The 54968-nt window shown below is 42.6% G+C and carries 71 protein-coding genes, 2 pseudogenes and 1 other annotated feature (1 of these 74 only partly in view); of the genes and pseudogenes, 6 read left to right on the plus strand and 67 right to left on the minus strand.

The window, feature by feature from the left end; translation table 11 throughout:
- The 39 genes and pseudogenes from D8793_RS07210 to D8793_RS07395 form a co-directional block, all read right to left on the minus strand.
- On the minus strand, nucleotides 1-108 hold the 5' portion of the coding sequence (locus D8793_RS07210; RefSeq protein WP_125371324.1) for a hypothetical protein. Its footprint begins 84 nt before the window's first position; 108 of the gene's 192 nt are visible here — the first part of the coding sequence; its start codon is at nucleotides 106-108; the stop codon falls past the left edge of the window.
- A gap of 9 nt (nucleotides 109-117) precedes the next feature.
- Nucleotides 118-4284, minus strand: a complete 4167-nt coding sequence (locus D8793_RS12335) for a phage tail protein (RefSeq protein WP_125371325.1) — start codon at nucleotides 4282-4284, stop codon at nucleotides 118-120.
- Nucleotides 4284-5792, minus strand: coding sequence for a distal tail protein Dit (locus D8793_RS07220; RefSeq protein ID WP_185761033.1), 1509 nt, complete (start codon nucleotides 5790-5792; stop codon nucleotides 4284-4286). The genes D8793_RS12335 and D8793_RS07220 overlap by 1 nt, the downstream gene beginning before the upstream one ends.
- Nucleotides 5793-8759: a phage tail protein gene (locus D8793_RS07225; protein ID WP_125371326.1), complete on the minus strand. Its 2967-nt coding sequence runs from the start codon at nucleotides 8757-8759 to the stop codon at nucleotides 5793-5795.
- Nucleotides 8759-9133 carry a DUF5361 domain-containing protein gene (locus tag D8793_RS07230; RefSeq protein ID WP_125371327.1) on the minus strand — a complete coding sequence of 125 codons (375 nt, stop codon included), beginning with the start codon at nucleotides 9131-9133 and terminating at the stop codon, nucleotides 8759-8761. The genes D8793_RS07225 and D8793_RS07230 overlap by 1 nt, the downstream gene beginning before the upstream one ends.
- Nucleotides 9134-9147: 14 nt before the next feature.
- Nucleotides 9148-9453, minus strand: a complete 306-nt coding sequence (locus D8793_RS07235) for a hypothetical protein (protein ID WP_125371328.1) — start codon at nucleotides 9451-9453, stop codon at nucleotides 9148-9150.
- 3 nt (nucleotides 9454-9456) lie between these two features.
- Nucleotides 9457-10008 carry a phage tail tube protein gene (locus D8793_RS07240; RefSeq protein ID WP_125371329.1) on the minus strand — a complete coding sequence of 184 codons (552 nt, stop codon included), beginning with the start codon at nucleotides 10006-10008 and terminating at the stop codon, nucleotides 9457-9459.
- Between the two features lie 13 nt (nucleotides 10009-10021).
- Nucleotides 10022-10357: a hypothetical protein gene (locus D8793_RS07245; protein ID WP_125371330.1), complete on the minus strand. Its 336-nt coding sequence runs from the start codon at nucleotides 10355-10357 to the stop codon at nucleotides 10022-10024.
- Complete coding sequence (locus tag D8793_RS07250; protein WP_125371331.1) at nucleotides 10358-10594, minus strand: hypothetical protein; 237 nt, start codon at nucleotides 10592-10594, stop codon at nucleotides 10358-10360.
- A complete protein-coding gene (locus D8793_RS07255; protein ID WP_125371332.1) occupies nucleotides 10587-10925 on the minus strand; it encodes a hypothetical protein in 339 nt (112 codons plus the stop codon). Before D8793_RS07255 ends, D8793_RS07250 begins: the two co-directional genes overlap by 8 nt.
- Nucleotides 10912-11307, minus strand: a complete 396-nt coding sequence (locus tag D8793_RS07260; RefSeq protein WP_125371333.1) for a phage Gp19/Gp15/Gp42 family protein — start codon at nucleotides 11305-11307, stop codon at nucleotides 10912-10914. The genes D8793_RS07255 and D8793_RS07260 overlap by 14 nt, the downstream gene beginning before the upstream one ends.
- A 5-nt stretch (nucleotides 11308-11312) precedes the next feature.
- Nucleotides 11313-11543: a HeH/LEM domain-containing protein gene (locus tag D8793_RS07265; RefSeq protein WP_125371334.1), complete on the minus strand. Its 231-nt coding sequence runs from the start codon at nucleotides 11541-11543 to the stop codon at nucleotides 11313-11315.
- 1 nt (nucleotide 11544) lies between these two features.
- Nucleotides 11545-12435, minus strand: a complete 891-nt coding sequence (locus D8793_RS07270) for a phage major capsid protein (protein ID WP_125371335.1) — start codon at nucleotides 12433-12435, stop codon at nucleotides 11545-11547.
- 4 nt (nucleotides 12436-12439) lie between these two features.
- On the minus strand, nucleotides 12440-12898 hold the full coding sequence (locus D8793_RS07275; RefSeq protein ID WP_125371336.1) for a capsid assembly scaffolding protein Gp46 family protein: 459 nt from the start codon (nucleotides 12896-12898) through the stop codon (nucleotides 12440-12442).
- An 80-nt stretch (nucleotides 12899-12978) separates the two neighbouring features.
- The gene (locus D8793_RS07280; RefSeq protein ID WP_125371337.1) at nucleotides 12979-14391 is read right to left on the minus strand and encodes a terminase; all 1413 of its coding nucleotides are present in this window, start codon (nucleotides 14389-14391) and stop codon (nucleotides 12979-12981) included.
- A gap of 54 nt (nucleotides 14392-14445) precedes the next feature.
- Entirely contained in the window at nucleotides 14446-14676 is a 231-nt protein-coding gene (locus D8793_RS07285; protein WP_125371338.1) for a hypothetical protein, read from the minus strand.
- A 51-nt stretch (nucleotides 14677-14727) separates the two neighbouring features.
- On the minus strand, nucleotides 14728-14919 hold the full coding sequence (locus tag D8793_RS07290; RefSeq protein ID WP_125371339.1) for a hypothetical protein: 192 nt from the start codon (nucleotides 14917-14919) through the stop codon (nucleotides 14728-14730).
- Nucleotides 14919-16145 (minus strand): polymorphic toxin type 50 domain-containing protein, encoded by a 1227-nt coding sequence (locus tag D8793_RS07295; RefSeq protein WP_125371393.1) that lies wholly within the window; start codon nucleotides 16143-16145, stop codon nucleotides 14919-14921. The genes D8793_RS07290 and D8793_RS07295 overlap by 1 nt, the downstream gene beginning before the upstream one ends.
- Complete coding sequence (locus D8793_RS07300; RefSeq protein ID WP_125371340.1) at nucleotides 16093-17406, minus strand: hypothetical protein; 1314 nt, start codon at nucleotides 17404-17406, stop codon at nucleotides 16093-16095. Before D8793_RS07300 ends, D8793_RS07295 begins: the two co-directional genes overlap by 53 nt.
- A gap of 232 nt (nucleotides 17407-17638) precedes the next feature.
- Complete coding sequence (locus tag D8793_RS07305; protein WP_125371341.1) at nucleotides 17639-17977, minus strand: HNH endonuclease; 339 nt, start codon at nucleotides 17975-17977, stop codon at nucleotides 17639-17641.
- Between the two features lie 221 nt (nucleotides 17978-18198).
- Entirely contained in the window at nucleotides 18199-18765 is a 567-nt protein-coding gene (locus tag D8793_RS07310; protein WP_125371342.1) for a site-specific integrase, read from the minus strand.
- Between the two features lie 112 nt (nucleotides 18766-18877).
- Nucleotides 18878-19303, minus strand: a complete 426-nt coding sequence (locus D8793_RS07315) for an ArpU family phage packaging/lysis transcriptional regulator (protein WP_125371343.1) — start codon at nucleotides 19301-19303, stop codon at nucleotides 18878-18880.
- 31 nt (nucleotides 19304-19334) lie between these two features.
- Nucleotides 19335-19529 (minus strand): hypothetical protein, encoded by a 195-nt coding sequence (locus tag D8793_RS07320; RefSeq protein WP_125371344.1) that lies wholly within the window; start codon nucleotides 19527-19529, stop codon nucleotides 19335-19337.
- Nucleotides 19501-19647 (minus strand): hypothetical protein, encoded by a 147-nt coding sequence (locus D8793_RS11905; RefSeq protein ID WP_185761034.1) that lies wholly within the window; start codon nucleotides 19645-19647, stop codon nucleotides 19501-19503. Before D8793_RS11905 ends, D8793_RS07320 begins: the two co-directional genes overlap by 29 nt.
- A 120-nt stretch (nucleotides 19648-19767) precedes the next feature.
- Nucleotides 19768-19905: a hypothetical protein gene (locus tag D8793_RS11910; RefSeq protein WP_185761192.1), complete on the minus strand. Its 138-nt coding sequence runs from the start codon at nucleotides 19903-19905 to the stop codon at nucleotides 19768-19770.
- Nucleotides 19906-19949: 44 nt separating this feature from the next.
- Nucleotides 19950-20336: a hypothetical protein gene (locus D8793_RS07330; protein WP_125371346.1), complete on the minus strand. Its 387-nt coding sequence runs from the start codon at nucleotides 20334-20336 to the stop codon at nucleotides 19950-19952.
- A 12-nt stretch (nucleotides 20337-20348) separates the two neighbouring features.
- Nucleotides 20349-20519 (minus strand): annotated as a pseudogene (locus tag D8793_RS07335) (single-stranded DNA-binding protein); the annotation flags it as partial.
- 31 nt (nucleotides 20520-20550) lie between these two features.
- A complete protein-coding gene (locus D8793_RS07340; protein ID WP_125371348.1) occupies nucleotides 20551-20982 on the minus strand; it encodes a DUF7448 domain-containing protein in 432 nt (143 codons plus the stop codon).
- Nucleotides 20983-21027: 45 nt separating this feature from the next.
- Entirely contained in the window at nucleotides 21028-21306 is a 279-nt protein-coding gene (locus tag D8793_RS07345; RefSeq protein ID WP_125371349.1) for a hypothetical protein, read from the minus strand.
- Complete coding sequence (locus D8793_RS07350) at nucleotides 21303-21611, minus strand: DUF1372 family protein (protein WP_125371350.1); 309 nt, start codon at nucleotides 21609-21611, stop codon at nucleotides 21303-21305. Before D8793_RS07350 ends, D8793_RS07345 begins: the two co-directional genes overlap by 4 nt.
- Nucleotides 21608-22099 carry a MazG-like family protein gene (locus tag D8793_RS07355; RefSeq protein ID WP_125371351.1) on the minus strand — a complete coding sequence of 164 codons (492 nt, stop codon included), beginning with the start codon at nucleotides 22097-22099 and terminating at the stop codon, nucleotides 21608-21610. The genes D8793_RS07350 and D8793_RS07355 overlap by 4 nt, the downstream gene beginning before the upstream one ends.
- Nucleotides 22092-22874 (minus strand): DNA methyltransferase, encoded by a 783-nt coding sequence (locus D8793_RS07360; RefSeq protein ID WP_185761037.1) that lies wholly within the window; start codon nucleotides 22872-22874, stop codon nucleotides 22092-22094. Before D8793_RS07360 ends, D8793_RS07355 begins: the two co-directional genes overlap by 8 nt.
- An 11-nt stretch (nucleotides 22875-22885) precedes the next feature.
- Entirely contained in the window at nucleotides 22886-23707 is an 822-nt protein-coding gene (locus tag D8793_RS07365) for an ATP-binding protein (RefSeq protein WP_125371353.1), read from the minus strand.
- Entirely contained in the window at nucleotides 23704-24450 is a 747-nt protein-coding gene (locus D8793_RS07370) for a conserved phage C-terminal domain-containing protein (RefSeq protein WP_125371354.1), read from the minus strand. The genes D8793_RS07365 and D8793_RS07370 overlap by 4 nt, the downstream gene beginning before the upstream one ends.
- Nucleotides 24451-25779 (minus strand): replicative DNA helicase, encoded by a 1329-nt coding sequence (gene dnaB, locus D8793_RS07375; RefSeq protein WP_125371355.1) that lies wholly within the window; start codon nucleotides 25777-25779, stop codon nucleotides 24451-24453.
- Entirely contained in the window at nucleotides 25779-26006 is a 228-nt protein-coding gene (locus D8793_RS07380) for a hypothetical protein (RefSeq protein WP_125371356.1), read from the minus strand. Before D8793_RS07380 ends, dnaB begins: the two co-directional genes overlap by 1 nt.
- 78 nt (nucleotides 26007-26084) lie before the next feature.
- On the minus strand, nucleotides 26085-26342 hold the full coding sequence (locus tag D8793_RS07385) for a DNA-binding protein (protein ID WP_125371357.1): 258 nt from the start codon (nucleotides 26340-26342) through the stop codon (nucleotides 26085-26087).
- 14 nt (nucleotides 26343-26356) lie between these two features.
- On the minus strand, nucleotides 26357-27070 hold the full coding sequence (locus tag D8793_RS07390; protein ID WP_125386883.1) for an ORF6C domain-containing protein: 714 nt from the start codon (nucleotides 27068-27070) through the stop codon (nucleotides 26357-26359).
- Between the two features lie 17 nt (nucleotides 27071-27087).
- Nucleotides 27088-27291, minus strand: a complete 204-nt coding sequence (locus tag D8793_RS07395) for an XRE family transcriptional regulator (protein ID WP_125371359.1) — start codon at nucleotides 27289-27291, stop codon at nucleotides 27088-27090.
- Nucleotides 27292-27343: 52 nt separating this feature from the next.
- Between D8793_RS07395 and D8793_RS07400 the strand changes: the two genes are divergently transcribed.
- Entirely contained in the window at nucleotides 27344-27874 is a 531-nt protein-coding gene (locus D8793_RS07400; RefSeq protein ID WP_125371360.1) for a DUF8453 domain-containing protein, read from the plus strand.
- On the opposite strand, the gene D8793_RS11915 is transcribed toward D8793_RS07400, so the two are convergent.
- On the minus strand, nucleotides 27875-28036 hold the full coding sequence (locus D8793_RS11915; protein WP_185761035.1) for a hypothetical protein: 162 nt from the start codon (nucleotides 28034-28036) through the stop codon (nucleotides 27875-27877).
- A 288-nt stretch (nucleotides 28037-28324) separates the two neighbouring features.
- Here D8793_RS11915 and D8793_RS07405 point away from each other — a divergent pair, with 288 nt between their 5' ends.
- From D8793_RS07405 to D8793_RS07425, 4 genes are all read left to right on the plus strand, one after another.
- Nucleotides 28325-28675 (plus strand): helix-turn-helix domain-containing protein, encoded by a 351-nt coding sequence (locus D8793_RS07405; protein WP_125371361.1) that lies wholly within the window; start codon nucleotides 28325-28327, stop codon nucleotides 28673-28675.
- 9 nt (nucleotides 28676-28684) lie between these two features.
- Nucleotides 28685-29068, plus strand: coding sequence for an ImmA/IrrE family metallo-endopeptidase (locus D8793_RS07410; protein WP_125371362.1), 384 nt, complete (start codon nucleotides 28685-28687; stop codon nucleotides 29066-29068).
- Nucleotides 29069-29083: 15 nt separating this feature from the next.
- A complete protein-coding gene (locus tag D8793_RS07415) occupies nucleotides 29084-29995 on the plus strand; it encodes an HIRAN domain-containing protein (protein WP_125371363.1) in 912 nt (303 codons plus the stop codon).
- 174 nt (nucleotides 29996-30169) lie between these two features.
- Nucleotides 30170-31318: a tyrosine-type recombinase/integrase gene (locus D8793_RS07425; protein WP_125371365.1), complete on the plus strand. Its 1149-nt coding sequence runs from the start codon at nucleotides 30170-30172 to the stop codon at nucleotides 31316-31318.
- Nucleotides 31319-31748: 430 nt separating this feature from the next.
- Here D8793_RS07425 and D8793_RS07435 read toward each other — a convergent pair whose 3' ends face one another.
- On the minus strand, nucleotides 31749-32264 hold the full coding sequence (locus D8793_RS07435) for a Dps family protein (RefSeq protein ID WP_125371394.1): 516 nt from the start codon (nucleotides 32262-32264) through the stop codon (nucleotides 31749-31751).
- A 165-nt stretch (nucleotides 32265-32429) separates the two neighbouring features.
- Between D8793_RS07435 and D8793_RS07440 the strand changes: the two genes are divergently transcribed.
- Nucleotides 32430-33092 (plus strand): prepilin peptidase, encoded by a 663-nt coding sequence (locus tag D8793_RS07440; protein ID WP_125371366.1) that lies wholly within the window; start codon nucleotides 32430-32432, stop codon nucleotides 33090-33092.
- Here D8793_RS07440 and trpA read toward each other — a convergent pair.
- From trpA to D8793_RS11920, 26 genes and pseudogenes are all read right to left on the minus strand, one after another.
- The gene (gene trpA, locus D8793_RS07445; protein ID WP_125371367.1) at nucleotides 33061-33840 is read right to left on the minus strand and encodes a tryptophan synthase subunit alpha; all 780 of its coding nucleotides are present in this window, start codon (nucleotides 33838-33840) and stop codon (nucleotides 33061-33063) included. The two genes, D8793_RS07440 and trpA, sit on opposite strands and share 32 nt — an antisense overlap.
- Nucleotides 33833-35056 (minus strand): tryptophan synthase subunit beta, encoded by a 1224-nt coding sequence (trpB, locus tag D8793_RS07450; RefSeq protein WP_125371368.1) that lies wholly within the window; start codon nucleotides 35054-35056, stop codon nucleotides 33833-33835. The genes trpA and trpB (D8793_RS07450) overlap by 8 nt, the downstream gene beginning before the upstream one ends.
- A complete protein-coding gene (locus D8793_RS07455; protein ID WP_125371369.1) occupies nucleotides 35046-35633 on the minus strand; it encodes a phosphoribosylanthranilate isomerase in 588 nt (195 codons plus the stop codon). Before D8793_RS07455 ends, trpB (D8793_RS07450) begins: the two co-directional genes overlap by 11 nt.
- Nucleotides 35620-36387 carry an indole-3-glycerol phosphate synthase TrpC gene (gene trpC / locus D8793_RS07460; protein ID WP_125371370.1) on the minus strand — a complete coding sequence of 256 codons (768 nt, stop codon included), beginning with the start codon at nucleotides 36385-36387 and terminating at the stop codon, nucleotides 35620-35622. Before trpC ends, D8793_RS07455 begins: the two co-directional genes overlap by 14 nt.
- The gene (gene trpD, locus D8793_RS07465) at nucleotides 36384-37388 is read right to left on the minus strand and encodes an anthranilate phosphoribosyltransferase (RefSeq protein WP_125371371.1); all 1005 of its coding nucleotides are present in this window, start codon (nucleotides 37386-37388) and stop codon (nucleotides 36384-36386) included. Before trpD ends, trpC begins: the two co-directional genes overlap by 4 nt.
- 10 nt (nucleotides 37389-37398) lie before the next feature.
- On the minus strand, nucleotides 37399-37962 hold the full coding sequence (locus D8793_RS07470; RefSeq protein WP_125371372.1) for an aminodeoxychorismate/anthranilate synthase component II: 564 nt from the start codon (nucleotides 37960-37962) through the stop codon (nucleotides 37399-37401).
- On the minus strand, nucleotides 37959-39317 hold the full coding sequence (gene trpE / locus D8793_RS07475; protein ID WP_125371373.1) for an anthranilate synthase component I: 1359 nt from the start codon (nucleotides 39315-39317) through the stop codon (nucleotides 37959-37961). Before trpE ends, D8793_RS07470 begins: the two co-directional genes overlap by 4 nt.
- Before the next feature lie 401 nt (nucleotides 39318-39718).
- Nucleotides 39719-40900 carry a tryptophan synthase subunit beta gene (gene trpB, locus D8793_RS07480; protein ID WP_125371374.1) on the minus strand — a complete coding sequence of 394 codons (1182 nt, stop codon included), beginning with the start codon at nucleotides 40898-40900 and terminating at the stop codon, nucleotides 39719-39721.
- Between the two features lie 61 nt (nucleotides 40901-40961).
- Nucleotides 40962-41191: a binding site (T-box leader), on the minus strand.
- Nucleotides 41192-41266: 75 nt separating this feature from the next.
- Nucleotides 41267-41806 (minus strand): VanZ family protein, encoded by a 540-nt coding sequence (locus tag D8793_RS07485; protein WP_125371375.1) that lies wholly within the window; start codon nucleotides 41804-41806, stop codon nucleotides 41267-41269.
- A complete protein-coding gene (rlmN, locus tag D8793_RS07490) occupies nucleotides 41793-42881 on the minus strand; it encodes a dual-specificity RNA methyltransferase RlmN (protein WP_125371376.1) in 1089 nt (362 codons plus the stop codon). Before rlmN ends, D8793_RS07485 begins: the two co-directional genes overlap by 14 nt.
- Before the next feature lie 9 nt (nucleotides 42882-42890).
- Entirely contained in the window at nucleotides 42891-43454 is a 564-nt protein-coding gene (locus D8793_RS07495) for a YutD family protein (RefSeq protein WP_125371377.1), read from the minus strand.
- A 182-nt stretch (nucleotides 43455-43636) separates the two neighbouring features.
- The gene (locus D8793_RS07500; RefSeq protein ID WP_221760776.1) at nucleotides 43637-44704 is read right to left on the minus strand and encodes a SepM family pheromone-processing serine protease; all 1068 of its coding nucleotides are present in this window, start codon (nucleotides 44702-44704) and stop codon (nucleotides 43637-43639) included.
- Between the two features lie 22 nt (nucleotides 44705-44726).
- Nucleotides 44727-45212, minus strand: a complete 486-nt coding sequence (gene coaD, locus D8793_RS07505; RefSeq protein ID WP_125371378.1) for a pantetheine-phosphate adenylyltransferase — start codon at nucleotides 45210-45212, stop codon at nucleotides 44727-44729.
- Nucleotides 45202-45741, minus strand: coding sequence for a 16S rRNA (guanine(966)-N(2))-methyltransferase RsmD (rsmD, locus tag D8793_RS07510; RefSeq protein ID WP_125371379.1), 540 nt, complete (start codon nucleotides 45739-45741; stop codon nucleotides 45202-45204). The genes coaD and rsmD overlap by 11 nt, the downstream gene beginning before the upstream one ends.
- A gap of 85 nt (nucleotides 45742-45826) precedes the next feature.
- Entirely contained in the window at nucleotides 45827-46087 is a 261-nt protein-coding gene (gene yidD / locus D8793_RS07515; protein ID WP_185761036.1) for a membrane protein insertion efficiency factor YidD, read from the minus strand.
- A complete protein-coding gene (locus D8793_RS07520) occupies nucleotides 46084-46815 on the minus strand; it encodes a pseudouridine synthase (RefSeq protein ID WP_005592340.1) in 732 nt (243 codons plus the stop codon). The genes yidD and D8793_RS07520 overlap by 4 nt, the downstream gene beginning before the upstream one ends.
- A gap of 134 nt (nucleotides 46816-46949) precedes the next feature.
- Nucleotides 46950-47495: an SMC-Scp complex subunit ScpB gene (scpB, locus tag D8793_RS07525; RefSeq protein ID WP_005590827.1), complete on the minus strand. Its 546-nt coding sequence runs from the start codon at nucleotides 47493-47495 to the stop codon at nucleotides 46950-46952.
- Nucleotides 47488-48198: a segregation/condensation protein A gene (locus D8793_RS07530; RefSeq protein ID WP_125371380.1), complete on the minus strand. Its 711-nt coding sequence runs from the start codon at nucleotides 48196-48198 to the stop codon at nucleotides 47488-47490. Before D8793_RS07530 ends, scpB begins: the two co-directional genes overlap by 8 nt.
- A 2-nt stretch (nucleotides 48199-48200) precedes the next feature.
- Nucleotides 48201-48932: a site-specific tyrosine recombinase XerD gene (gene xerD, locus D8793_RS07535; protein ID WP_125371381.1), complete on the minus strand. Its 732-nt coding sequence runs from the start codon at nucleotides 48930-48932 to the stop codon at nucleotides 48201-48203.
- Complete coding sequence (gene cbpB / locus D8793_RS07540) at nucleotides 48929-49390, minus strand: cyclic-di-AMP-binding protein CbpB (RefSeq protein WP_005590833.1); 462 nt, start codon at nucleotides 49388-49390, stop codon at nucleotides 48929-48931. The genes xerD and cbpB overlap by 4 nt, the downstream gene beginning before the upstream one ends.
- The gene (locus tag D8793_RS07545) at nucleotides 49387-49908 is read right to left on the minus strand and encodes a metallophosphoesterase (protein ID WP_125371382.1); all 522 of its coding nucleotides are present in this window, start codon (nucleotides 49906-49908) and stop codon (nucleotides 49387-49389) included. The genes cbpB and D8793_RS07545 overlap by 4 nt, the downstream gene beginning before the upstream one ends.
- Nucleotides 49884-50861, minus strand: a complete 978-nt coding sequence (locus D8793_RS07550; RefSeq protein ID WP_125371383.1) for a nucleoside-triphosphate diphosphatase — start codon at nucleotides 50859-50861, stop codon at nucleotides 49884-49886. The genes D8793_RS07545 and D8793_RS07550 overlap by 25 nt, the downstream gene beginning before the upstream one ends.
- Nucleotides 50858-51652: a glutamate racemase gene (gene racE / locus D8793_RS07555; RefSeq protein ID WP_125371384.1), complete on the minus strand. Its 795-nt coding sequence runs from the start codon at nucleotides 51650-51652 to the stop codon at nucleotides 50858-50860. The genes D8793_RS07550 and racE overlap by 4 nt, the downstream gene beginning before the upstream one ends.
- Before the next feature lie 99 nt (nucleotides 51653-51751).
- Entirely contained in the window at nucleotides 51752-52000 is a 249-nt protein-coding gene (locus D8793_RS07560; protein ID WP_125371385.1) for a YneF family protein, read from the minus strand.
- A gap of 57 nt (nucleotides 52001-52057) precedes the next feature.
- Nucleotides 52058-53308 (minus strand): diaminopimelate decarboxylase, encoded by a 1251-nt coding sequence (locus tag D8793_RS07565; RefSeq protein WP_125371386.1) that lies wholly within the window; start codon nucleotides 53306-53308, stop codon nucleotides 52058-52060.
- Nucleotides 53309-53744: 436 nt separating this feature from the next.
- A pseudogene (locus tag D8793_RS11920) lies at nucleotides 53745-54968 on the minus strand (hypothetical protein); the annotation flags it as partial.

Consider the following 54968-nt stretch of genomic DNA (forward strand, 5'->3'; position numbering starts at 1 on the left):
TTCTTGCTCCAGGATCAATCGAGCTTTTAGTTCAATTTCTCCCAAAGTCGAGTTATCTAGCCGTTCCTTGTATCCAGCTAGCATAAGATTATAAAATTTGTTATCCATAAACACCTCCTAAATTAGCTTGCCGTTAGGAATATTCCCAACGATAGGGAAATCATCAACGGTAGTATAGGTAACCGTTCCAGACCAAACATGATTTCCGGTTTTATTGTTTGTAAAACGAATACTTCCGTCGGTCTCTAGATGGACGATGCACGTTGCATCAATTGTCGCATTGACATTTCCAGTTAAAGTCAAGTGAGCTTGTGATATTGGACGGAATCCATTCGGAATTCTCTCGCTAGCACGAGCGTTCTCGACTATCTGATTGATATTAGTGATAATCCGTGTCACAGAGATTGTGACCAGATTCCCAATCCGAACGAAGGTTGCGCTGACACCCCACATGAGGTTAGATGTCGCTTGCAACCTTATTTTCTGTAAAGCAACATCAATGCTAAGCATAGAGTAGGAATTTGAGTACCCCAAACTCCAGGAACCTGTGCCACCCTGCGCTTGAGCATAATTGATTTTCTGAAATTCCATCACCTCAGGAGATACTCGCATAGTATGACTTACTCTATCTCTGTTATCGTAAGCGTTCATTAACAGGCCATTTGGTAAAAGCATGATTTCTTCTTTTGGGATGTGGATTCTTGGGCCTGATCTATTGTAATTGGTTATTTTCACGTTATTTCCAATTACTACTTCACCATTTGTGCTATTGGTTCGATATTCGTTTACAATTTCGCCAGATCTCACCCTGCCGAGATTGGCGCTCAAAGCAGATAGCTCGCCCACAATGTTCAGTTTATCAGCTGTGATGGATCCGTTAACAATCATGTCGCCTTTGACTTTCAACAAACGAGCGATAATCTCAACGTTTTCTGAGCGCTGAGCAATCATGCTGGCCAAGGTCTGGCCGTTGATGGTCTTCTCAACGCTAGAGATGATCCCGCCCTCATTGATTTTCACTTGGCTTTTTCTGAGGACAGAGTTACTAAGCTCTTGCACAGCTTGTGTGATTTGATTAGCTCGCTGAGTTAGCTCTGTTTGTGAGACTTTACCAGCAACTTGCTGGGTAATCGTAGACAGCTGACCCTCTGCCGTGCGCTTAAACTCCGCAAAGCTAGTCTTAGTCTCGTTAAGCCCAGTCTCGACCTTGCCGACCTTGTTTAAGGTCTCTTGGGCTGATTGCTTCCAAGTGTTAAAGCTCGTCAATGATCCGTTAGCTGTATTAAGAGCGGCTTGCACGCTGGCCAGTTGGCCGTCTATGTCTTGCTTGTACTCAGCCAGCTTAGTGTCTGCGTAGGCCGTTGTGTCTTCTGGGGCTGGTGACCAGTCTGTTGGGATAGTGCCTGTCTCTAGCTTAAATTTAGCTTTATCTTTATCTAAAATTAAATTTTCAAATGAGATAGCTAAATATCTAGCGTTTTGAGTCGGTTTGATAGTTCGTTTTAAGTAGCCATTAAACCAAAACGTTGAGTAACCATTCGCAACAGGGTTGCGTTGCTCATCAAATAGCTGCAAACCTACCCACAGCCTCTTTCCTTGAGGTTCCAGCTCCCAAACTTGCAAAATATAATCTGTGCTTTTAATCTCGATTAGATTTGAGTAAACATAATTCCGGTCCCTTTTGAGACCGTTTTGATAGTAGCCCTCAGAATTAAAATTAGCATAAGCTAGTAAGTTAGCACCACCTACTGTCAGCTCCTCAAACCTTCTCGTTAGCCCTCGCACATCTTCTGCATATGTAGCCTTGGCAACATATCCAGCCTCAATGAGCTTGCGCTCGGCAGTCAGCTGGCGTGCAGTCTCCTCACGAGAGTGGCTTAGCAAGGCTTCCGCTCTCGTGCCGTCTGTGCTGACGTAAGCCTGCACCGCTGACAAGTCTGTCCGCAACCCCTGAGCCGTGCGCTCAAAGGTCGCTTTAGCCTCTGTGATGAGGCCTTCGGTATCTTCTGGAGCAGGCGACCAGTCTGTCTTAAATGAGCCTTGCTCTACCTTAACCTCCCAAACGCTTTTGAGCTTTTGGGTGTCTTTATGATAGGTATTTACTCGTAAGTGATAGGTGCCAGTCGGACGATTCCAGACAAACTCTGTACCAGTCGTGCCAGTTTTGGCGTCGGACACGATTTGGTAGTTTGATACAGTTTTGTCCATTATCCAAAGCACAACATTATCTGACTCTTTAAGTCCGTCATGGTGAGAGGTAAAGGTTCCATCAGTTTTAGCAGATATTCGATATCTTTGTCCATTAACCATGTAGACAGATGTCTCGTTGTGATAAAGTACATTATTATCAAAATTCGTAGGATTTCTGTTCGGCTTAAACGGGCCTTTTGAACCCTTCAGCAAGTTCCGACCACCAACAACCTGACTCGCTATCTCCTCGCGGATTCCAGCAGCGGTCTGCTCGACCTCGGCCTTGCTGGCCTTGTCGCCAAGCTTGCCAGTGATGCGGGCTAAATTCTGCGTGTTTGACTGCTCGTATACTGTTTGCTGGGTTCGGATAGCACCAACATCAGATCGGATTTGGGCAATGTTGGTAGACAACTGACTCTGAGCCTGCGTCAGGTTCGCCCTAACCCCTTCCAGATTATTTTTGACATCTGTCAATTGGGTTTGAGCTGCTGTTACAGCTTTTTTTAATTCTGCAGTATCAGCTGGGTCTCCTCGCTCTCCCTTTGGTCCTTGCGGCCCTACAGCTCCCTGTGGCCCACGTTCACCTTGAGGGCCTCTAGCTCCAGTTGCTCCAGTTGCTCCAGTTGCTCCAGTAGACCCTTTCGGCCCTTGTGGCCCTGGGTCGCCTTTAGCTCCATTTTGACCATCATTGACATTGGTAAAGGTCAGTTGTTCTCTAGCTACTTCTTGTCCTTTTACCAAGGCTATAGCCGTCAAGGTAAGAGATTCCCTCATCCCTGCCGCTGTGACCTTATGGTTTGGAGCTTGTCCAAAATCCTCGTTATCAATCAGCCACTTCCAAGTGCATTCCACAGTCTTATTGCCCTTTTTAAGCGTTGGAAAGACCGTTGATTCTCCCTGGTTGTTTTTGAATACAACACCTTTGTCCGTAGCTAGCTTAATGACATAGGGAGCTGCCTCTTCGGCCAGTTCCTCCACCCGTTTCAGCAATTCACTAGCTATCTGACTAGACTTTCTTTCAAAGTTTGTCAAAGTCGTCTTATCTGTTTTAGCACCAAGCAAGGATTCTGTCTGCTCACTAATACGAGCTTGTACGTAGAGAGGGGGGGCATAATGTTCAGAGTCAATCAGCGTCAGCGTGTCGCCAATTTCTCCGTTGACCTTTCCCTCTGTACTGTATGAAATTTTCGGTACACATCGCTTTTTCAGCTCTGAGAGTAAATACCCAAACAGAGCCTCTTTTGAGGCATGTTCTGTCTCTCCATTTTCTAGGATAATCCAGCCATCATCTGTTTTTTTGGTAACAGACGGGAATTGGTCACGAGATTGCGGGGCGTAGATAGTATTTCCTTGACTATAAAAGATAAGGTTTCCTTTATCGTCATAGATTTTTTTATCTAGACCAGCTATAGTCAAGCCGTCTTTGCCGCTTCCTCTGATAGCCGTCTTGATGTCGTTGATATCATCTGAGTAGTTAATGACTTTTAAGTCTTTCCCTACTCGGATAGGTAGTCCGGTCTTAACCTTACCCAGATTGCCAGCACGGTAGATGTTGAGGATGTGCCGTTTCAGCGAGTAGTCTCTGTTAAGCTCCGTCACAAACTCAAGCTCAGCTCCAAAGCTATTAGCGATAGAGTATAGTCGAGCTAGCACCGTGTCAGTCCCCGACCATTCTAATTTAATGCTCTTATCAGCAATCTCGTTAATTCCGACTTCAAGTGCGTGCTCAGGATCAAAAACATCCACATACTCTCGGATGCTCATGGCTCTGCTAGCTTTATAAGCTCCTCGCTTCTCCTCATTAGCTTCCAGACTCAAAGAGTAAGCCGTGATTTCCATCTGATAGCCTGTCTTCTTGATAGACTTGATAGTCATCCAATAATCTTTTCCCTTAAACCTAAATGCCAAACGGCAACCACTTTTTACTTTTGCGATGTCCTTTGAGCGATATTTGATGACCAGATAACTACACGAGCCTTTCAAAAAACGAGTCAGATCGGCTGCATGATACTTAATTCCATTTTGATTATCAAAAAAACCGACAACATGCGTGTCAGTTGAGTCTCTAATAGCAATTCTCACATTGTTTTTCACTAAGTCCAAGCCTCCTCAATCTCAGCATAGGCACTAGCCACCTCAGAGAAGCTAGAGACTAACAGCTGTACTTTTGTTTCTCCAGGAGGTGCTAAAAAAAACTGTGACCCCAAAATCTCATCATCAGGAGCTAGCAAGCCATTGACATACAGCCTACCCGGTTCATCCGGATTGATCTCACCACTAGCATCGATAAAAAGTTCAGAGTGAGCAGGATAGCGATTAGGTACATCTCGCCAAAAAGGCACATTCAGCTTAAAAAATGAAAAATCATTTAAATACTGATGTGTGACGATTTGGTCATTCGTGTTTCTGCCATTTATCTGCCCACAGAAAAACTGTACCTTGCTAGCTTCTACATTCTTAATTCCTGATTCAAAATAAGAGAAATACTGACCATACCAAAAGAAAGTGACCTTATCACCCTCTTTTCGCAAGTCAAACATATTCCTATTTTGATTTCTGGCTTCAGTTCCGTAGGGGTTATCAGTTACCCAAAAACTAGGAGTAAAGTCAATCTTATGTTTGATATGACTTCCTCCCTTGCCATCACCAAGCAAAAAATAAACGCTAGCCCGGTTTCCAACTCGGTCATGTTTCTCAATAGCCATCCCAGCGATAAAACGATTGGCATTGTCTACAACAGCCAAACACCAAGCGCCTGTCTGCCCCATCAGCCCAGTTTCAAACCAAGCTCGTGCCCAGATGTACCATTCTGTAGCTCCTACAGACAAGTTGAACTCCTTGATAGCACCGAAAAAGGGATTATTCCCTGTATTATTAAATCCCCTAGGTAAAAGACCCAACCGTCCATTAAAAGCCGTATCAGCTGACATCGTTGTGACAGCTTTCTTTCCTTGATTCTCGTAAAATACCGTACCATTTTGCCAGTTAGCAAAGTCTCCACCCTGATTACTAGCTAGAGTAACGTTTTTCTTTTCCTGCACAAAGTCTGATTCTTCAAACTTCCCATATTGAATAGCCCCATATTGACTAACGATCGCTACAAACCCAGATTCCTTTTTAAGTTTGATTTTGTAGTCAATCGGCACAGGCTCACTACCTGTATTATTGATAATGGCTTCCCAAATTCCCTGAGCATTTTTAGTAAATTCAAAGCGCTTCGGATTCTTAGCATGCCCCAGACCATCTGCAATGTTAAAGTTGATAGTCCCTTTACCGTTAAAACGGATTTCCTTAAAATTCAGATCCCCGCCAGGAATCGCATAAAAGACACGGTCAGGCAGATGGCTGAAGGTCAGCTCTTTCGGTTCAGATACATTGAGAGCCGTCTGTAAAGCATCATAATCAGCCACACTATCATATGCTACATAAAAGGGTACAGAGATCTTCTTCAATTTCTTTCGAGTCTTGACAAACTCTGCACCACTCATCGTTGGATACTCCTGAAAAGTCGGGTCATGGTCTGCACCGTTAAAAGCGGTGAACCCATCTAAAACAGTAATCCATTTTGTCAATTCAACGTCGTTAAAATGTACTTTTATCAATCAAGTCCACCCCAATCCATCGACAGCTTTAAGAATAGTCTGTCGTTTCTCTTGTTCTTCTGCTATCGGTTCAGCTAGTATTTGAGAGACTTCTCTCGTATCTACTTGCTGAGACACGATGACTGGCCGATTAGCCAACTTAACAATGGTTTCCAGAAGCGTAGATTCCTTGTCCCGGTTATGATCAGGATCAAGTATCTGATCCAGCAATTTACTAGATGTCAAGGCAACTTGCACCTCGTTATTTCCCAAAACTCCTAAATCAGGAGCTAATATTTCATCTCCAAAACTGTCAGCAATCGAACCAGCCATGCCACTAACAGTCTTTTTGACCTCTTTAAACTTTTCTTTTAGGCTCTTATCAAGCCCTCCCATGATTGCATTACCAGCAGGGATCAATAGCTTACGGTCATACTCGATTGGTCCCTTGTGATCACGGATCCAGCCTGCGATACCGCCGACAAAATCCGTCACACTACCCCAAGCAGATTTCAGACCGCCCAAGAAGCCATCAAGGATAGCTCGGCCAGCATCCCAAAGATTGATATTAGCTAGGCCTTTAAAGATATTTGTGACACTGTTGACCACATTAGTCACACCCTGTTGTAAGGTATTCCAAGCATTCTGAGCGCCTTGGATCAGACCGTTGATAATAGAAATAACCCCTGATTTCAGGGCATTCCAGCCATTCACAGCTGTTGACTTGATACTCTCCCAAAGAGAGGACAGGAAGTTCATGAAGCCATTCCAGATATTTTGCGCACCCTGCACAAGACCTGTTATCAAGTTTGTTACAGTAGATTTTACCCATTCCCAAGCCGCTGAAGCAGCCGACTTGATAAACTCCCAAATCGCAGATAAGGCAGCTGAAAAGTTTTCAAATGCAGCTTTCCCAAAGCCTACAATGGCATCAACCAAGCCCATGAAAATGGCCTTAATACCTTCCCAAACCAGAGAAACACCATTTTTTATGCCTTCCCAAATCAAGCCTAGGTCAGCACCTAGCTGAGTGAAATTCCCAGTCACTAGATCAATGATGACCAAGATCGCACCTAAGAAGATAGATTTGATAAACTCCCAAGCCCCCTGAAAGATCATCTTGATGCCTTCAAAAATCTGAGAGATGCCATTTGAGACGCCATTCCACAAATTTAAAAAGCCATCAATAAAAGGCTGGACGATAGACATGATCGTCGTAGTAAATTGGGTCCAAGCAATTGAAGCAGCCGTTTGTATTGTCAGCCACAAAGCATCGAAAAATACAACAATTCCATTCCACAAGTTCTTGACATTCTCAACAGCCGAGCTCCAAGCTTCAGACACGCTAGACCAAAGGTTGTTAGCACCTTCTGCTATGCCAGACCATAAACCAGAAAAGAACTCAGCGATCCCCTGCCATGCGACCTTTATCCAGTCAACAAAAGCAGCCCAAATCTGACGGCCAGTCTCAGTTTGAGTGAAAAACCAAGTTAAAGCTGCGATTGCAGCAGCAATCCACCCAATCAGAGGGATTGAAGAAATAGCAGCTATCGCTGATGTAGCAAAACCTGAAATAGCTGTTTTTGCAATTGCCAAAATACCAGGTATGCCACCTAAGCCTTGCACAAATGTAGCAATTTTAGCTACTGGAAGTCCAACTCCTAAAGCAACTACAGAAGTCTTAAGTAAATCTGCTGCTAGCTGATTATCCTTAAAAAACTTAGTTACATCTTTTAGTATTGATGACACCTCTTTTATAAATCCTGTCAGAATTTCAAATGCAGTGCCAAGCAAATTGACTTCTTGCTTACCGTCCCTTACTCCTAATAGCTCTCCAATGAAACTACTAACAATCCCAGCGATATTGCCAATAGTCGCCCCGATATTCTCAAAAGTGACACGGATATTATCTGCTATGTTGACAATTTGTTTTGCTGCATCATCACTAAAACCTAGCACCTTCAAAATATCGATGTTATCTTGTTTGTTTAAGGAGCCAAAAATCATGTCAAAGAAAGTCTGGAAAATTCCTGTGACCCTTGATAATTGATCATACACCGCACTTCCAAAAGCATCTCCAAATAGCTCAGAAGCTATCTTACTAATCCCTTCTGTTAATAGCAATCCAAGACCAGAAAACACATTCCCAATCATCGGAATGAAATTATCAAACAAAAATGTTTTGGTAGTATCAAATAGAGCATGTAATGCTGGCAAAATATTCTGCCCCAAGGCCAACTGACCAAGCACATTCTGCGCTGCCGCTTTCATAGCAGAAAAGGAACCACTAAAGGTTGATGCAGCCTCTTTAGCAGTCGTACCTGTAATATCCAGATTTTCCTGGATAGCATGGATGGCATTGTAAACATCAGATAGGTTGTTGATGTCGTATTTGACACCGGTCAGTTTCTCAGCGTCAGCCAAGAGCCGTTCCATTTCGGATTTAGTACCGCCATAGCCTAGCTTGAGGTTATCAAGCATGGTGTAGTTCTGTTTAGCAAATCCTTGATAGGCATCTTGGATCCGCCCCATATCCGTACCCATTTTATTAGCATTGTCGGACATGTCCACCATGGCCATGTTGGCCACATCAGCAGCCTTCGCTGTATCTCCACCTAAAGATTGCAGGAGGCTTGCGGAGAACCCTGTCACATTCTCCATGTAAGCATTGGCTGACAGACCTGTTGTTTTATAAGCTTCAGCAGCATATCTTTTGACCGTATCAGCACTACCCTTGAAAAGAGTCTCAACCCCTCCTAAAGATTGTTGGAGGGCTGCCCCCTCATGGATAGCCGCTGAAAAGGCCTTGCCAATTCCAGCCGCTGCTATCGCTTTGGTCGCCACGCTGACCAAGCTAGAGCCTAGAGATTGACCAGCACTTTGGCCAGCAGCCGATGCCTCTGGATTTAGAATAGCTTGGATTTTCCCAGTTATCCCTCTTGCAGATGGAATCAACTGCACATACGCTTGTGCGATTTCTGTAGCCATTACTTCTCACCTCCTACCTCAGCTAAAATTCGTTGACGATACGCTTCAAATTCCTCACCAGAACTAAAGACCATCTCATCCCTTTCTTTCTCTTCTCCGATCAGCTTTTGAGCTATCATAGTTGGCCTGTTCGCACCCTTTTGACCATCTTTGGTCTTAAACCAGAGAAGTGTTGACAGCCTATCCAGCGTACTAGCCATCAGCAAGGTTTCAAAAGGCACCTTCTGATTACTCAAGGCCATCTTGATCCGAGAGTCCTCTTTTAAACCAAAAGCAAAGACAGCTACCTGTTGAGCAGGTAGCTGCCTATAATCATAAATGCCATAGGTTTCAGCTAGATCGCAGATGAGAGCGTCTTCATCCAGATCAATCATTCTAGCAAGGAGGGCTATTTTTTTAGATGAGTCCTGCTCTTAAAGATTTCTTCCACTTCCTGCATCAATTTCCCTGTTGGGACCATCCCAGCTTCTGTTCGGACGTGGTCCTTCAAGTCCTGAGCCTTATCACCCAACATCAGATTGATAACGGTTGGTAAGACAGCAGGATTCTTATCCACTTCTGCCACTGCTTCCAGCAGTTCATAGTTATCCAAGCGTTCCTGCGTGATTTCAAAGGCAAAACCAGTTGAAGTTTTCCCTTTAAATGTTTTTCCTTGTGCACCATGATTACGTTTGTTACGTTTGCGTTTTACCATCTATTAAGCCCCCTTGATGTATTTGTAGTGAGTATTTCCGGTATCATCCGGAAATGCGGTTATAGTTGTTTGATAGCCAACAACTTCGCCATCTTTATAAGTGATTTCGCCGATTTCGGTGACCTTCCCAGAAGGGATGACGATACGTTTGAGAGCACCGTTTTTCAAGATCATTTCAATAGCTAGACAGTGATTTTCTAGCTCTTTTGAATTAGCCTTGATGGTAATACCAGTAGCAAGATCCCCTGAAACATTTTCAGCCCCATAAACCTCTTTCAGGACATCAATATTGAGCCCCTCGATTAAGGTATAGACGAATGTGTCCTTCTTCTCGGTCTGAGAAGAGTTGACGATAGTGCCACCCCATGCCTTGATATCTTCAGATTCAGGTGAGTTGTTATTTGTCACACCATCCTCTGAAATGAAACCTAAAGACTTAAAAGCAACATCTAGCTTACTTGTCGCATCGACTGGCAATTTTGCGCCAAGCGGCGCAGAGTGCACTGCTCCACCAACTTTCGGTTTCGCAGTTGTTACATTAGCTTCTAATGCCATTGCAATATCTCCTTTAGTAATAGTTAATATCAAACACCGCTTGATAGCGGTATCGTTTGGTCTCTGTGTCCGTAAAATTGTAGTCGCTGTTTAAGTGGACACCACTGATTGAGTCCAGCTCAATCAACCCTTTTACAGCCTGCTTCACTTTGACGTTGAGCTCGGCAGCCTTCTGCATAGTAGGACCATAGCTTTGAAAAGCAAAAGTCGCACTACCAGAATGATTCCGCTCCTTTCCTCCTGTCTTTTGAATAATGACAAAACTATTAGGAGCTTCAGCTTCATACTCAAAAAATGACGGTACATCTAAATGACCGTCAAGATATTTCTTGATAATAATTTCAATCATCTAACGTACCGCCTTCAACAAAGTATTATTTAGTAGATTGTCTTTCTTAGCTTGATAGGTTTTTGGATAGACCATCGCATTTGCCCGTGTCTTTCCGACATAACTATCCTGCTCATAGCCTGGACCACATCGACTACGGATTTTAGTAGCTTCTTGATTCAGTAGATTTTGGATTTCCCTTGATTTCAGCAGGGCACCGACACCAGCACCGTTTAGCTTGACTTTCATACTAGCCATACCGCTCCACCGTCACTTTCTTATTCCAGTCCAGCGGAATCAAGCTCTCAATCCCTTCAGTTGGTATGCCAAAAGTCCGCCACCGCTGACCAAAAAATAGGACTTCTCGGTCTTCCCAGTTATGAGTGTCGCCTTTAGGAATTGCTAAGGTATAGACAGCTACCTTGCCAGTAAGATTGAGCTGGCTGACTTTATCATCTGTTGAGGTTGGCTGTACTAGCACATTCTCAACCTCAATTTCTCGATCTTCAAAGACGGAATGACCAAAATCATCCTGTCCTGTCTTGACCTTGTCAATTAAGATCACGGTAATTCCCTTAATCCGTCCCATAGATCTCCATCACCCCAAATCTTTGCTTCTTTAGTCCCAAGCGTTTGAGTTCTGAGTCCTTGATAAAGAGACCACCACCGGGAACCAAATAGGACCCACTAACCGAATAGCCCAAAGCACTCTCAGCAAACTGAGTCATTGGTTCCTGCTCAGTAGAGGTCATCAAGGTACGAGCTACCACATCGACAGTAACAGACTTGACCACACTTGCAAAAGATGAATCCTCAGCCACAAGCACATCCAAGTCTTTCCCAATCTTCTTAGCTTCGACACGCAGAGAGTCAGAGACAATTTTCAACAGAGCCTCTGCTCTCTTGCGCTCGTCTGATTTTAAAAGACGCCACAAAGTTTCCAGATCTTCAACTGTTGCAAAGTCCCCCATTTAACTTACTCCTTATGCGCTTCCAGCAAAGCCAACAATTCTGCTTTCTTAGCTTTGTCACTGTACTCAACACCAAGCTCATCTAGCTTAGACTTGAGCTCTGGCACAGTCCAGTTTTCCGAATCATCCGCTTGTCCTTCTTGTGACTTTGTAAATTCAGCAGCGGGAACCCAGTCGCCCAGCAATTTACAATCTGTTTCAATTGTTACCAAAGTTTCTTTGTTAATATATTCCATATTAAGCCTCCACACGAGCAAATGCCTGCTCGTCAAGAATTCCCCAACCCACATACACCTGTGTACGCAAGCAAACTTCACGGTAGCGTTTCAAATCACGACCAGCACCGTCTGGATCACCGTATTTAATAATTTCAAGAGGAATTTCTTCAGCATATCCCCATTTAACAGCATTTTCAAAATCACCGACGATAACATGGTCTTTTTTAGCTGAGCTAGCAACAGTAGTCAATGTTTTATTAATATCAGACTTCATTCCGTAAAATGAGCCTGGATTTTGACCAAAACGGTATTCAGGATATTGGACTACCCCATTTACCTTGATTTTCCCAAGTGCTGCTCCTGCAGCTGGAGACAATGCAATACCGTTTACTTCGCAATCATTTGCTGTGATGGTTGCGACAGCAGTATCAATATTTTCATCAATTTTATCTGCTTCATAAGTCACTACATTTCCAGTGATCAAACCATCAAATGAGTTCGTTGATTTGAAAGAAGCATCTGTCATTGATTTTGGTTCAAGCCCATGGAATGAAGCGATATCAATTGCTTGTGCAACTTTTTTAGACAAGCCATCGATAAATGACTTGAGGTAAGATAATTGTTTTTCTTCGGAACAATTTACAAATTCCTCTGATACCCGTGCTTGGTAAGTAACCAAAACAGGTTTGATTACTTTTGGTTTCATAGTTGCACTTCCGGCATTTGAAGGGGAACCTTCACCTACAATTTCAGCATTCCCTTCGAGATTGAAAACAAATGTTTCAGTCCCAGAAAATGGAATAGGTTCTTGAGTAGTAAGCTTTGCAAGAGTGGAATGCCCCTTTACCTTACTAAAGATATCTTGTACTGTTTCGACTGGGAATAGATCCCCTGTTTGTAGTGTCGGCATAAAATTATTCTCCTCTCATTTTGTGCAGCATTCCTTTCAATGCTGCATCTTTTTCATCAATCGAGCTAGGTTCATTTGTTCCAACAGGATAAGTTGGTTGAGATTTCTTCATAAACCCAGCCAAGCGCTCTGCATCTGCTTTGAAGCTTTCTTCATCAGTCCCCTGCAAACGGTCTGCAAGGTCGTAAGGCAATCCATGTTGCAAAGCCACACGAGTTCGCAGACTAGCTGTCTCATAACCAGCGATTTGATTCTGCAAATCTTCAAGTTGCTTGTCAGCATCTGCCTTGCTTTTATTACTAGCTTCAATTGTTGACTGCAAGCCAACATTTTCTTTTTCCAACTCTTCAACACGAGATTTAAGCTGGTCATAGTCGGCATACTTCTCTTTCTCTCGAGACAAGCGAGCCTTAATAGCAGCATCAAATTCTTCTTGTGTAGTGATTGGTTTAAATTCTGACATTCTCATGTCTCCTTTCTCCTGCTTCCCCGGCAGTTCGGTAATTTTTGGCATCAAAAAAAGCAGTCACAAGACCGCTTATTTTAATAACTGATTTTTTGCTTTTTCTTAGGCTTAGTTGTAGCACAAGCCCAATGCGCAAGCAAAGCGCTATCCATCAAAGATATATCCATATCGTCAAAGTGCGATCGATAGCCAAAACCACCATTTGAGCCAATGTTCCGCTTATCGCAGTTAGTAGCCACCTTAGATAGCGATGGTTGGCCAGCGTGACAGATGGTTTTCTGGTAAATACCCTGTTCCCAAAGAGCGTTGGCCACGATGATTTCTTTCACCGTCGGCAGAATCACATTCTTGATTCTATAGTCCTTCAACTCTTCGTCTAGGATCTTTTGACCACTTGCGCCATCGATGACAATTTGAGCCACGTCAGCTTGACGCAAGAAAGCAACCATCCACTCATTTCCGTTACGAACAGACTGACAATCGATTGTCTCTATAAAGAAACGGCCATCCTTGGTCCGTGCAGCAATACTCAATGCCACGTTCGTTCCATCTTGACCGTACTTGATACCAACAGACAGCTTGCCAGACAATTCTGGGACATCATCCACCTTGAGCTCATTCCACTCCGTTTCGGAAATGGCAGATTTTTGATTATAGGTTGGCCAAAATCCCAAACGTTGGATATTATGGTCCAGCTTATCCTCACCAAGTTCTGCCTCAATCTTCCGCTCATTCAAATGGTAGCCCATAGATGGATTGGAATTATACCAAGCTTCCACATCGTCGATTTCCTTTTCATCGGAAACCGACCATTCAGCCCAGCCAGAATACTTTCCTTTCCCAAAAAGACAAGTCTCACGATACTTAGTAAAGACCGTACCACTTGATACAGGGGTCGGAGGTGTCCCACACATGATTGTGATAGGATTCGCACTATCCGTCACCGTATATTTCAAAGCAGATTCTTGCTCCGTCGTGTACTCCTGAGCCTCGTCAATGATCAGCATGTCAAAACCTTCACCCAGACCACCATTTGATGTCCTAGTACGAAATTGGACAACACCACCCGTTGAATACAGCTCAATTCTCTCCTGCCCCTTCGCTCGAATGGAATTGAAATCCTCACCATCAACATACCCCATTTTCTCAAGGTATCGTTTGACCTTTTCGAAAGAGGAGTGAGATGTAGAAATCCGGTGAGCCGTATGTAGGATATTCAATCCCTTATGCAAGCCCCAAATTTCAAGAATATAAAGGATTTCAGACTTCCCATTCCGCCGAGGGATAGAATAACCAAACTTCTGATGCACCCAAAGACCGTTCTTGTCAATGGCCATCATAGGCAGTAAGAGATTTTTCTGCCAGGCATAGCAAGAAAGACCCGTCCGTTCGTAAAGTTCAATCGCTTCTTTAGCTTTTGAATTTTTCTTGACGTATTTTAAAATCACCGATTGAGTAGGATTCTGATTGCCAAGTTTCTTCCTCGCCATTCCACATTCCTTTCAATCGTCATCGCATGATAACCCTATCGCTGGGAGATTTTTTTAATTGATATCGTTCAAAATATAATTTTTAGCAACCTCAAGCATTCCCAAGGCCTGCAAGCTACTTTCCCAACTATATCCCAGATTTACTTCTCCATTTTTATCTAAAGAAATCACTAACACCGAAGAATAATTAGGACTAGCTTCAAAATTTTCCACTAAAATCTCTTTAACAGAAGCGCCACGCTCTATGCTTGATTTTCTTTCTGAAAAATCAATTGTGTTTCCCATCGTTACCTCTTCCAGAGCATAAGAAAAGCACCCTGAACACTGTCAACGTGCTTATGCTATAATTTCAACTTCCTTGATTTCGTCCTCAAAGAGTTTTGTCCATCGGGTTCCTGACTTAACGGACAACCCATCATATTCTTCATCATAGACATCCTTGTCCTCATAAAGACAGATGCCTTCAAATGTTTGGCCATCAATATCGGTGATTCTGACAACCTTGTTATTAAATTTTCTAAGTTCCATCAGTCTCCCCTTTCGTAGTATGTCGGTATCAAGTGTGCACCAGTTTTGCTATATTTGATTGTCATAGCATTTACTGGCTTACCAGTATAGACATCAATTCCTAACGGCCTATCTTCAAACAAATCAACCTTTTCATTGCTGGTTTGAGCGCCTTTTCTACTTGTTTCTAAAAATCCAGTCATCTTGTACTTATCGTACAGAGCATTGACATCCACATGATCATAAAAATAGCTCTTTCCAGTCAGTGATGTTGATTGAATATGCCTAGCTTGCTTTTCTGGATTGATTTTATCCAGCCAGGTGCCGTTTTTGAATTTTTCTTGGATATAAACTACATCTCTTAAGCGTTCGTATCTTTCACTATCATTATACTTCAACTCCTGAAATTGCGCTAGTGAAATAGGTGCATTTTGTGGCCCCAAAATCTCAACAATCTTCTTGTATTCTCGGATATCTACCTTTCGATTATTATCACGCACATCAATATTCTGCTGCTTGCGTCGTTCAAGGACATCAGCACTTTCTTTAGACCATTTTTTAGACCAAGAGTTTTGCTGCTTCCCATTTTTTGGATGATAATCAATGGTGCATTGACAACGTTGATGCCTTCGGTAAAATCCTAGCGGTTCTTCACCGTACAAATATTTACCAACCAGCGATTGACACCAGTCACAACAATGTCCCGTGGAATGTCGTTCAATGACTGGAGCCAGCCCAACTTTCTTCTGAAATTCAGCATTTTTCTGAATACTATCATCAATAATGCTCTGACTAAAATTGACAATCGGCTCTTTCAAAATCCAAGCAATCTGACTAAACTCAGCTTCACTGGAAATCCGATTGACTAAACCAGTTATCCTGTCTTGATTTAGTTCAGGGACTTGAACTCTAAGCCCTATTTTAGCCTCTTCATTCAAATTTTTCTGAACTTGCTGAGCGTACCCACTTATTAGCTCGAAATTCCGCCCCAGTGTCTCCGTCAGCAACCTTTTAGCGATATTGTAATACATTTTGCCGTCTGGAAGATTAGAGGGACTTACAGAGCTTCTCAGAACCTTAGAAAGAATCTCCCCTAATTCGATAGCATAATCATTCGCATCCAGATAACCAGCTGACTTAGATTCTAATTTTGACAAGAGAGACTTCAGCACTTCGCTATCAAGCCTTGCCTCCTCAAATTCCGTCTGAATTTTCGTCAACAACTCCGGCACGATATCCTTGACCATCATTTACCTCCTTCTCAATCGGAGCAGGAACAGGATTTTCAGCACCCTTGATACCTGTCAAGTCTCGGATAGTTTCACCATCCACATATCCAGGCACAGCCTGATTGAGCTTGATAGCACCATCACCAATCATCGTCAGCATATTAGCATCCGCTTCAAATAACGGCTCCCACTTCACTTTCGTTCTCACAAATTGACTACGAGCGTATTGAAAATCATCTCGCAAACAAGTAGCCACATAAGCCACATTCAGGAAACCTGCTCCCAGAGACCGCTGAGCCTTCCGCCCAGCAAGGCGAAGATTCTCATGACTCGCCTTGATAGCTTCCACAGATGATGGATTATCCGACACAAATCCCAAATCATCCAAAGTCAAGCCCATTTCACCAGCAAAGCCAGCAGCAGCCGTTCTCAGTTGCTCTGTAAAAGGAGACATGCTTGCAGTGCTAAACTGGCCAACGTTTGGCTTTTCCCCATTGTCACTAGCAGAAATCGTCAATAGGCTTGATACTGTCGCTTGCCATTTTTCCAACGGCTCTGCATCAGGATCCAGCCCCAGAATATACTTTTGAGGCCATGAGTAAAACTCTGCCGTAATATCAGCCCGCTCCAAAGTACGCTTAGCATATTTCTGATAATACATCCCAGCTCTCGTGATACGACTACGACCAAACGGTCTGACCGCATCAGGACGATGAATCACAGGAACCAACAGCGGAATATTCGTTGGATTGCTGATTGAGTAAGGACGACCATCCTTCGGAATGAAATGCGTAGCATTTGGCTCAAAGTAAGCCTCTAAAGTCGCTTGACCATAATCATCCCGAGCCAACACCGCATAACCTTCCACAAGCAATCCAGTGATAGGATCAATTACACCAGTAGCATTGCTAGCTTCAATCACCTGCAACCGAACCTCATCATCTTCGCCTTTTGAAATATAGATGAAGCAACACGAACCAATCAACGCAGCTAGAATAGCACTATCAAAAAAAATATCAGGGTTGTTGCGATCAAAGATTTTCGTCACATTAAAGACATCATCTCCAAATTCCCGAAAAACCAGACGATCAGCAAGGCTATCCACACCTTTAGCAGTCCACCCCAAAGTCGCCCTATACTGCGCTCGAACATTCGGAGGAATGGTGATTCCTATTGGCACTTCCTGATACTGCATAGCATAATGTTTGTACCTCAGATTGACCCTTGACCTGCAAGATGCAAGCTTCCTCCTCAAATAATCAATTCCTCTTATTTCCAAATCATTCTCCTTCTTTTTCTAGGTTTTGGCGCGAGAAAAAATGTACAGTGACGGCGTGAAGCCCCGCTGAGCCTTTGGGGAGGGTACTACCCCCCTATCTGCCAAAAGGCAGATTGGCTGTAAAATCATTATTTTAATTTTTTCAAGCATTAAGCAAAAATATCATTATTGATTTTTATTTAATAAATTTAGAATAGCATTCGTTTACATATTTAAATATTCTTTTGAGCGATTAAGCTCTATACTTTGTCCAATCTCTGCTTTGAGGAAGATTGCGATTACCAACAACTTTCAAACTTTCTGCTCTGCTATCTGCATAGAGCTTATCAGACTTCTGTCTGTTACATTGCCAATGAGCCAGCTGTAGATTATTGATATCTGATGGATGACCGTTTCTGTTGATTGGAATGATGTGGTCAATGACTGGGCTCAATGGGTGCGGGTACTTCAGGGACTTGTCTACAGCTAGTCCACAAATCCCACAGGTGTTTCTGGTTTTAAGTATGATGTTCTTATTTTTTTCAAACGCAACACGGTGAGGTCCGTTTCTATCAGGTCGGGGGAGGTTCATCTTGGGGACTTCCTTTTTTATGATTGGGGGGAGGTGTTTAAAGTCCTCTCTGGTTGTTTTGGGGAGGGGGTATTTTCTGTACTCGAACCCCTCCTGTATTTAACATATCTTATATTCTGTTAAATAAAACTAACATTCTCAAAAGTCAAGTGTATCAAGTGCTCACATCTGTTTTATTAAAAACTAATTTACATTTTCTCATTGTGTTAAATAAATAGGTTTTAATAGCTAAAATTCATCATCGAATCATCAAGTTCATCTTGCTTAATACCAATATAATCAAGTGTGATATCTGGTGATGAGTGATTAAACAATTCCATCAAAATCGCTACATTTTGATTTCGTCTGTAATGATGATAGCCAAATGACTTTCGCATTGAGTGGGTCCCAATGTTTTTCAGGCCGATATGTTCAGCTGCTTGCTTTAAAATCTGGTATGCTGCAACCCTTCCAATGTGAGCGATACGCACACCGTCCGTTCTGACTTTCTTTTTGCTTGGAAACAGATAATCGTAATCTTGTAGTTCGTTAGTTTTGATGTAATGATTCAAAGCTTTTCTTAACTCTGGATTGATTGCGAAACGCTTGACTTTTCCTGTCTTCTTCTCAGTGACTTCGATTCTATCACTCATAACATGTTTGACTTGAAGAGGTATGATGTCGCTAATGCGCATTCCAGAATATAGACCGCACATGATTAGAACATAGTTTCGTTCGCTTTTTGATTTCAAAAAATCTTTCATCCGTTCAATATCATCAAGTTCACGAATTGGTTCTACTTTTTTCACAACATCACCTCCAAACTACAATAAAAGGCAGGGTGTGCCTGCCTTCGTCTATTATTCGATAGTACTATTTTAGCACATTGAAATTGCTATTTACTCTTGATTTACTCCGCTTTTACTCCATAATTTCGACTTGCTCGCCATTTCGATAAAGTTCTGCAAATGCTAATAGAGCTTTATCAAGAATTTCGTAATACGAGCTCTCTGAGATTGCAAGCTCGTTGTATATTGTCTCATCTTTCTTTCGATGCCAGACCAGGTACTTCTCATATATGATTCTGCGATAGTAAGGATCATGAAGCTCGCTGACCGCTTGCTCAATCGCATCTAGCTCCAGCTCCGCATCCACTTTTCTAATAGCAAGCTTCTCAACCTGACTGGTCGTATCGCTTCCTGGATTACGAGGCATGAAAGAGTATGTAGTCGTCACCTTTTGACCGTTCTTGTCATTTGCAACACGACGCCAGCGAGGATAGCCTTTTAAAATTTTCTTGGCATTTTCTTTCGTTTTCGCTTCGTTGATTTCTGGAAAAAAAGGCATCTCTCACCTCAATTCTATATATTTTCGTTTTTCAAGGCTTGTCAAAACCTTTGAAGAACGCTGCCAGACCCTCAAAAATAGAAGCAAGTGTTCTAGCCATACTCTTGAATACTTGTTTAACGGCTCTCGCAAGTTCTTCAGGACTTAGCTTAGCCAATTCTTGATTTAACTTTTCTTGCTCACGCAGTAGAGCCTGTTTAGCTTTCTTCTTGATTCTTTTGTTCATCTGGTTTTCTCCAAATTTTCGCGATGGACTCGACAGTGCTGATAACTGTGATAGCAATCATAATAGCGATAAAGCTTGTTAAATATGGATGCTGTGCCATAAATTCATAACCGTTCATTTTGTTCTCCTGTTCAAAATCCAAGTGATATATAAGCAAAGTAGCACAAGCAAAATTGAATCTGGTAGATTACCATTTTCTTTGCCAGCAATATTGATTTCAAGAAATTTCCAAATCCAATCAATCATAATAAAGTGAAACATGAATGTTAGGAATGCTTGAAATTCGCCGTCTATCATTATTCTCATCTTGAAATCTCCTTCTATTGTTCTTCTTGGCAATAGCAGAGCGTTTCATCTTTTCCCATTCATAGTTCATGATGGCCTCTTGCTGACTGATACAGATTAACCTTAGTTTTTCAATTATTTCCTGGTCTTCCTTTTTTCTTTGTAGCAAGCATCTACTTCTTGCTTTAAGGTCCTGATTTCTTCGCGATAACGGTCTTCAGGGTCAATCGTACGATTGTCAAAGGTGATTGTATCAATTTTGTTGTAAAGCATCTCCTGCAAGACCATCTCAACATTATCAATGATGAAATGCTCCTCACTTGAGTATGCATGAGGAGTACGCACCAAATCGTTAACGCATATTGGATAAGGTATTGTATAGCCCAATTCCTTCGCCATTCTAAAAGTATTTTCTACCATTTTTTGATTAGCAACCAAAATTCTGCTGCCAGTAGCATGACTCTCTAAAATAGCCATTGTCGTTTTTCCAAGGCAACGACCGAAGCCTATCAGTTTAGTCATTTAAAAACCTCCTTAAAACGGTAAATCATCATCTGAGATGTCCATCGGATTGTTATTGCCAAAATCTGGTGGCATCTGCTCGTCCATGCTGCTATGATTAGCAGATTTGTTACGACTTTCTAAAAGCTGGAAGCTATCCGCTACGACTTCTGTGACATAGACACGCTGGCCTTGCTGATTGTCTTCGTATGTTTTTTCTTTCATTTTGCTCCTCCTACGCCTCTACTACTGGAAAGTGGATTTTACCAATAACTAGCGACCCTACACTGTAGTAATAGCCACCATTGCCATCATCAGCCTCACATTCTGCCGAAGCTATTGGATTTTGATTGTGGTAAATAGTGACCGTATTCTCACAAGTGGTCCCGTCGCCATTGTCGAATTTTGTGGGTTCTCCGATTTTTACATCAGTAATGACTGCGTCTAGCGTGACATTCTTGAACTCTCCACCTGCTGAGGCACAGCAATCACTTTCAGACATTTCAATAGTGACCTTTGTGCCATCTTCAAGCAGTAGAAAGTCTTTATCCCATTTTACGATACGCTTGTAGAGTAACAATTCTTTAAGTTCTTCTAGTGAGCCATAACGCTCATCTTTTCTGCCCCACATGGAGCACCAATCTGGGATTTCAATAGTTTTGGTCATCTTAATTACCTCTTTTCTTTAAATATTTCAGTCTACAAATGCTCCTTAAATAAACAAACTAGCTAACCATATCAAAAATGCACATACAATGATTTTTGAAATGCTGCTCTTTACAGCATATGAATAATCCTCTTCAGATTCTTTTTTGCTAGACAGCACAGGCCAGATGAAAGATAGTAGTGCATCCATCCCTAATGCTTGCCAGACTGTAATTTTACCAACTGGAACGATCGTTGTGATAATTTCATTCCATCCGTACTGAACAACGAACGGCGATACAACGATTACAAATACCGTTCCTAAAATAATTCCTAATTTTTTCATCTTCCTGTTCCTCTCAAATAATCAGGGATTTCATCCCCTACTTGCAAATTATCGTACTGTTCCTTGGTCACGAGGAATTTGCCGTACGGCCCAGCTGTGACCGTGTAGCGACCGTCGATAACTTCCTTATCCGTTATTCTGCCGTGCATTTCTGCACCAGCATTGTCTGCCCTGTGTATTGTGATCAACTTTCTGGCTTCGAGCTGTTCGACTCGCTCATTGATCCTGTTAATCTTGATGATCGCTGCCATCAAGATTGCTAGCAAAACAACAATGCTGAAAATGTAAATACTGTGTTCTCTCATGTCAAGTCCTCCTCTTTCACAAACACCCCATCAATCATCTTGCCCTTGCGATGTTTGATGGTCTGGTAAGCTAATGCCAGACAATCATCAGCACTTGTCTCATTGTAGAGGGCTAGCGCATGAATTGCGCTGTGCAAAAGCATTAAATCAGGCTTGATGAGCGGTTGCTTGGTTTCCTTGTGAAACACATGCTTGTAAAGCTTCTGGGCAAGATTGCCAAGGCTCGAAACCATGAGTAACAATTCCAGCTCCTGAGCAGTCGCTTCAATCTCTGCGCCATTTCGAATTTGTTGCTCAAGCCCAATCAAGACGACCTGAATATCACCCAAGGCATCATAAATCAGCTCATTCTTACCTTTAGCAATGCCCTCAAACAATTCACCAGCTTCTTCCATGAGTTTTTCAAACTGCTTGACTGGATTTGCTTCATGTAGATTTCTTTCTACAAACCATTGCTCTACTTTTTCTTCTAGTGTTATACTATTCATCTTTTTTCTCCTTTGAAAATTCTTTATATACTTTCTCAAAAATTTCGATCACAAGTTTTTTAGGTATGTTAGACCTCTCATTGTATGATTTCGAGAAATTCTTCCACTCAATATCCTGCTTGATAATTTTATTTTTTAAATTAAGTTCAATGTTGCTCCCAAAAATTGTCCGTTTTTGTAAAGGGTAGTCATAATTATTGTATCTAGCTAGGTTTTTGTATGGAATTTTGAATCCAATAATATCCTCAATGTAGGGCCACAGTCTGTCAGCTGCTGGATTCTCAATAACCCAAAATTGTGGTCTGTATTTTCTTATGATTTCTATTGTGTTAAAAGCTGTTAGCTCCCCATTGATCCTTTTTAAAAATTGCCTGTCGTATTGATAATTTATATAGGCTGACTCGTAATCCTGATTTCCCCTGATTGTGAAGGGTGAAGGTCTTACTTGTGGAGCGAATAAGCAATCAGAAACATCATTGCGTTTCCAACACGCATTCCCATTTTCCATGGCAGAAGCATTTGACCAGGACTCGCATGGTGGACTAGCAATAATTAAGTCAGGTTTTGGCAATTTGTCTAATTCACCAAAGAGCGTATTGTCACCAAATAAACGGCCATAGTCTGCCAAATCCAAATTGATAAAGTGATTGTTCTTGTTTTCTACATCTTTCCCGATCGGATAGATGTCAATGTTCGCCCCCCCTGAACGATTCAATACTTTCGCACCTTTAAAGTACGAACCATTTCCGCTATCGAAAAGAGCCCAAACTACCATCTCTCTGATAATCAATACCTCCTATCCTTCATCCCGCTAGGATAAACGAAACATCTTCCAGTCGCACCCTCAAAGATGCGACTTGACAGAGCACCATTCCCGAAATCATCCGCATACAAGGCCTTGATTTCTTCGCTGGTCAAGTTTGTGTTGATAATCGTATTGCTCCGATTATCCAAAATCTCGTAGAGAACCCGATGCGCCCACTCATTGCTGCGAGCATCAGCCTTGCGACTCTCTTTTCCCAGATCGTCAAGAAATAGAAAGTCAACATCCGTCAGCAGCTTTATCATCTTAGATTCCGAGTAGCCATTGTCAACCTTGAAACTCTCTTTGATCAAGCTAAAGAGCCTCACTACCGACACGAAAAGCACGCTTTTAGGCTCATCATAAGACTTAAACTGCTCATTGAGATAAGCAGCCAAGCCATAAGTCAAATGGCTCTTCCCGACGCCAGACGGGCCAGTGATGATAGCATTGCCTGTCTCACCTTTCGCATAGCTATGTTCCAGACGCTTTACAAAATTCACGGCTTCCTGGTCAATATCGCTCGTGATCTCATAATTTCGCAAAGTCTTATCTCTTAGCTTGTCTGAGATGATGCTGTCTCTCTCGAAAACAGCATAAGTATCAGCTAGCTTGCTTTGTACTTCGGATGTTTCGATTAGCCTTTTTTCAAAAAGGCTAATCGCAGCCTTGGTGCACTCAGGACACTGCTTGATTTCTTCCAGCTTTCCCTTGATCGGCATCTTGGTCAGCCAGAGCTGGCAACCATGCACTTCGCAAGTTTCATCTAAGACCTGCCTAGCTTCAAAATTTTTAAAATCCATCAAAAACCTAACCTTTCGTCGATTATTTCTTTCTTGGTTCGTGGTGCTTGATTTAGATAACCTTCAAACTTTGAACCAAAGAGCGTTTCAGGTCTGAGATATTTTTCATACTTAGTGCCTGACCAATCCTTGACCGTGGTATCAATCACATGTTTGAAATCATCTAACCTGAATCCTTCTGACCATCTAGCCTTAATAAGAGTTTTGTTTTTCTGAATGTTAGGTCTGTAATTTCTATTAGCTTTTTCATTCAGGTAAGAAATGATTTCCTTGTATGGAATATCTTCTTCCTCATTGTCTGAAACTGTAGGATAGGTAGTTAAGCTATCCTCATCTAAGCTACCCTTACTTAACCTAACCTGTGTCTCCGTTTCGGATACATTTTGTATACAATTTCCAATAGGTTTAAGACTGGCTGTTTTTGACTTGTCATACTCTAGCTGAGCCTTTTCTGACTGGTATAAAGTTGATTGAAAGCGGTCAGACTGAATATAGTTGTGAATCCGCCAATGACGAATGACAACCACACCGCTATCAAAAGGAATAAGGAACCCTTTTGCGATAAGTAATTTCATGTCATCATCGCTAGCTCCGATAGTTCTCTGAATCGTTTTCGCCTTGTCAATAAACCCTTCATCATCAGCTCCCATATTCAGATGAAAATAGAGAGCCTGAGACGATAGTGGCATTTCAAGAAAACGGTCAGTTTCAGTGATTTTTCTGCTAAACATTCTGCGTTGTGCCATCTATTCCTCCACACTTGAAAATTTTGTGTATTCCTTGTGAAAATACAATTTCACTGTCCCAAGACCGCCATGTCTATTTTTTTTGATAAGAAGCTCAGTCAGGTTGCTTTCTGGCTGGTCATCAGTCTTATCTTGATAGTATGCGTCACGATATAGAAAAGCGACAATGTCAGCATCCTGCTCAATGCTCCCAGAATCCCTCAAATCAGACATGATGGGTCTTTTATCCTGACGTTGCTCAACGCTACGGCTAAGCTGAGAAAGGGCAATCACTGGGACTTTCAGCTCTTTAGCAATGATCTTCAACTGCTTCGAAATCTCAGACACTTCCTGTTGCCGATTATCAGTCTTTCGTCCTGTGATAAGCTGCAAATAGTCAATCACAATCAGACTCAAACCGCTCGTTTCCTGAGCCAGTCTCCTCGCTCTCGCTCGAATGTCTGAAATCCTGATACCAGCCGAATCATCGATGAAAATCGGTGCTTCAGCAAGTCTACTCTGAGCATAGACCAGCCGTTCCCACTCGTCTGTGGACAAAGAACCCGTCCTGATGTGATGATTTGGTATCGCTCCTTCTGCCGACAACATCCGCTCAACCAGACTTTCAGCACCCATTTCCAGAGAAAAGATAGCGACAGGCTGATTGGCCTTTGTAGCAACATTTTGAGCGATATTGAGAGCAAAAGCCGTCTTACCCATCGCTGGCCGTGCTGCTAGAATGATGAGATTGTCTTCATGCAGACCAGTCGTCAGCTTGTCAAAATCAGAAAAGCCTGACTCTATACCCGTGATTTCGCTAGTATTATTTGACCGTTCTTCAATTTTGCTATGATTTTCCAAGAGGACATCATGGATCGGACGGAAGCTTCCCTTATTGCTCGACTGGCTCACTTCCAAGAGTGATTTCTCAGCCTTAGCAATAATCTCATCAATGTCCATGTCCTCGTCATAAGCATTCCCAATCGAGTCAGACAGATTAGTAATGATTGACCGCAATCTTGATTTCTTGGCCACGATTTTGGCATAATGCTCCGCATTCGAGCTGGTTGGTACAGCATTGATAATCTCAGCTAAATAGCTGACATTCCCTACCAAATCCAGCTCATTGCTAGCCTCCAGCTCTGATTTGACAGTTACAATATCAATGGCTTCACCGCTGTCAAATAGCCCCAGCATAGCCTTAAATAAAATCTTGTGTGCTGGTCTATAGAAGTCGTCTGGTTTCAGAAGCTCTATCACCTCAATCATCTTGTCAGGATTGATAAAGATTGAACCAAGCACTGATTGCTCAGCCTGGATATCATGTGGCAATATTTTCAAATCGTCCATCATCTTCCTCTGTCAACAAACGTTTCTTTTCTCGTCATAGGGTCAATATCCACACGTCTGCCAGTTTTTGGGTCAACAAATCCCTTTTGATAACTACGCTGAGGACTAATCTCACTAGTTGTTAGTTTTCTTTTGAGTGCCTTTTTTAGTCTGATATTCATGAGTATTGACTCAATTAAAGTGACTGAAAAAAGTGTGCCTACTGCGATAATTTGTAAATTGTTCATTTTTTAACCTCTTTTTGTGCTATAATAAAATAAAATGATTTTGCTAAGACCTTGTCCAGAAGCCTTTTAGTAAAGTTATTATATTTGATTTGAGAGCCATTCTTTGATGGCTCTTTTTGACCATTTTTTGCCAGGTAATTCCTTTGGAAATCCCTTTAAGTAACGATAATTATCTGAAAATGTGTCATATTTAATGCCTAGAAAATCACAGGTAGTGCCTACATCCATCAGCTCTGGATAGTGGTCGCTATCTTTTTCTATTTCAACCAATCTTGTGATTGTGTCCTTGATAATGGATTTAATCCAGTCAGATAGTGAAACTAGAACATTGTCCATCTTCTTCCCCCTTCCTAAACTTCGTCAAATGAGTTCAATTTCATGATTTTCATCTTAGTATTGGTGCTTGGTTCCCAAGTCATCCAGTAGGCCAATGCAGCTTCTGCAAACTTCTTCGGTAGCAAGTCATAGCGACTGATATTAAAATGATCCTTAAAATCAATCTCAGCTTGTCTAAAGACTGATTGAGCAAAGATTTTGTCCGCATAGGCTGGACTATCAATACCGCCCAAACAAGCCACCACACGAGCCTTGCGNTTTTTCAGTAGCGATTGAGCATAGCTTGGATGAATTGGTTGTTCGCTCTTCAAATAGTCGATATCTTCCAGCATAGTAGCTTGTTGCTCACGCAATTTCTTCTGGCCAGTAAACAGAGCAATAAAGGCATCCTCATCCAAGTCCTCACGGATAAACCCACCCTGCTTACGAATAGCTGGTAAGACCTCTGATGTAACCCAGCGCTTGAACTCCTTAGCTTGAGGCATTTTGCTGGATAAGATAAGAGAGTAGAGACCAGATTCGTTAATGATGATAGTGTTTTGTGTTCGACCTAGATTGTCGGTGAGTCCGTATTTCACGGAGTCATCTTCATCAACGTGCCGAGAAATTGCGTCCAAAGGTTTAGCATATCCCAAGATATCCGCTACATCCTTCCCGACAAACCAAGGCTCGTCATCAATTGTTAAAGTACGGACTTCCTGTCCGTGAAAATTAAAAATCTCGTTCATATATTTTTCCTCACTTTCTAAATTTTTGCCCAAGGATTTTCAATTCCTAGAACTTCTGACACTTTTTCTTTAACAGTGTCGCTACCTTTCCCGTATCGCAACAATTCAGAAATCACCGAACTTGCAACAGGAACTTGCTTAGCTAACTCAGTTTGAGTCATATCCAACTCAATCAAACGAGTTTTGATTTTAGCCTTTATTTTTTTTAGTTCTTTACTCATTATTTTCCCTTTCTAAATTTGATATAATTAAAATAAAAATTTGAGGTTATATATGCTTAGCGATATTATTAATATTATTTCCATCATTGCTTCTACATCAGTCAGTATTATTTCGATTTACTATTCACACAAAGCTGTCAAAATAGCCAGTGAAGCAAATAAACTCACAGCAGAGGTAACTGAAGAAGCAAACCGTCCTGTTATTGTCGCTTACTTAGATACTATCGAAATCAATGACTTCCATAAATATCTAGTTATTAAAAACTTTGGGAATACTTCTGCAACTATCCTAGATTTGAAATTTTCAAAAGATATTGACACACTAGGTTTTAATATGTCTTCCCTAGTCGGTTATACCATAGCTCCCTCACAAAAGTTTATGCACATACTGGATAATAGCTTTAAAGAAACCATTGTTGTTAACATTATTTATCAGAATTCAGCAGGCAAAACCTATGATGAAGTATGCCTAGTGAAAACTGATGCAACATCAAAACTATTATGGGTAGGTAGCTCTGATACTGATAAAACTAGAAAGCTCCTAAAAAATTCTGCTGAGGCTATTATAAAGAGCCTCAAATAACTACTCTGGCAACTGTGAATAGTTCTCAATTGTCTCAATAGTATCAGTAAGGACCGCCTTGGCCAGTCCGCTGTTTAGATCATGACTACGAAGAACTTTCAAAAGTTCTTTTTTGATTTTTGCCGCGTCCTCTTCAGTTAGATATTCTTTCTCCATCTCCATCTCCCTCTCCTTTCTTTTAAAAAATTATCTAAAAAGTTAGCGAATTTCTTGACAAGAATAAATAAATTTATTAAAATCAAAACATAGAGAAAAGACCTACTAAAAGTAAGGTTGAACCTATAAAAACGGACGCCAATCAGTTTCATTAGGCTTTATTTTTTAGTTGTCTTATTCGCTAACTCTTTAGCTTACAAATCATATTGTAGTAAATTTATTAAAAAATGTCAATCATTTTGTAGTAAATTTATTAAATATTTTTTGTCATGCCTTAGAAAGGTCATTAAATAAATGTTTTTTACATTTGAGAAAATCAAAGAATTGGCTGACAAGCAAGGTATTTCACTAAATAAATTAGAAGAAAATTTAGGTTTTAGTAGGAATACGATATACAACATGAAAAAATCTACACCAAATATTGAGCGTGTGTCTAAAATTGCTGACTACTTTAATGTGTCTACTGACTATCTACTCGGTCGAACAGATAACCCAATTATCGCTGGAGAGAAAGCCAGTAAGATAGAAATAGATCTCAAAAAGGACGCAGCAGAAAGCTTCTTTTACGATGGACACGAACTCAACGATGAGGATATAGACCTCATTTCCTCTATACTAGAAGCACGTATGAGAAATAGAAAGTAATACTTGCCTATGACAACACCCGAACAGGTCTGCTCTGAACAAGGTATTGATCTGGTTTATTTTGACGGCAGAGATTCCCAAAATAAAGGAATCTACAACCAACACCACAATATAATAGCAGTAGATTCCTACCTAGATGATATCGAAAAAAAGAAGGTTATCTACCACGAAATAGGACACAAAGAACACGACCCAGGACAGTACCAACGTAGACGAGAAGAATATGAACTCCAGGCAGATAGAAACATGATACACTACCTGCTAAAAGAAGAACTCGAAACTATGGATGACACCGCTAATTTCAACTATATCCATTTTATGGAAAAATACAATCTTAAAAGCATTACAAACGAAATCATGGTCAAAGAGGAATATTTGGCATTATTAAACTGATTATGGAGAATGATAATGAAAATAGGAATGAGATCCCCGAGTCTAAAAAAGAGCTTGAAAGCTAGAACTACAAGCAAATGGAAGAGACAAACTAAAAAAGCCCTTATTCCTGGATATGGACAAAAAGGCATTGGTTGGTTAAAGAATCCAAAGAAAGCCATGTATAACAAGATTTATCATAAAACTACTTTTGGACTTTCGGACTTACTGAAACCATCTAAAAAGAGGAAGAAGAAAGTAGTCACCAAAAACCAACAATCTATTCTGACATCTAACGGTAAAAAATACACAGCAAAAGATCATAAAGAAGCTGGCATTGTGCTAATGGTCTTAGGTGCTATTTTCCTATTTTTATTTCCGCCTATCGGCTTCTTCTTGTTTATTACAGGTTTTATAAGTTACATTATTGGCCGTTTAACTATAAAGCGAGAGAAAAAGAAGAAAATTGAAAATTACAGTCCACAGATTGATACAATTGTTTTTCATGACAATTTCTTGTTGATGGGAACAAATTATCATAAAGAAGAAGCTGAGATTGCAGCTGATTTTCTTTCCAAGGGTGTCCATTATTTTGGAAAAGATAACAAATCTTTGAAATCTTATATGCTCGAAACATATAAACCTGTTTACAAATACAATAAATTGAAAACAGTAGACGTTCAACTATTACCAGAACCTTCAAATCCGCATGATAAAAATGCTGTCAAAGTTTTAGTGAATAATATCTTTGTTGGATACTTACCAGCTGTGATTGCATCACAAATTTCATCATACATAGCTAATCCAAATTACCGATACGATGCAATCCTTACTGGTAGAGGTGGACCATATAAAACCCTAAATATTGAAACCGAGAGAGTTGTTTCTTATGAAAAAGAATTAACGTATTATCTAGATTTAACAATATGGCGCCTAGCCAAAAAATAATAAAAAAGCCCCACAATCGCCCTCGCCAAAGTTTGATTGTGAAGCTCACCCTTATAAAAAATCAGCCATTAAAAAGGCCTCTTTTCTATACCCTATTTTACACTATGAAAGGGGTGATGTCAATATTCTCAATGTTTAGACCTTGTCCAGAAGCTAATAAACAAGGAGAATAAAATGAAATATATCAAAACAAAATACCCAAATATTTACTACTATGAGACTGCTAAAGGAAAGCGTTACTATGTCAGACGTTCTTTTTTCTTCCGAGGTAAAAAAAGAGAAAAAAGTAAAAGTGGTTTCACAACTCTCCCTCAAGCTCGTGCAGCCTTGGTAGAGCTTGAGCAACAAATCCAAGATCAAGAGCTAGGTATCAATACTAATATTACTCTTGATCAGTATTGGGATATTTATTCTGAAAAGAGATTGTCAACAGGGCGCTGGAACGACACTTCCTACTACCTCAATGACAATCTCTATAAGAACCATGTCAAGCCAAAGTTTGGTTCTACCCTGCTTAAAAATTTGGATAGAAATGAGTATGAACTCTTTATCGCTGAAAAGCTAAAGAACCATACCAGATACACTGTTCAGACCCTCAATTCTAGTTTCATGGCATTGCTAAATGATGCGGTAAAAAATGGAAATCTGCTCTCAAATCGATTGAAAGGTGTTTTCATCGGCCAGAGTGATATTCCTGCTGCCAATAAGAAAGTGACTCTCAAGGAGTTCAAGACTTGGATAGCAAAGGCAGAAGAGATTATGCCAAAACAATTCTACGCACTGACCTACCTGACCATTTTTGGATTGAGGAGAGGGGAGGTCTTTGGATTGCGTCCGATGGATATCTCTCAGAACGACAGCGGACGGGCTATACTGCATCTTAGAGATAGTCGAAGCAACCAGACCTTAAAAGGGAAAGGAGGGCTAAAAACAAGGGAATCAGAGCGCTACGTCTGCCTTGACGATATCGGAACAGAACTTGTCTATTATCTGATAGATGAGGCTGCTAAGATTAAGCGAAAGTTAGGGATTATCAAGGATCAACAAAAGGATTATATCACTATCAACGAAAAAGGTGGACTCATCAATCCAAACCAGTTGAATAGGAATTTCAATTTAGTGAATGAAGCTACAGGACTACATGTAACCCCTCACATGATGCGCCACTTCTTTACGACTCAAAGCATTATTGCAGGAGTCCCGCTTGAGCAATTGAGCCAGGCGCTAGGCCATACAAAGGTTTATATGACGGATCGTTACAACCAAGTTGAGGATGAACTCGCTGAAGCAACAACAGACCTATTTCTTAACCATATTCGCTAAAAAAGTCCCCGCCAATTCCCCGACAAAAATCCGAAAAATACCGGAAAATATCGGAAAATTATTTTTAGAATAGTCCCCAAAAGCCTGAAATAACGCAAAAAAACTCCACCTTATTTGGTGGAATTTAGGGAGATTATTATGAAAAAGAAAAGTTTAGGAGTTCTATCAAACAAAGTTAGGAGGTCTTCATTTGATAATCTTAGTATAAGGGAAGAAGCTTAAACAATCCTTAAGAAAAAACAGAGAGTGGGACAGAAATCGGTAATTCGTTAGAATTCGATTTCGTCGTCCCACCTCCGCACAGTTGAGTAGGGCTGTAAAAGCTGATGAAATCAGCGTAGTAGAGCCCACTCAACCACTGCGTCTTGCTCGACAATCCAAAGACAATTGAGAGGCTAGGACTTTTGTCCCAGCCTCTTTAAACATCATTTTACAAACCTGGTGCTTGGCCAAGCTCAGCTGTCAACATCCAGATCGTCTTTTCAAGGTCTGCCTTAGCACCAACGAAGATATCATTGGTCACATCGTCGCCTTCTTCATCCGTCACATCCAGAGCTTCTTGGTAAAGATCTGTCAGATAACGGAAGATTTCAATCACGCGCTCCAAGCTTTCTTCAACATTCTTGCTGAATTCGCCAGCCTTTTCTTCAATTTTGCTGTGTTGAATAAACTCTGTCAGAGTTGAATAAGGCTTGCCACCTAGAGTAATCAAGCGTTCGCTGACTTCATCCAAGGTTTCATCAATTGTATCCATGTATTCGTCCATTTTTGGATGCCATACCATGAAGCCTGCACCACGCATATACCAGTGAACTTGGTGAAGAGCGATACGAGCTGTATAAAGATCTGAAACTACTTGGTTGAGAACTGCTTTTGTTTTTGGTAAAGAATTTTGGTTAGTGAAAGTTGCTACATCTGCTGCAGCGCCATGTTTTACTTGAGTCATAATGATACCTCTCTTTTTATTTATAATCATTCTAATCTTTATTGATTATCTTTTAATTATAATGCTTCTAATTAAGAAAGTCAAGTATTAAAACTCAAAATTTTACTTTATTAGAAAAGTTGTAAAATTTCAGATTTTTCTACTCAAAATCACGAATAAATAAGTATGATTCATCTATACTTTTTTATCTTTGGCACTGTCTTTGCCTCATTCCTAGGCTTGGTTATCGACCGCTTCCCAGAGCGGTCTATCATCACTCCCGCTAGCCATTGCAATGCCTGCGGGAAAAGATTGGCACCGCGTGATTTGATTCCTATTTTTTCTCAAGTCATGAACCGTCTTCGTTGCCGCTTCTGTGGAGACAATATTCCCTTACGCTATTTATTTTTTGAATGTCTCTTGGGCGGTCTTTCTCTAGCAACTTCGCTTGGCACGATTTCCATCAGTCAACTCCTACTATTCACCATGGGCTTGACTCTGGCCATCTACGATCAAAGAGAGCAGCAATATCCCCTGATGGTCTGGCTGATTTTTCAGCTTTTGCTAATGGTGACAACAGGCGTCAACCTTCTCATGCTCTTCTTTTTAGCCCTAGGACTTCTAGCCTTCTTTTACAATCTCCATATCGGAGCTGGAGACTTTCTTTTCCTTGCTTCCTGCTCAGCCATTTTCAGTTTGACGGAGACTCTCATCCTTATCCAAATCGCTAGCTTCTCTGGTCTCGCCTGTTTCTGTTTTAAAAAGAAAAAAGACAGGCTGGCATTTGTACCCTGTCTTTTGTTTGGTGTGGTGGTGATTATTTCTTATAAGCTGCTGCTTCTTGGATAAAGGCTCCTATGCTGGCGTCCTTTTCATGAAGAGCTTTGACAATCTTAGATCCGACAATGACGCCATCTGAGACTTGATTGAAACGCTCAACATCTTCTAAAGTCGAAACACCAAAGCCCGTCAATACTGGAATCTCAGCAATATCATGGAGCTTGCTCAAATGCTGGTCCAAATCATTGCGGTAGCTTCCGCTCTTACCTGTCACACCGTTGATGGCTACAGCATAGATAAAACCTTCAGCTTCCTTGATCAGCTCCTGCTGGCGTTCTAGTCCAGTCGTCAGGCTCACTAAAGGAATAAGAGCGATATCTGAATCTTCCAGCAGAGGCAGAATAAAGTTCCTATGCTCGTAGGGCAGATCCGGAATAATCAATCCTTTAACCGATGTCGTAGCCAAATCCTTGACAAAATCTTTGAGCCCGTACTGGAAAATAGGATTAAAGTAGGTCATGATGATGAGAGGCAGCTGAGTGTCCAAATTCTGCAAGCTTGCCACTAAAGACTTGGCCGAAGTATGGTGACCCAGGCTCCTCAGACCAGCTTCTTCAATAACCGGCCCATCTGCAACAGGATCTGAAAACGGCAGACCGATTTCAATGGCTGACACGCCCAAGTTTTCCAAAAATGAGATAGTTTCCGGCAAACCTGCTAAACCTTTCTCGTGATCACCAGCCATGATATAAGGAAGGAAAATTCCCTTGCCTTCTCTTTTGATGGTTTCTAAATGCTGAGTGAGTGTTTTAGTCATGGGCACCTCCTTTTTGAGCCGCTTCTTTTTCCAAGCGTTCCTTTACCTGAACGACATCCTTGTCACCACGGCCGGATAGGCAGACAATCATTGATTTATCTGGTCCCAACTCCTTAGCCAGCTTAACTGCGTAAGCAATAGCGTGGCTAGACTCTAGAGCAGGGATAATCCCTTCGATACGAGAGAGGAGCTGAAAGGCTTCCAAAGCTTCTTCATCCGTGACTGGAACATAAGTGGCGCGCTGGATAGCATTAAAATGAGAATGTTCAGGACCGATGCCCGGATAGTCTAGCCCGGCAGAGATAGAGAAAGCTTCCAGAATCTGCCCTTGCTCATCCTGCAAGACATCCATCAAGGCACCGTGTAAAACCCCCGGGCGGCCCTTGGTTAAGGTCGCAGCATGTTCATCTGTATCCACGCCCCGCCCAGCTGCTTCTGTTCCATACATAGCAACTGAGCTATCGTCTACAAAGGGATAAAAGAGCCCAATAGCATTGGAGCCACCGCCAACACAGGCTACTAAAGCATCTGGCAAGGCACCTGCATTTTGCTCAGCAAACTGACGCTTGGCCTCACGCCCAATCACACTCTGATAGTCGCGGACAATCTCTGGGAAGGGATGGGGCCCCAAGGCTGAGCCCATAATATAGTGAGTATCATCGACCTGAGTCACCCAAGCTCGTAAAGCTGCATTGACCGCATCTTTGAGGACTCGAGAGCCATCGGTCACAGACTCCACCTTGGCTCCAAGAAGTTCCATCCGAAAGACATTAAGGGCTTGGCGCTTGACATCCTCTTCGCCCATATAGATAGTACAGTCCATATTGAAAAGAGCTGCAGCTGTGGCGGTGGCTACTCCGTGCTGACCCGCACCAGTCTCTGCAATGATTTTCTTCTTGCCCATTCTCTTAGCTAGCAGGACCTGCCCTAGGGCATTATTGATTTTATGGGCACCGGTATGGTTGAGGTCTTCCCGCTTCAGATAAATCTTAGCACCGCCAGCATAGGCTGTCAGATTTTTTGCAAAATAGAGAGGATTCTCACGCCCTACATACTGCTTTAGTAACTCGTCCAGCTCAGCCTGAAAGGCTGGGTCTTTTTTACTCTCACGGTAGGCTTTATCCAGCTCCAAAACTGCTGTCATCAGCGTTTCTGGAACAAATCGCCCGCCAAACTCACCGTAAAATCCTTCTTGATTGGGTTGATTATATGCCATCTTTCACTCTTTCTATAAATTCTGTTATCTTCTCTAAGTCCTTCTGGCCGTCAGTCTCGACCCCGCTTGAGACATCAACTGCGTAAGGGGCAAAGTGCTGAATCGCTTCTCGGATATTTTCTGCATTCAAACCACCGGCGATAAAGAAGGGCTGGTGGATTTGACCTTTATCAAAAGCTTGCCAGTCAAAGGTCTGACCACTACCGGCAAGAGGGGCATCAAAGAGCAGGTAGTCCGCTTGTTGGCTGACCCCTTTTAACGCTCCCTTGACCTGATAAGCTCGAATAACCGGCCGACCAATCTCAGTCAGAAGCTCTTCATCAAAATCGCCATGAATCTGTACCAAATCCAGATTTGCCACTGAAATAGCTTCCTGCAGCTCCGACAAGCTCGGAGAGACGAAAACTCCTACCTTTCGGACAGCAGGCGACACCGAGACAGCTAGCTTCTGAGCTTGCTCCAAACTAACCCTCCGACGGCTCTCAGCAAAGACAAAGCCAATGTAATCTGCACCAGCCTGGCATGCCGTTTCCACAGCGCTGGCCGTTGATAAGCCGCAAATCTTAACCTTTGTCAATTTTCAGCTCCTTGATTTTTTCTGCCACATCCTCTACCTGCATCAGGGCTGTTCCGACTAAAACCGCATGGAAATAAGGAGCTACTAGCTCAGCATCTTCCTTGCTGAAAATAGCGGACTCAGATACGTAAACCCTGTCATCTTTGAAATGGGCAGATAGCTGAAGACTTGTATTGATATCTGTCTCAAAAGTAACTAGATTGCGGTTATTAACACCGATAATCCGAGCTCCTATTCTATGGGCCATTTCCAGCTCCGCCAGATTATGGGTTTCGACCAGAACTTCCAAGCCTAAACCTGTCGCAAAATCATAGAGTTCTTGCAGCCGCTTTTCAGACAAGGCAGCTACAATCAGAAGAATGGCTGTCGCTCCTGCATTGCGGGCGCGAACAATCTGCTTCTCATCAATGATAAAGTCCTTATTGAGGGTTGGAATGGTCACTTGACTAGAAATCTCTCTCAGGTAATCCAGATGTCCTTTGAAGAAAATCTCATCTGTCAGGACCGAAATCATAGCTGCACCGCATCGTTCATAAGTGCGGGCTTGCTCCACAATATCCACACCGAGATTAATATCTCCCAGACTGGGGCTGGCTTTTTTGACCTCAGCAATCAGCTGCAGCTCTTGGGACTGGCTTTTGAGATACTCATAGAGGGAATAGGTCGAGCGCAGGGGTTGCAGTTCTTCATAGGACATGGCTGCCACTTCCTGCTCTTTTTGCTTTAGAATGGTCGGGAGAAATTCTTTGCTCATCTTTGATACTCCTGTAGTTGCTTGAGTTTATCATATGCTGCGCCACTGGCGATCACTTGGCGGGCCAAAGCTATTCCTTCTTCTATGCTGGCTGATTTCCCATTAGCAAAGAAGCCTAGACCTGCGTTCAGAACTGTCATTTCCAGATAGGGGCTGGCTTGATTTTGCAGGACAGATACCAGAATATCTGCATTTTCTTTGGCATTACCTCCACGAATTGCTTCAAGAGGGATTTCTTCCATGCCAATATCTGACGGTAGAAAGCTATGCAGGCTGATCTCCCCATCTGCTAGCAAAGCGTACTGGGTACGACCATGAAGACCGGCCTCGTCCAGACCATCTGGACCCGACACGACCACTGCACGCTTGCGGCCCATATTTTTCAAAACCTCTGCCGTGCTCTCTAGCATATCCGGTCGACTGGTCCCCAAAAGCTGAGTTTCTAAAACCATAGGATGGATGAGCGGCCCTGTCAAGTTCATGATAGTGGGAACACCTAGACTGAGACGAGCTGGCATGATATATTTCATAGCTGGATGAAGGTTTTTAGCAAAAAGAAAGACTATCCCCGTCTGATCAAAGACCTTACCCAAGCTGGCTGTATCCATGTTTAGGTTAATCCCCAAAGCTTCTAAAACATCAGCTGAGCCTGATTTAGAGGTAATGGATCGATTTCCGTGCTTAGCCATCTTGATCCCACCACCTGCTAATACGAAGGCCGCTGTGGTCGAAACATTAAAACTAAATGATTTATCACCACCAGTTCCACAATTGTCCATGGCTGTGCGGATTGTAGTAGGAATCTGCGGAGTATGACCTCGCATGGCTTGGGCCAAAGCTGTCCGTTCCTCTACCGTTTCCCCTTTCATCTTGAGAGCCAGCAAAAAGGCTGCAATTTGTGTTTCTGTTACTCTTCTAGTAACGATGCGCTCTAGCACATCTGACACTTCGGAGCTGCTTAAATCCTTAAAATCTGCTAGTTTTGCAATAATTTCTTTCATAATTCTTCCCCTATTTGACTAAGTCGATGAAATTTTTGATGGACGACAAGCCATCCGGCGTCCCAATACTTTCTGGATGATACTGAAAACCATAAATGGGCAGGTGCTTATGCTGGATAGCCATGATAGAGTTGTCATCAATTGCCCGAGCTGTCACTTCAAAGTCCTCTGGCATCTCCTCAATCAAAATCGAATGATAACGCATAACTGGCTGCTCATCCTCTATCCCTTGATAAATAGGAGATTTTCTTTCAAAACGCAGAATACTCTGCTTGCCGTGCATGACTTTGGGAGCCAAGCCTAGCTTTCCGCCAAATACTTCTGCAATGGCTTGGTGCCCCAAGCAAATTCCCAAAATCGGCTTCTTACCAGCAAAATCGCGGATAAGTTCTTCCATCCGTCCTGCATCTGCTGGCCAGCCTGGACCCGGAGACAGAACCAAAGCATCTGCTTCTGCTGCTGCTTGATAAAGCCCTGCATCATCATTTCGCAAGACCTTGACTTCTGCGAAATTGCCGATATACTGGGCTAGATTGTAAGTAAAAGAATCATAATTATCAATCAATAAAATCATTGCATCTCTCCTATCTTGGTCATTGATTTGGCCTTGTTGATGGTTTCTTGGTATTCATTAGTAGGAATCGAGTCATAAACAATACCCGCTCCAGCTTGAACGTAAGCTCTGCCATTTTTCAAAATCATGGTCCGGATAGCAATAGCAAAATCCATATCCCCTGTCGCAGACAGATAGCCGATAGCCCCCGCATAAACACCACGTTTTTCCTGCTCTAGCTCATAAATGCGTTTCATAGCTCGAATCTTAGGCGCACCCGAAACGGTGCCGGCCGGCAGGGTGGACTTGAGCGCATCCATGGCTGTCAGTTGAGGCAAAAGCTGACCACGAACCACGCTGGTCAGATGCATGACATAGCGGAAATACTCCACTTCCATGTACTTAGTGACTTCCACGCTGTTATTCTGAGCAATTTTACCAATATCATTACGCCCCAAATCAACTAACATGCGGTGTTCCGCCACTTCCTTCTCGTCAGCCAGCAACTCCTCTGCCAAGGCTTTATCTTCTATTTCATCCTTCCCACGCGGTCTAGTACCAGCAATAGGATTGGTCGTAACCTGACCTTGCTTGACAGACACCAGACTTTCTGGGCTGGCTCCGATAATCTGATAATCCCCGAAGTCATAAAAGTAGAGATAGTTGGAAGGATTGATCACGCGCAGATTGCGATAGTAATCCAGCGGTCTACCAGAATACTCTGCTGAAAAACGCTGACTGAGTACACATTGGAACATGTCTCCCTGCCGAATCAAGCTGCGCGCTTCTTCCACCATTTTTTCAAAAGCTGTCTGCTCTATGTGACTCTGGAAGTTCAAACTGGACAGTTCTAGCGGTGAAAATTCATCTGCCGCTGGCTGCGCCAGCTCAGCCATGATACGCTCCAGACTTGCAGCCAATTCTGCTTCGCTTCTATCACTGTAGAGTGCCTCCTCAACGATATAGACCTTGTCTTTTTTATGGTCAAAAACCATGTAACTCTCATAAACGAAAAAGTGCATATCCGGCGTTCCAATCACATCAGCTGGAATCTGGCCAATCTCCTCATAGAGGGAAATCATATCATAGCCGACAAAACCGATGGCTCCGCCTCCAAAAGGCAGGTCTGAATGATAATCTTTTTTTACAGCTAACTCATGCAGATAGTCCAATGGATCTGCCTCAATTACTTGCCCATTCTTTGTTAACTGGCCATTTTCATAGCGAACTTCAAAGACTGGATTATAGGCTAGGATAGAAAAACGAGCCGTCTCGCTATCTCTCGGAATACTTTCCAAAATCACCTTGTGGTCGCCCTGAATCCGCATATAAGCCAGAATCGGCGATAAAATATCAGCTGGTAAAATCTTTTGCATAATGTTTCTTTCTATTTAATCAGAAGGGTATAGGTAGGAGCAATTCGCTAGCTATGACTGCATTCCACAAGAACAGATAACGCCAGTTCGCTGTCAGAACTTGCTCTAAAACTACAGAAAAACGCCCGCACAGTTCATCCTGTGAGGGCGTATCATCGCGGTGCCACCTCAGTTATGGAGTTTTCAGACTCCACATCTCATTTGTTATTGTAGTCATTTAAGTTGCTTTTGGTACAAGGAAGCATATCGGCTCATGGAAAAGTATGCTAACAAAATGATAAAAGAACAACTAAATGACAAGATTTTGTCTCCAACAGCCCATTTCATAACTTCTCCTGCCTGTTTACAGCAACCACAGACTCTCTGAAAGGAGAGATATTACTACTCTTCTGCTGGGTATTTTATTTTCGTTTTTCTAGATAGTCGGCAACAGCTGCCACATCCTTGTCTCCACGACCGGATACATTGATAATAATGATTTGGTCAGATGACAATTTTGGAGCTCGCTTGATAGCTTCAGCAATGGCGTGAGAACTTTCGATTGCCGGCAAAATGCCTTCCTTTTGTGTCAAGAGGAGCAAGGCATCCACAGCTTCATCATCTGTCGCTGCCACGTATTCTACTCGACCAGAATCTTTAAAGAAAGCATGTTCAGGACCAACTCCAGGATAGTCCAAGCCTGCTGAAATCGAGTAAACCGGCGCTACCTGACCATCTTCTGCAAAGACAGCGTAGGTCTTCATACCGTCCACTACTCCGACGCTTCCCTTGGTCATGGTCGCTGCATGCTGGTCTGTATCAAGACCCCGTCCAGCCGCTTCAACACCAACCAGCTTGACTTCTTCATCCGCCACATACTGAGAGAAAGCGCCGATAGCATTGGAGCCACCGCCTACACAGGCAATGACATAGTCTGGCAAGCGGCCTTCCTTGTCCAAAATCTGACGGCGAGATTCTTCACTAATCACCTTTTGGAACTCATGGACAATCGTCGGATAGGGGTGAGGACCGACAGCTGAGCCCAAGACATAGAAGGCTTCCAAATCGTTCATCCAAGCTCCAAAGGCTGCATCCACTGCATCCTTGAGGGTTTTGGTTCCTGTTTCCACAGCGTGAACAGTCGCTCCCATCATTTCCATGCGGAAGACATTGAGGCGTTGACGTTCTACATCTTCTGCTCCCATGTAGACATCGCACTTCATACCAAACTTAGCTGCGGCTGCCGCAGTTGCCACACCATGCTGGCCAGCTCCAGTTTCAGCGATGACTCGGGTCTTGCCCATCCGCTTAGCTAGAAGAATCTGCCCCAAAACATTATTAAGCTTATGGGAGCCCAGATGATTGAGGTCTTCCCGCTTCAGATAAATCTTCGCCCCGCCCAGATACTGAGTCAGACTTTCTGCAAAGTAGAGCGGAGTCTCCCGACCTGAATAATCTGCCAAATAATGTCGGTATTCATTTAAAAATTCTGGATCATCTTTATACTTTTCAAAAGTCGCTTCCAATTCATCCAGCAAGGCCTGGATAGGCTCTGGTACAAAGGAGCCGCCGAATTGTCCAAAATATCCTTTAGTTTCTGTCATCTTGATTTCCTCTTTTCTTTATTTTCAAGCAAAACAAAAGCCCACACACAGAAAAAATCTGTGTGAGGGCGTAAAATCGCGGTGCCACCTCAATTATGGAGCAAAGTATAGACTGCCTCCATATCTCTGTCTTGTCTAACAACAAGCTGCACTGTAAGGTGTGCTCACCGAATTTTTATTGCTTCAAATTCATTTTTTGCATCAGCCCACTTCATAATCCTCCACTACCTGTTTCCACCAACCACAGGCTCCCTGAAAGTAGAAAAAATTATTACTTTTCTGATGATTTATTTTATTATAGGCCTTTCCCTTTTTCTTGTCAAGAAAAAATTTAATTTTTTCTTCTAAATCCGAACCTTTCTCTCACTAATCTCTTTCGAAAGCGTCTTCTTGACGATTTTTCCAGATTTTCTGACCAAGTTGAAATGCCCGCCAAGCCAAGTATCCACCCAAAGTGTTGGTCCAGATATCATCAATCTCAAAGACTCGATTGGCATTGATAAGAAGGTCCAGCAGAATCTGAGTCGCTTCGATAGACAGACTCATCCCAAAGCTCAACCATACCACCTTCTTGGTCTTCCGCAATGTTGGAAAGAGCCAAAGCAATTGAAAAATTAAGGGCGATAGCAGAAAGATATTGGCTAGATTTTGGATAAAGACCTTGACCAGCTGGATCCAAGAAGTAATCTCTCCAATATTGACAAAGGAATTAAAAGGAACTAAGAGAACCACTACTCGGCCAAAGTACTGGATACCTGGCGTCTCCATTCCCGGCTCTGGAACCTGAGGAATAAAGCACAGAATGCAGAGCATCAAGAAATAGAGTCCGCATCCTCCTGCTAGCAATTTCCGTCCCTTAGCAGTCAACTCACCGTCTGAAGTCAGATAATTTTTAAGGCTGAACATTTTCAACAAGTGCTTTCTCACGATCTCGCTTCATAGTATTGGAACGCAACTGGCCGCAGGCTGCATCAATATCTGTACCATGCTCTTGACGTACCACACAGTTGACGCCGTTTTTCTTGAGGGTGTCATAGAAGGCCATCACGCGCTCTTTGGGACTGCGGCTGTATTGGTCGTGCTCGCTAACGGGGTTGTAAGGAATGAGATTGACATAAGACAATTTCTTAATGTTCTTGAGCAACTCAGCCAGTTCCTTGGCCTGCTCTACCCCGTCATTGACTTCATTAAGCATGATGTACTCAAAGGTTACCCGGCGGTTGGTGGTTTCGATATAATATTCAATGGCTGCAAAGAGCTTCTCAATCGGAAAGGCACGGTTGATTTTCATGATACTAGAACGTAGTTCATTGTTGGGTGCGTGCAGTGAAACAGCCAGATTGACCTGAACGCCTTCATTGGCAAAGTCACGGATCTTATGAGCCAGCCCTGAAGTCGAAACGGTGATATGGCGGGCACCGATGGCCAGACCTTTATCATCATTGACCGTCCGTACAAACTTCAAGACATTCTTATAGTTATCGAAAGGCTCGCCGATTCCCATAACTACGATGTGGCTGACCCGCTCGTCCTGACCACGCTCGTCAAAATACTTCTGAACCAGCATAATCTGAGCTACAATCTCACCGTTATTGAGGTCACGTTGCTTTTTAATCAAACCAGAGGCACAGAAGGTACAGCCGATATTGCAGCCGACCTGGGTGGTCACACAGACAGAAAGTCCGTAGTGCTGGCGCATGAGCACCGTCTCAATCAGCATACCGTCCGGCAACTCAAAAAGGTACTTGACGGTACCGTCAGCAGACTCCTGAACAATGCGCTGTTTAAGCGGATTGACGACAAACTGATCATTTAGCTTGGCAATCAAGTCCTTGGATAGATTGGTCATCTCCTCAAAAGACTGGACCCGCTTACGATAGAGCCACTCCCAAATCTGGCTAGCACGGAATTTCTTTTCTCCCTGAGCTTCCGTCCATTCAATCATTGCTTCTCGCGTTAAGCTATAAATCGATGGTTTCATGTTTCTCCTTTATTTCTGACGAATGACAAAATGGCGCTGCGATTGGCTAGATGCCGCTTGCTTTGCCTGTTTGCCTTGTTTCTGTTGTTTGTTCTTGTTTGCCTTTGGACGATGTCTTTGCTGATCGTCCTTCGTTTTTTTAGAGCCACGTTCCCTAGAAATTTCTGGATGTTTTTTGCCATCCGATTTTCTCTTATGGTGGGATTTTTTGTCAAAGGCGGCCCGTCTTGGCTGAGCATTTTCCAAAACAAAATAGGCACAGCCGTAATTACAATACTCTAACAGATAGTCTTGCAAACGGCTGATTTTCTCTGCATTCTCCTTGGCTTTCTCATCCCGATAAAAACCACGCAATCGCAACTGTTCATTGCCCCAGTCGCCAACAATATAGTCAAACTTATTCAGAATTTCTGAAAAGCGTTGGTGAAAGGCCGTCAAGTCAAAGGCCTCTTTATAATTCTCCACCAATTCAAACTCAAATTTTTCTGCAATTATCTTGCTGCCCATTTGCTTAAATTCTGGGCCAGGGAATTTATTGTAATTATACAACTCAGGTGAAATCTCTTTACGCATACCTATCCTTTGTCATTCATCTATCTTACTTCATATTATTTTATCACAAAACAAAGGGAATTTATATTTTTTCAGAAGAAAAAGATCTTTCTGTAAAAAGTCAGACGATTTAATAAAAACTGCTAATCTTTTTTTAAAAAAGTCCTTCGTTTGCCTTTAAAAGACAAAAATCTTAGCCGAAACTAAGATTTTTTGGTTTTTTCTAAATAATCAATCGCGTCCTGAAGGGTTTTGACCGGCACGATTTTCATATCCGTTTTGATTTCCTTGGCTGCTTCAAGCGCCGTTTCATAGTTGGTCTTGGCTTTGGGATTAGACTTTTTTTCTTCCTCGCTGACAGGATTATCCGGAGCAAAGAAAATTGTCGCTCCGATCTTGGCAGCAGAGACGACTTTTTTGTCAATCCCACCAATATCACCAACCTTACCTTCTCTGTCAATGCTGCCCGTTCCCGCAATCACGCGGCCGTCTCGCAAGTCAGGATTAGCCAATTGAGTATAGATGGCTAGGCTAAACATAAGGCCAGCACTGGGACCACCGATACCTTCGGTCGAAAATTCAATCGGAACACTACTGTTGACCTCCGTACGGTCAATCAAACTAATGCCAATTCCGTTTTTGCCATTTTCCAGCTTGATGATTTTCCCCGTCGCCGTCTTGGTTTTTCCATCTTCTTCGTAGGTCACTTTGACACTATCGCCCAAGGCCTGAGAATTGACATATTTGACCAAATCTTCCGAGCTTTCAAAGGTCTTGTCATTGACTCCCGTCACCGTATCCGCAATATTCAAAATTCCTTTAAAGGTCGAATTCGGAGCTACTTTTAGAACATAGACACCCAGATAGTTCATCTTGATGTCTTTTCCTGCAGCTTTGAGACCTTGGTATTTGGCCATATTCTGCGACGTTTCCATATAAAATTGGTTGATGCGCATATACTCAGCATCACTCGATCCACCTGTCATATCCTGAGCCGAATAAATATCGGTAAAAGGCGTTAACCAAGCGTAGACCAGATGAGCAAAGGTCGCATGCTGGATCCCAACAGTCACAAAGTTGTAGGAACCTTCTGCCTGATCCTCTTTTCCATCCACAGTCAGAACCTTTCGAATGTCTTCTGCCCCCCCAGGCACCTCAATATAGTAAGGCAATGGAACAATAAAAGAGAATAGGAAGAGCACAAGCACGATAATCGAGGCCACTCCAGCACAACCAACTACTTTTAAACCACGTTTATTTTCCTTCGTCATCGTTTTCGGATTTGTCATGTCATTATTCATCTTTTTTCTCTAACTCCTCAATCACACTCGCTGGTACATAGGCAGAAAGATCCTGCTGAAAAGCAATCAATTCCCGCATCGCTGAAGAACTGATGTATCGGTAGGCCGGCTGACTCAGCAAAAAAACGGTCTCCAAGTCAGGTGCTAAGTCCTTATTAAAAAAATGCAGGCTAGTTTCATAGTCCAAGTCCTGACCGTTGCGTAAGCCGCGGACAAGAGCAGTCACACCTAGTCTTTTTGCCACATCGACCGCCAATTCATCATGCGAAGTGATGACTTCCACATTTTCTAAATGAACTAAAGCCGCTAGAACCATTCTTTTTTTCGCATGGATGTTAAAAAATCCTTCTTTGTGAGGATTGTAGAAGATGCCCACATACAGGCGATCAAACATCCGACTGGCACGCTCAATCAAATCCACATGTCCGTTGGTAATGGGATCAAATGACCCTGTAAAGAGTCCGATTTTATCTAACATAGACCGTTACCTTTGAAATTCCATATATTTTTTGCTTCCAGATACCTAAGTCTGCGATTTCCTCTGGCAAATCAACCGACTTGTCCGTCTCACAAACAACCATAATATCCTCACTCAAGAGCTTGCGCTCCGCCATTTTCTCGATATCTGAGATGATCTGCTCCTTGGCATAGGGCGGATCCAGCAGAACCAGATCAAACGGACCAGTCAACCGCTCCAGCGCTCGACTCGACTCCATCTTGAGCAGCTCAAAGCGCGCTGCTTCCTTGGTCATGGCAATATTTTCTGCCACAATAGCTTGCGCCCGCCGATCTTTTTCAACCAAAACAGCCGACTCCATGCCGCGAGACACCGCCTCGACCCCCAGACTACCGCTGCCTGCATACAGATCCAGCACTCGGCCGCCATCAAAATAAGGCCCAATCATATTAAAAATCGCGCCCTTGACCTTATCTGTCGTAGGTCGCGTTGTCTTGCCATCTAATGTCTTGAGGGGTCTGCCCCCGTACTTCCCTGAAACAACTCTCATAAAAAACATTATAACAAAAATATTGAAAAGCTGATAGTAATTGCTAAGGCTGGACTTTATTCTCTAGCAAAAAACGGAAACAAGGCTATTTCCGTTCGAAGTCTGTTTTAGAGTCATTTCGCCGAAGACTAAAATGGTCTGGGACTAGATCGTCCCCTTCCTCGGACCATGGATGGCAGCGACCAATTCTGGCCAAGCCCATCAGCAGCCCCTTGGCTCCGTGCTTTTCAATGGCTTCAATCATGTAATTGGAACAGGTCGGCCGAAAACGGCAAGAAGGGGGAAAGGCAGGGGAAATAAAGCGCTGGTAAAAACGAACCGGCGCTATCAATAGTTTCTTAATCATTTTTTCTTAGTTTTGGTCACAGCCAAATTATGCAACTGGCTGACTTCCTTTTTACTCAATCGACGTGCTTCACCCGGCTTGAGCCCAGTTAAGTCCAGATGTCCAAACTGAGTCCGTGAAAGTTTGTCCACTGGCAACCCCACTGCTTCAAACATCTTCTTGACCTGATGATTACGCCCTTCGTGGATGGTCAACTGAACAACCGAGCGATTCTTCACTGGATCGACCTTGAGAATCTCATAGACAGCTGGCTTGGTTTTCTTACCCTCAATGACTAGACCGCGGGTCAGTGGACGCAGAACTTCCTTATTGGCTACACCCTTGACACGCGCCACATAGACCTTGTCAATTTCATTTCGCGGGTGAATCATTTCATCCGTGAAATCACCGTCGTTGGTTAAAATCAAGGCACCAGAAGTATCCCAGTCCAGTCGGCCAACGGGATAAATCCGCTCCTTGACCTGCGGCAGCAAATCAACGACTGTCTTACGCCCCTTGTCATCGGTCACACTGGAAATCACCCCGCGCGGTTTATTGAGCAGGTAGTAGACCTTTTCTTCATTGTAGATAGGCTGGCCTTCCACTTCCACTCGGTCACCAGACTTAATGGTGGTCGCTAGCTCACGCACCACCTGACCATTCACGGTCACTAGCCCCTGCTTGATCAATTCCTCAGCCTTTCTTCGGCTAGCAATTCCCGCATGGGCAATGTATTTATTGATTCTCATTGATATTGTCCTTTCACAAGATACAAAGACCATTTTCACAACTTTAACAGCTGGAAAAATGGCAAATAGGGAAAGCAGTTCCTCCCTCAAAGCTTGGTAATATTCAAAAAACGGTCCCTTATAGGGTGAACTTGTCACTCTCCGAAAAGCTGACTTTCCTCAGCAATGAGCTCCGCTTCGTCTACAATTGGCAGCTCGTCCAAATGATTGATGCCCATATAGTCCAGAAAATAATCCGTCGTCACATAGAGATTGGGACGGCCAATGACTTCCTTCTTGCCATCTTCCCGAATCAGCTCAAAGGCTAATAACTTCGAAATCGCCCCGCTGGAATTGACCCCGCGAATATCATCAATCTCCACCCTTGTAATGGGCTGCTTGTAAGCAATGATCGACAAGGTTTCCAGTGCAGCACGGGATAAGCTCTGGTTAATCGGTGCCCGCGAATACTCTCGTAGAATCTCAGCAAATTCAGGCTTGGTGACCAACTTATAGGTCTTTGACGTTTCCAATAAAGTCAAGCTAGAGTCAGGATTTGCCTGATAGTTCTCCGCTAATTTTTCCAAACTCTGGATGACACCAGTCGGCGGCAAGGAAAGGATTTCTGATAGCTGATGAACTTTCAGACCGTCTTCCCCCGCCACAAAAAGCAGGGCTTCAATCTCTGCTAATTTACTCATTCTTTCTTCCTACTAAATAAATATTCCCAAAGTTTTCCTCCTGAATGACCTGCACTTCCTGCACTTTGACTAACTCCAAGGTTGCCAAAAAGAGCGTAATCACCTCATTCATATCTTTGGTTTCTGCGAAAATATCCTGCAGGGCAAGGCGTTTGTGAGCCTGACAGCGCTGGCGCACCACTTCCATCATGTCCTCGATCTTATACTCATCTCGCACAATGGTCGTATGATTCTTAGAAAACTCCTCTTGCTTCTTGGTCATCACCTTGGAAAAAGCTAAAAAGAGATCAACGGCCGTCTTGTCGTGCAAAAGTTCAGCGTCTTCATAGACCAGTTCCAGCTTGGGCTTGGAGTAGTAAAGAGCCCGGTCCTCATGCTGGAGGGACATTTTCTGCCCCAGCAGCTTAAACTTCCGATATTCCTCAATCTGACTCAGCAAATCCTGCTCCAGATCGTCCTCCAGGTCCACCTGATCCACCACCTTGGGGAGGAGCTTACGACTCTTGATCAGCATGAGCTGGCTGGCCATGACCATGTATTCTCCCGTCACTTCCAGCCGCATAGCCTGCAGAGTAGATACATAAGCCAGATATTGCTCGATGACCTCAGTAATGGGCACATCGTAAATATCCACCTGATACTTGGATACGAGGTGGAGCAATAAGTCCAGCGGCCCCTCAAAATCTTTTAACTTGATATCCATTCTTATCTGTATTTTTCTAATGTAATGACTGTCTTCAAGCCCAGATCACGAGCAATATCATAGATGCCGACACCCTTTTCCCGCTGGCGCAGGATAAATTGCTCCCGCAGGCTTTGAGCCGACAAGCTGGCCTGCCCCTGCTCGATCAAGAAAGCTTCTAGCTGACGAAAACCCCACTGGCGTGAATAGGACTTGCCATTCTTTTCAAATAAATAGGTCCCTGTCAAATAAGCGCCCAACTCGCTCGTCAGACTTTCGGGGATCTTAATAATCCGCTTCTGCCCAGCCTTCTCAATCCGTAAAACCTGAAAATCAAGATTGACATCTTCAACCTTGACCTGCAGGATTTCACTTGGCAAGAGACCCATTTCCAAAATCAAGAGCGCTATCAGCCGGCCCTGTGGTACCGCAGAAGTTTCCCAAAAGGCTGACAAGTCCATCAGCTCGCTTCCCAGTTCCTTGGAAATAGTGACTTTTGGCAGGGTCAAGCGGTGAAATTCCCCAATCATCTTGTTCTCATAAAGATAATAGAGAAATTGATTGACCGCTGAGAGCTTCCGCTTCTGGACAGCTGCCTTGAAATCCTTGATAGAGGCTTGATAAATCCGCAAATTGGTTTCTGTCACCTTGCTGTGGATTTCATTGACAAATTGCTCCAGATCATAGGAATAGGCCAATTTTGAATTTTCTGAGATATTTTTTTGTTCTAAAAAAGGAGTGATATGTTCTTTCATTTTTTGGAAATCTCATACTGACTCGTGAAGGTATGCATCAACGAGTTAACAGCTTTTAAAATCGACTTTCTAGTAATGATGCCATAAAAATGTTGTTCTTTATCCACAACAGGCAGGAAAGACTCATCCACCAGCTTGTGCAAAACGTCCGCAATCTTGTAATCTGGCTCGACAGTCAGACCATCCTTTCGTGTCATGTGGACAATGTCCATAGACATAAACTCTTCCTCTGCCAGCTCATGCTGCATCCGATAGGCCATGATATCTGTCAGAGAAATGGTGCCAACGAACTTTTTCTCCGCAGTCACCACTGGAATGCGTGAATAAGTCATCTGGCTAAGCAAGAGAATAGCATGATCCACATTGTGCGTGTCAATCATGACCGCTAGATTCTCCCCAGGTGTCAAAAAAGTGTCTTCATGTTGCAGCAGATAATCTTCAAATTCCTTAGCAATCATCGGGCAAACTCCTTGGACAAGCTTGGATAGAGCTCATGATTTCGCGTATAGAAATCAATTTTAAAGCGGTCATCATCAATCTCTACCTTAGCGTAGAGACGTTCGTTGATTGAGCCACGAGGTTGGCTAATGGAGCCCGGATTGAGGAAGAGAGTCTTCCCTTGCATCCAAGCATCTGGAACATGCAAATGGCCATAGAGACAAATATCTGCCCCCACTTCCTGAGCCCACAGATCCAGCTTTTGGAAGCTAAAGTTGATATTGAAAAGGTGCCCGTGGGTCTGGGCAATAATGGTCCCATCCAAATCTGTCACCAGCCGCTCTGGGTAGCCGGGATAAAAGTCCATATTGCCTGCCACGACATGAATTCCTTTCCAGACTTCATCCTCAAAAGGTAACTCTGAGTCTCCATCATGGAAAATAGCATCGACTTTTCCCAGATACTGATTTTTAATTTCTTCGACAATGGCACGGTCCCCATGGGAATCGCTCATTACGATGATTGTTTGCTTTGCCATGCTGGAAATACCTCCATTAATTTTTGCACTGCTTGCGCACGATGGGACTGGGCATTTTTCTCTTCGATTGTCAGCTCAGCTGACGTTTTTCCTGTCTCTCCGACTAAGAACAAGGGATCATAACCAAAGCCATTTTCACCTTTTGGCTCATGGGCAATGTAACCCGGCCAATCCGCTTCGACCACCAAGGATTCCTTATCTGGACTTGCGACCACCAGAGTCGTGTGGAAATGAGCAGAGCGGTCTTTAATATCAAAGACCATGGCCAGCTCATGCAAGAGCTTGATATTGTTTTCATCATCCGTCGCTCCAACACCAGCAAAGCGAGCAGACCAGACGCCTGGCAGGCCGCCTAAGACATCTACTTGCAAGCCTGAATCATCTGCCAAAACCATTTTGCCAGTCAACTGGCTGATCGTTTCAGCTTTGAGGCGGGCATTTTCTTCAAAGGTCATGCCTGTTTCAGCCACTTCTGGCAAATCAGGATAGTCATTCAGATTTTCCACCTCATAGCCCAACTTCCCGAAAAGCTTGCGAAACTCTGCTGTCTTGCCCTCATTGCGCGTCGCAATCAAGAGGGTGTCTTTGACATCTTTTGCTCCCAGAAAGGCTTGTAAATCCACACCAGTTTGTGGCAGATGGACATAGAGCAATTTGCCCCCTTCAACCAAAAGAAGGGCTCCCTGCCGCTGCAACAATTCTAACTTTCGGTCCGTTTCTTGGTTTAAGATATCCAGCAAGAAGGTCAAAAAGCGAAAGGCTGAGCCATAGCGAATGACCGTGATATTTAAGGGCAGGCCTAGCTCTTCTTCCGCCAAAATACTCTCTAAGCGGTCTAAAATCTCAGAAGCTTCGGCTGGTACTCGCTCAAATTCACTATAAGAGGCACTTTGCCCCCATTCAGCTACATACCAGTCAGAGGCATCTTTGTATTCATAAATGTTCTTTGTCATAAGGTCACATGCTCCACATTGACTTTCAGATTCAGCCAGTTTTCAGCGATTTCCGCAAATCTCTTAGCATTGGCTGTAGTATAAAAACGATGGTTCAGTTCGTGCTTCTCACGGCTACGATTGATTTCGAAATAATTGAGCAGGACAGAAATATCCCGTACACACTCAGCACCGCTGTCAATCAGCTTGACGCTCGGCCCCATCATATTTTGAATAATCGGCCGAAGCAAAGGATAGTGGGTACAGCCCAAAACAAGAGTATCCACCTTACCCGCCAGAGGATGGAGAGTCTCATAGACCACCTTTTTAGTCAGGCTGGACTGGAGCTCATTTGACTCCACCAGCGGGACAAACTTAGGGCAAGCCAAGCTCTGCACCTCCATCTCAGGAGAGAGAGCCTCAATCTTTTTTCGGTAAATATCGGACTGAACCGTCATAGGAGTCCCGATGACCCCAATCTTACCACCAGTCGTAGACTTGATAGCAGCGCTCGCTCCGGGCAAAATCACACCGAGGACAGGAATGTCCAACTTAGCCTTGACCTCCTCCCAGACAACAGCTGTGGCAGTATTGCAGGCAATAACTATCATCTTGACATCCTTGGTCAAGAGAAAATTGACCAACTGCCAAGTATAGTCCCGAATCTGCTCCGCCGGCCTAGGACCATATGGAGCCCGAGCCGAATCACCTATATAAACCACTTCCTCGTGGGGGAGTTGCCGCATCAATTCACGGACAACAGTCAGACCGCCCACCCCAGAGTCCAAAAATCCAATCGGTCGGTTATCCATACAGTCTTCTTTCTAAAACAAGGGATTGGAAGCCTAGCCCAAATCCCCATTTTTTATATAGAAATCTCCGTCTGCCACCAAAGGGCAGCAGAGAGAAGCTTATTTTTTGTTTTTATTTTTAGCAACTGCTGCTTTTTGTTGATTGATGATTTGACGGTAAACTTGTTGAACGCGTGCTTCACTTGGCTTTTGACCATTAGCACTGAGCAACATCCGCACTGCTTCCACATTGAGGCGTGGATTTTCCGCAAATTCCTTTTCGACCTGACGGCGAAGTAAGTACATACCAAACAAAATCCCACCAAAGAAAGCCAGCATAATCAATAAAATTGCTAACAATGTATTCATAATAATCCGAACTCCTGTTTCATTTTTTACATTACTCTTTATTATACCAAATTATCTCTATTTTTCAAAATCAAAGCCATAGAGAGTGGCGAAATAATCTTCTGGCCTCTCTGCTCGACGAATCATACGAGCCTGACCATTTTCCTCTAGGAGGATCTCGCTAGAGCGCAATTTGGCATTGTATTGGTAGCCCATAGAGAAGCCGTGGGCACCAGTGTCGTGAATAACCAGCGTATCGCCAATCTGACTGACAGGAAGCTCCCGCTGGATGGCAAATTTGTCGTTGTTTTCACAGAGGCTGCCGACCACATCGACAGTCTCCGTCGGCCCTTCTGGCCGATCCATATTGGTAATATGGTGATAAGCTCCATACATAGCAGGACGTAGGAGATTAACCGCAGAAGCATCCACTCCCAGATAGGTCCGATAGGTCTGCTTTTTGTGAGTCACCTTGGTCACCAAAAGACCGAAAGGAGCCAGTATAAAACGACCCAGTTCTGTGAAAATCTTGACCTGACCTAGTCCAGCTGGAGTCAGGATGTCCTCATAGGCCTGACGAACTCCCTGACCGATAACCGCAATGTCATTTTCCTCACCTTCAGGCTGATAATTAATGCCGACACCGCCAGACAGATTGATAAAATCTAGCTCTACTCCTGTCTCAGCCACTACTTCTACAGCCAGCTCAAAAAGCTGACGAGCTAGCGCTGGATAGTAGTCGTTGCTGACAGTATTGGAAGCTAAGAGGGCATGAATGCCGAATTTCTCAGCCCCAAGCTCCTTGAGGTCTTTGAAGGCCTGAATCAGCTGCGCCTTGGTCATACCAAACTTGGCTTCCTCTGGATGATCCATGATACTAGTCCCCAGCTCAAAGACACCACCGGGATTATAGCGGCAAGAGATCACCTTGGGAATCCCAGCCACCTCCTTCAAGAAAGCCACGTCTTCGTAAGCATCTAGATTGATGGTCGCTCCCAGCTCCCGCGCAAGACGAAATTCCTCGGCTGGCGTATTATTGGACGAAAACATAATCTCATCCCCAGCAAAGCCCAGCTTTTGGCTCATGAGCAGCTCCACATAGCTAGCACAGTCCACCCCGCAGCCCTCTTCCTTGAGAATTTTTAAAATAGCAGGATTTGGTGTCGCCTTGACAGCAAAATATTCCTTAAAACCAGAATTCCAAGCAAAAGCCTCATGCAAAGCACGCGCTCTTTCCCGAATCCCCTTCTCATCATACAGATGAAAAGGCGTTGGAAACTGCGCGGTCAGCTCTGCCAAGCGCTCACGACTGATAAATGGAGTTTTCATACACGCTCCTACTTTCTCTTTTACTGACAATATTATACCACAAGTGTAGGCTGGGGAGGGGAAAAAATAGGCTCCAGAATTTCTACAATGGTTTTATCCATCGCAGAAACCCTAGAGCCTTTAAATCATAAAATTAGGAAATATTTATATTGAATAAGTTAGAAGTTATTACCTTATATTCATTTGTATACATGCTCTGAACTCGTTGGTCGGTTTGAACTGACAGAATTTATTAGGTAGTGACTTGTTTTCTAAAATATTGACTTTTCTAGTATAACATTGAAAGTCAATTACTTATAATTTCCATTAAAAAAGATATAACCAAATCAAATATTGAAATATTTTTTAAACTAATTGTTGTTGATTTAGATTACATTTTTTCCAGAGAAGAGCATTTATATATGTTATGTATATTAAAACAAGATATTGAGTACATCTATCTATATCTGTATGGTTTCTTATAATCTGGCTTGCTCTGATTATTTTTTGCTGCAGTATTGTATAAAAGATCGTTTAATTTACAAATTATTTCTTCTTTTTGGAGTATAGAAATACTATCTATGGTTGAAATTTTTTCAGAGATTAATTCAACATACTCATTGACTGTAATATTACTATCTTTTAATTTAGATATCAATTTACTTTTAAACTCACCTAAAAATTGAATATCCATATATAAATCTTTATAAAAACTGTCAATAATTTTGAGAATATAAAATTCTAATATTTCATTACTATAAAAATATAATAAACCATCAGAATTCATTGCTTCAATAAATGTTCTACTATTGTAGCCAAAATTCCGACTATAACGGTAACTCCTCCGTCTTAAAATACACTCAAGACGGAGCAAACTTGATACTGATATTTTTGCTATAATATTTGAAAAATGTACCTTGTTATTAAATAAAAGATATTCAACTGATAATTGTACATCATTTTCTTTGTACGAATAAGATTCAATCGTAAAAATTGAATCTAATTTATCAGTAAGAAGCAAATAGTCTATACAGAAGTTATCCATTTTCTTTTTATTTCTAACACGTTTCCATTGTAATTTATTACTGGAGGCTTTTATACATTTTTCGCTTTTCTTCACTCTTGTTACTACTTTACCAAAGCTGAATGAATCGTATATAAAGTTAAATCTGCTTGAGAATGAAAATTTTTCACCTGATAATAACCATTGAACATATATAATTTTAAGCTCTGACATTTGATGATTTGTACCAAACTGATTAAACCAATAAAAATCTGTTATTTTTTCTTTTCGTTTTGTCCATAGACTATCTAAAAGTTCATTTGTAATACTATATCTGATATTTGTGCTTAAAATTTTGTCTTTAGCTTGCTCGAAGAGGTAGCTTTGTTGCTTTTCATCGCACCTCATTATTTTTTTTATCTCAGTATCATAAAATTCAATGTTATCATCCCATTCTGTATAATCTGTATATAACAATTGATATAACATAAAAGCAAGACTGTACTCATTATTCATACTTAAAATTATCTTATTTAAAACATCTTTCTCATCAAATGTTTGCAGTCTACCTTTATCACTTAAAAATTCAAAACCAACTTTTGAATAAAACTCTTTAAAATTCTCATTGTTATAGTGATTTATATGACCAATATCAATAGAATTATCATTCACAGATAG

Origin of the sequence: Streptococcus cristatus (assembly GCF_003943465.1) — a bacterium.
In the GTDB taxonomy this organism is placed as follows: Bacteria; Bacillota; Bacilli; order Lactobacillales; family Streptococcaceae; genus Streptococcus; species Streptococcus cristatus_C.

Bases quoted from the DNA above. Each gene is read 5' to 3' on its own strand.
- D8793_RS07255 (WP_125371332.1), bottom strand. From the start codon at position 10,925: ATGGGACGGATTAAGGGAATTACCGTGATCTTAATTGACAAGGTCAAG.
- D8793_RS07495 (WP_125371377.1), bottom strand. From the start codon at position 43,454: ATGCGTAAAGAGATTTCACCTGAGTTGTATAATTACAATAAATTCCCT.
- dnaB (WP_125371355.1), bottom strand. From the start codon at position 25,779: ATGGACGATTTGAAAATATTGCCACATGATATCCAGGCTGAGCAATCA.
- D8793_RS07545 (WP_125371382.1), bottom strand. From the start codon at position 49,908: ATGGCAAAGCAAACAATCATCGTAATGAGCGATTCCCATGGGGACCGT.
- D8793_RS07560 (WP_125371385.1), bottom strand. From the start codon at position 52,000: ATGAATACATTGTTAGCAATTTTATTGATTATGCTGGCTTTCTTTGGT.
- D8793_RS07405 (WP_125371361.1), top strand. From the start codon at position 28,325: ATGTTTTTTACATTTGAGAAAATCAAAGAATTGGCTGACAAGCAAGGT.
- racE (WP_125371384.1), bottom strand. From the start codon at position 51,652: ATGGATAACCGACCGATTGGATTTTTGGACTCTGGGGTGGGCGGTCTG.
- trpB (WP_125371368.1), bottom strand. From the start codon at position 35,056: ATGGCATATAATCAACCCAATCAAGAAGGATTTTACGGTGAGTTTGGC.
- D8793_RS07295 (WP_125371393.1), bottom strand. From the start codon at position 16,145: ATGGTCAAGGATATCGTGCCGGAGTTGTTGACGAAAATTCAGACGGAA.
- D8793_RS07440 (WP_125371366.1), top strand. From the start codon at position 32,430: ATGATTCATCTATACTTTTTTATCTTTGGCACTGTCTTTGCCTCATTC.
- D8793_RS07270 (WP_125371335.1), bottom strand. From the start codon at position 12,435: ATGCCGACACTACAAACAGGGGATCTATTCCCAGTCGAAACAGTACAA.
- D8793_RS07340 (WP_125371348.1), bottom strand. From the start codon at position 20,982: ATGACCAAAACTATTGAAATCCCAGATTGGTGCTCCATGTGGGGCAGA.
- yidD (WP_185761036.1), bottom strand. From the start codon at position 46,087: ATGATTAAGAAACTATTGATAGCGCCGGTTCGTTTTTACCAGCGCTTT.
- D8793_RS07350 (WP_125371350.1), bottom strand. From the start codon at position 21,611: ATGAGAGAACACAGTATTTACATTTTCAGCATTGTTGTTTTGCTAGCA.
- D8793_RS07320 (WP_125371344.1), bottom strand. From the start codon at position 19,529: ATGAACAAAAGAATCAAGAAGAAAGCTAAACAGGCTCTACTGCGTGAG.
- trpD (WP_125371371.1), bottom strand. From the start codon at position 37,388: ATGAAAGAAATTATTGCAAAACTAGCAGATTTTAAGGATTTAAGCAGC.
- D8793_RS07395 (WP_125371359.1), bottom strand. From the start codon at position 27,291: ATGAGTAAAGAACTAAAAAAAATAAAGGCTAAAATCAAAACTCGTTTG.
- cbpB (WP_005590833.1), bottom strand. From the start codon at position 49,390: ATGATTGCTAAGGAATTTGAAGATTATCTGCTGCAACATGAAGACACT.
- rlmN (WP_125371376.1), bottom strand. From the start codon at position 42,881: ATGAAACCATCGATTTATAGCTTAACGCGAGAAGCAATGATTGAATGG.
- D8793_RS07245 (WP_125371330.1), bottom strand. From the start codon at position 10,357: ATGATTGAAATTATTATCAAGAAATATCTTGACGGTCATTTAGATGTA.
- xerD (WP_125371381.1), bottom strand. From the start codon at position 48,932: ATGAAAGAACATATCACTCCTTTTTTAGAACAAAAAAATATCTCAGAA.
- D8793_RS07240 (WP_125371329.1), bottom strand. From the start codon at position 10,008: ATGGCATTAGAAGCTAATGTAACAACTGCGAAACCGAAAGTTGGTGGA.
- D8793_RS07485 (WP_125371375.1), bottom strand. From the start codon at position 41,806: ATGTTCAGCCTTAAAAATTATCTGACTTCAGACGGTGAGTTGACTGCT.
- D8793_RS07330 (WP_125371346.1), bottom strand. From the start codon at position 20,336: ATGACTAAACTGATAGGCTTCGGTCGTTGCCTTGGAAAAACGACAATG.
- D8793_RS07530 (WP_125371380.1), bottom strand. From the start codon at position 48,198: ATGGATATCAAGTTAAAAGATTTTGAGGGGCCGCTGGACTTATTGCTC.
- D8793_RS11915 (WP_185761035.1), bottom strand. From the start codon at position 28,036: ATGGAGATGGAGAAAGAATATCTAACTGAAGAGGACGCGGCAAAAATC.
- D8793_RS07520 (WP_005592340.1), bottom strand. From the start codon at position 46,815: ATGAGAATCAATAAATACATTGCCCATGCGGGAATTGCTAGCCGAAGA.
- D8793_RS07410 (WP_125371362.1), top strand. From the start codon at position 28,685: ATGACAACACCCGAACAGGTCTGCTCTGAACAAGGTATTGATCTGGTT.
- D8793_RS07280 (WP_125371337.1), bottom strand. From the start codon at position 14,391: ATGGCGAGGAAGAAACTTGGCAATCAGAATCCTACTCAATCGGTGATT.
- scpB (WP_005590827.1), bottom strand. From the start codon at position 47,495: ATGAGTAAATTAGCAGAGATTGAAGCCCTGCTTTTTGTGGCGGGGGAA.
- D8793_RS11910 (WP_185761192.1), bottom strand. From the start codon at position 19,905: ATGAACTATGAATGGGAAAAGATGAAACGCTCTGCTATTGCCAAGAAG.
- D8793_RS07230 (WP_125371327.1), bottom strand. From the start codon at position 9,133: ATGATTGATCTGGATGAAGACGCTCTCATCTGCGATCTAGCTGAAACC.
- D8793_RS07565 (WP_125371386.1), bottom strand. From the start codon at position 53,308: ATGAAAACTCCATTTATCAGTCGTGAGCGCTTGGCAGAGCTGACCGCG.
- D8793_RS07260 (WP_125371333.1), bottom strand. From the start codon at position 11,307: ATGGGGGACTTTGCAACAGTTGAAGATCTGGAAACTTTGTGGCGTCTT.
- D8793_RS07415 (WP_125371363.1), top strand. From the start codon at position 29,084: ATGAAAATAGGAATGAGATCCCCGAGTCTAAAAAAGAGCTTGAAAGCT.
- D8793_RS07315 (WP_125371343.1), bottom strand. From the start codon at position 19,303: ATGCCTTTTTTTCCAGAAATCAACGAAGCGAAAACGAAAGAAAATGCC.
- trpA (WP_125371367.1), bottom strand. From the start codon at position 33,840: ATGACTAAAACACTCACTCAGCATTTAGAAACCATCAAAAGAGAAGGC.
- coaD (WP_125371378.1), bottom strand. From the start codon at position 45,212: ATGTTAGATAAAATCGGACTCTTTACAGGGTCATTTGATCCCATTACC.
- D8793_RS07225 (WP_125371326.1), bottom strand. From the start codon at position 8,759: ATGGCTACAGAAATCGCACAAGCGTATGTGCAGTTGATTCCATCTGCA.
- D8793_RS07470 (WP_125371372.1), bottom strand. From the start codon at position 37,962: ATGATTTTATTGATTGATAATTATGATTCTTTTACTTACAATCTAGCC.
- D8793_RS07380 (WP_125371356.1), bottom strand. From the start codon at position 26,006: ATGAACAATTTACAAATTATCGCAGTAGGCACACTTTTTTCAGTCACT.
- D8793_RS07290 (WP_125371339.1), bottom strand. From the start codon at position 14,919: ATGGAACTTAGAAAATTTAATAACAAGGTTGTCAGAATCACCGATATT.
- D8793_RS07435 (WP_125371394.1), bottom strand. From the start codon at position 32,264: ATGACTCAAGTAAAACATGGCGCTGCAGCAGATGTAGCAACTTTCACT.
- trpB (WP_125371374.1), bottom strand. From the start codon at position 40,900: ATGACAGAAACTAAAGGATATTTTGGACAATTCGGCGGCTCCTTTGTA.
- D8793_RS07265 (WP_125371334.1), bottom strand. From the start codon at position 11,543: ATGGAATATATTAACAAAGAAACTTTGGTAACAATTGAAACAGATTGT.
- D8793_RS07275 (WP_125371336.1), bottom strand. From the start codon at position 12,898: ATGTCAGAATTTAAACCAATCACTACACAAGAAGAATTTGATGCTGCT.
- D8793_RS07500 (WP_221760776.1), bottom strand. From the start codon at position 44,704: ATGACGAAGGAAAATAAACGTGGTTTAAAAGTAGTTGGTTGTGCTGGA.
- D8793_RS07345 (WP_125371349.1), bottom strand. From the start codon at position 21,306: ATGAAAAAATTAGGAATTATTTTAGGAACGGTATTTGTAATCGTTGTA.
- D8793_RS07370 (WP_125371354.1), bottom strand. From the start codon at position 24,450: ATGGCACAACGCAGAATGTTTAGCAGAAAAATCACTGAAACTGACCGT.
- D8793_RS07360 (WP_185761037.1), bottom strand. From the start codon at position 22,874: ATGGTAGTTTGGGCTCTTTTCGATAGCGGAAATGGTTCGTACTTTAAA.
- D8793_RS07305 (WP_125371341.1), bottom strand. From the start codon at position 17,977: ATGAACCTCCCCCGACCTGATAGAAACGGACCTCACCGTGTTGCGTTT.
- trpC (WP_125371370.1), bottom strand. From the start codon at position 36,387: ATGAGCAAAGAATTTCTCCCGACCATTCTAAAGCAAAAAGAGCAGGAA.
- D8793_RS07385 (WP_125371357.1), bottom strand. From the start codon at position 26,342: ATGGACAATGTTCTAGTTTCACTATCTGACTGGATTAAATCCATTATC.
- D8793_RS07400 (WP_125371360.1), top strand. From the start codon at position 27,344: ATGCTTAGCGATATTATTAATATTATTTCCATCATTGCTTCTACATCA.
- D8793_RS07235 (WP_125371328.1), bottom strand. From the start codon at position 9,453: ATGGTAAAACGCAAACGTAACAAACGTAATCATGGTGCACAAGGAAAA.
- D8793_RS07425 (WP_125371365.1), top strand. From the start codon at position 30,170: ATGAAATATATCAAAACAAAATACCCAAATATTTACTACTATGAGACT.
- D8793_RS07355 (WP_125371351.1), bottom strand. From the start codon at position 22,099: ATGAATAGTATAACACTAGAAGAAAAAGTAGAGCAATGGTTTGTAGAA.
- D8793_RS11905 (WP_185761034.1), bottom strand. From the start codon at position 19,647: ATGAACGGTTATGAATTTATGGCACAGCATCCATATTTAACAAGCTTT.
- D8793_RS07550 (WP_125371383.1), bottom strand. From the start codon at position 50,861: ATGACAAAGAACATTTATGAATACAAAGATGCCTCTGACTGGTATGTA.
- trpE (WP_125371373.1), bottom strand. From the start codon at position 39,317: ATGCAAAAGATTTTACCAGCTGATATTTTATCGCCGATTCTGGCTTAT.
- D8793_RS07250 (WP_125371331.1), bottom strand. From the start codon at position 10,594: ATGGCTAGTATGAAAGTCAAGCTAAACGGTGCTGGTGTCGGTGCCCTG.
- D8793_RS07285 (WP_125371338.1), bottom strand. From the start codon at position 14,676: ATGGGAAACACAATTGATTTTTCAGAAAGAAAATCAAGCATAGAGCGT.
- rsmD (WP_125371379.1), bottom strand. From the start codon at position 45,741: ATGAGAGTTGTTTCAGGGAAGTACGGGGGCAGACCCCTCAAGACATTA.